This window comes from Porphyrobacter sp. HT-58-2 (assembly GCF_002952215.1).
Taxonomy (GTDB): domain Bacteria; phylum Pseudomonadota; class Alphaproteobacteria; order Sphingomonadales; family Sphingomonadaceae; genus Erythrobacter.
Window position 1 is genome coordinate 2,424,646 of the sequence record NZ_CP022600.1, and the last position, 56,850, is coordinate 2,481,495.

General features: G+C 64.7%; 49 protein-coding genes and 5 pseudogenes (2 of these 54 cut by a window edge). 13 read left to right on the forward strand and 41 right to left on the reverse strand.

Going from position 1 to position 56,850, the window contains the following annotated elements; genetic code table 11:
* The 12 genes and pseudogenes from nuoH to CHX26_RS11470 form a co-directional block, all read right to left on the reverse strand.
* A protein-coding gene (gene nuoH / locus CHX26_RS11425) for an NADH-quinone oxidoreductase subunit NuoH (protein ID WP_104942468.1) crosses the window boundary here: on the reverse strand, window positions 1-731 show its 5' portion. The gene continues 316 nt to the left of window position 1, outside the view; the window shows 731 of its 1,047 coding nt (coding positions 1-731); the start codon lies at window positions 729-731; the stop codon falls past the left edge of the window.
* A gap of 196 nt (window positions 732-927) precedes the next feature.
* Window positions 928-2,945: pseudogene (gene nuoG, locus CHX26_RS11430) on the reverse strand (NADH-quinone oxidoreductase subunit NuoG).
* Window positions 2,945-4,237, reverse strand: coding sequence for an NADH-quinone oxidoreductase subunit NuoF (gene nuoF, locus CHX26_RS11435; RefSeq protein ID WP_104942469.1), 1,293 nt, complete (start codon window positions 4,235-4,237; stop codon window positions 2,945-2,947). The pseudogene nuoG and the gene nuoF overlap by 1 nt, the downstream one beginning before the upstream one ends.
* The gene (locus CHX26_RS15905) at window positions 4,237-4,413 is read right to left on the reverse strand and encodes a hypothetical protein (protein WP_172449810.1); all 177 of its coding nucleotides are present in this window, start codon (window positions 4,411-4,413) and stop codon (window positions 4,237-4,239) included. Before CHX26_RS15905 ends, nuoF begins: the two co-directional genes overlap by 1 nt.
* Window positions 4,410-4,553, reverse strand: coding sequence for a hypothetical protein (locus CHX26_RS15910; RefSeq protein WP_172449812.1), 144 nt, complete (start codon window positions 4,551-4,553; stop codon window positions 4,410-4,412). The genes CHX26_RS15905 and CHX26_RS15910 overlap by 4 nt, the downstream gene beginning before the upstream one ends.
* Window positions 4,554-5,222 (reverse strand): NADH-quinone oxidoreductase subunit NuoE, encoded by a 669-nt coding sequence (gene nuoE, locus CHX26_RS11440; RefSeq protein WP_104942470.1) that lies wholly within the window; start codon window positions 5,220-5,222, stop codon window positions 4,554-4,556.
* Window positions 5,215-5,475 (reverse strand): hypothetical protein, encoded by a 261-nt coding sequence (locus CHX26_RS11445; protein WP_104942471.1) that lies wholly within the window; start codon window positions 5,473-5,475, stop codon window positions 5,215-5,217. Before CHX26_RS11445 ends, nuoE begins: the two co-directional genes overlap by 8 nt.
* Window positions 5,472-6,683 carry an NADH-quinone oxidoreductase subunit D gene (locus CHX26_RS11450; RefSeq protein ID WP_104942472.1) on the reverse strand — a complete coding sequence of 404 codons (1,212 nt, stop codon included), beginning with the start codon at window positions 6,681-6,683 and terminating at the stop codon, window positions 5,472-5,474. The genes CHX26_RS11445 and CHX26_RS11450 overlap by 4 nt, the downstream gene beginning before the upstream one ends.
* A gap of 17 nt (window positions 6,684-6,700) precedes the next feature.
* Window positions 6,701-7,324 (reverse strand): annotated as a pseudogene (locus CHX26_RS11455) (NADH-quinone oxidoreductase subunit C); the annotation flags it as partial.
* An 11-nt stretch (window positions 7,325-7,335) separates the two neighbouring features.
* The gene (locus CHX26_RS11460) at window positions 7,336-7,914 is read right to left on the reverse strand and encodes a NuoB/complex I 20 kDa subunit family protein (protein WP_172449814.1); all 579 of its coding nucleotides are present in this window, start codon (window positions 7,912-7,914) and stop codon (window positions 7,336-7,338) included.
* Entirely contained in the window at window positions 7,911-8,285 is a 375-nt protein-coding gene (locus CHX26_RS11465; RefSeq protein WP_104943404.1) for an NADH-quinone oxidoreductase subunit A, read from the reverse strand. Before CHX26_RS11465 ends, CHX26_RS11460 begins: the two co-directional genes overlap by 4 nt.
* A gap of 145 nt (window positions 8,286-8,430) precedes the next feature.
* On the reverse strand, window positions 8,431-9,861 hold the full coding sequence (locus CHX26_RS11470; protein ID WP_104942475.1) for a coniferyl aldehyde dehydrogenase: 1,431 nt from the start codon (window positions 9,859-9,861) through the stop codon (window positions 8,431-8,433).
* A 178-nt stretch (window positions 9,862-10,039) separates the two neighbouring features.
* Here CHX26_RS11470 and CHX26_RS11475 point away from each other — a divergent pair, with 178 nt between their 5' ends.
* Window positions 10,040-11,236, forward strand: coding sequence for an acetyl-CoA C-acyltransferase (locus tag CHX26_RS11475; protein ID WP_104942476.1), 1,197 nt, complete (start codon window positions 10,040-10,042; stop codon window positions 11,234-11,236).
* 122 nt (window positions 11,237-11,358) lie between these two features.
* Here the strand turns inward: CHX26_RS11475 and CHX26_RS11480 are convergent, their stop codons facing one another.
* Window positions 11,359-11,856 (reverse strand): SH3 domain-containing protein, encoded by a 498-nt coding sequence (locus CHX26_RS11480; RefSeq protein WP_104942477.1) that lies wholly within the window; start codon window positions 11,854-11,856, stop codon window positions 11,359-11,361.
* A 98-nt stretch (window positions 11,857-11,954) separates the two neighbouring features.
* Between CHX26_RS11480 and CHX26_RS11485 the strand changes: the two genes are divergently transcribed.
* Window positions 11,955-12,968: a 2-hydroxyacid dehydrogenase gene (locus tag CHX26_RS11485; RefSeq protein ID WP_104942478.1), complete on the forward strand. Its 1,014-nt coding sequence runs from the start codon at window positions 11,955-11,957 to the stop codon at window positions 12,966-12,968.
* A gap of 22 nt (window positions 12,969-12,990) precedes the next feature.
* Here the strand turns inward: CHX26_RS11485 and CHX26_RS11490 are convergent, their stop codons facing one another.
* The 6 genes from CHX26_RS11490 to CHX26_RS11515 form a co-directional block, all read right to left on the reverse strand.
* Entirely contained in the window at window positions 12,991-14,430 is a 1,440-nt protein-coding gene (locus CHX26_RS11490; RefSeq protein WP_104942479.1) for an NAD(P)H-dependent flavin oxidoreductase, read from the reverse strand.
* Window positions 14,431-14,490: 60 nt separating this feature from the next.
* Complete coding sequence (locus tag CHX26_RS11495; RefSeq protein ID WP_104942480.1) at window positions 14,491-15,222, reverse strand: class I SAM-dependent methyltransferase; 732 nt, start codon at window positions 15,220-15,222, stop codon at window positions 14,491-14,493.
* A gap of 5 nt (window positions 15,223-15,227) precedes the next feature.
* Complete coding sequence (prfB, locus tag CHX26_RS11500; RefSeq protein WP_104942481.1) at window positions 15,228-16,355, reverse strand: peptide chain release factor 2; 1,128 nt, start codon at window positions 16,353-16,355, stop codon at window positions 15,228-15,230.
* 79 nt (window positions 16,356-16,434) lie between these two features.
* Window positions 16,435-16,983: a peroxiredoxin gene (locus CHX26_RS11505; protein ID WP_104942482.1), complete on the reverse strand. Its 549-nt coding sequence runs from the start codon at window positions 16,981-16,983 to the stop codon at window positions 16,435-16,437.
* Window positions 16,984-17,036: 53 nt separating this feature from the next.
* Window positions 17,037-19,559, reverse strand: a complete 2,523-nt coding sequence (locus CHX26_RS11510; protein WP_104942483.1) for a penicillin-binding protein 1A — start codon at window positions 19,557-19,559, stop codon at window positions 17,037-17,039.
* 54 nt (window positions 19,560-19,613) lie between these two features.
* A complete protein-coding gene (locus CHX26_RS11515; protein WP_104942484.1) occupies window positions 19,614-20,513 on the reverse strand; it encodes an N-acetylmuramoyl-L-alanine amidase family protein in 900 nt (299 codons plus the stop codon).
* Between the two features lie 424 nt (window positions 20,514-20,937).
* Between CHX26_RS11515 and CHX26_RS11520 the strand changes: the two are divergent.
* Window positions 20,938-23,669 (forward strand): annotated as a pseudogene (locus CHX26_RS11520) (Rne/Rng family ribonuclease).
* A gap of 72 nt (window positions 23,670-23,741) precedes the next feature.
* Here CHX26_RS11520 and CHX26_RS11525 read toward each other — a convergent pair.
* Window positions 23,742-24,374 (reverse strand): class I SAM-dependent methyltransferase, encoded by a 633-nt coding sequence (locus CHX26_RS11525; RefSeq protein WP_104942485.1) that lies wholly within the window; start codon window positions 24,372-24,374, stop codon window positions 23,742-23,744.
* Window positions 24,375-24,466: 92 nt separating this feature from the next.
* Between CHX26_RS11525 and CHX26_RS11530 the strand changes: the two genes are divergently transcribed.
* A complete protein-coding gene (locus tag CHX26_RS11530) occupies window positions 24,467-24,757 on the forward strand; it encodes a hypothetical protein (protein WP_104942486.1) in 291 nt (96 codons plus the stop codon).
* On the opposite strand, the gene CHX26_RS11535 is transcribed toward CHX26_RS11530, so the two are convergent.
* Window positions 24,754-25,509 carry an SDR family NAD(P)-dependent oxidoreductase gene (locus tag CHX26_RS11535; protein WP_104942487.1) on the reverse strand — a complete coding sequence of 252 codons (756 nt, stop codon included), beginning with the start codon at window positions 25,507-25,509 and terminating at the stop codon, window positions 24,754-24,756. The two genes, CHX26_RS11530 and CHX26_RS11535, sit on opposite strands and share 4 nt — an antisense overlap.
* 143 nt (window positions 25,510-25,652) lie before the next feature.
* On the opposite strand from CHX26_RS11535, the gene CHX26_RS11540 reads away from it, so the two are divergent.
* From CHX26_RS11540 to zapE, 3 genes and pseudogenes are all read left to right on the forward strand, one after another.
* The gene (locus CHX26_RS11540; protein ID WP_104942488.1) at window positions 25,653-26,432 is read left to right on the forward strand and encodes a succinate dehydrogenase iron-sulfur subunit; all 780 of its coding nucleotides are present in this window, start codon (window positions 25,653-25,655) and stop codon (window positions 26,430-26,432) included.
* A gap of 4 nt (window positions 26,433-26,436) precedes the next feature.
* Entirely contained in the window at window positions 26,437-26,904 is a 468-nt protein-coding gene (locus tag CHX26_RS11545; protein ID WP_104942489.1) for a PaaI family thioesterase, read from the forward strand.
* A 4-nt stretch (window positions 26,905-26,908) separates the two neighbouring features.
* Window positions 26,909-28,029: pseudogene (zapE, locus tag CHX26_RS11550) on the forward strand (cell division protein ZapE).
* Here the strand turns inward: zapE and CHX26_RS11555 are convergent.
* From CHX26_RS11555 to CHX26_RS11610, 12 genes and pseudogenes are all read right to left on the reverse strand, one after another.
* Window positions 28,026-29,921, reverse strand: coding sequence for an XrtA/PEP-CTERM system amidotransferase (locus tag CHX26_RS11555; RefSeq protein WP_104942490.1), 1,896 nt, complete (start codon window positions 29,919-29,921; stop codon window positions 28,026-28,028). The pseudogene zapE and the gene CHX26_RS11555 overlap by 4 nt on opposite strands.
* A gap of 12 nt (window positions 29,922-29,933) precedes the next feature.
* Window positions 29,934-30,938 (reverse strand): exosortase A, encoded by a 1,005-nt coding sequence (gene xrtA, locus CHX26_RS11560; RefSeq protein ID WP_104942491.1) that lies wholly within the window; start codon window positions 30,936-30,938, stop codon window positions 29,934-29,936.
* A complete protein-coding gene (locus CHX26_RS11565; RefSeq protein ID WP_104942492.1) occupies window positions 30,928-32,154 on the reverse strand; it encodes a TIGR03087 family PEP-CTERM/XrtA system glycosyltransferase in 1,227 nt (408 codons plus the stop codon). The genes xrtA and CHX26_RS11565 overlap by 11 nt, the downstream gene beginning before the upstream one ends.
* Window positions 32,155-32,167: 13 nt before the next feature.
* Entirely contained in the window at window positions 32,168-33,229 is a 1,062-nt protein-coding gene (locus tag CHX26_RS11570) for a FemAB family XrtA/PEP-CTERM system-associated protein (protein WP_104942493.1), read from the reverse strand.
* Window positions 33,226-34,158, reverse strand: a complete 933-nt coding sequence (locus tag CHX26_RS11575; RefSeq protein ID WP_104942494.1) for an XrtA system polysaccharide deacetylase — start codon at window positions 34,156-34,158, stop codon at window positions 33,226-33,228. Before CHX26_RS11575 ends, CHX26_RS11570 begins: the two co-directional genes overlap by 4 nt.
* Window positions 34,159-34,161: 3 nt before the next feature.
* On the reverse strand, window positions 34,162-35,340 hold the full coding sequence (locus CHX26_RS11580; RefSeq protein ID WP_104942495.1) for an XrtA/PEP-CTERM system-associated ATPase: 1,179 nt from the start codon (window positions 35,338-35,340) through the stop codon (window positions 34,162-34,164).
* A gap of 16 nt (window positions 35,341-35,356) precedes the next feature.
* A complete protein-coding gene (locus CHX26_RS11585; protein WP_104942496.1) occupies window positions 35,357-37,027 on the reverse strand; it encodes a preprotein translocase subunit YajC in 1,671 nt (556 codons plus the stop codon).
* Window positions 37,024-38,001 carry an AAA family ATPase gene (locus CHX26_RS11590; RefSeq protein ID WP_104942497.1) on the reverse strand — a complete coding sequence of 326 codons (978 nt, stop codon included), beginning with the start codon at window positions 37,999-38,001 and terminating at the stop codon, window positions 37,024-37,026. Before CHX26_RS11590 ends, CHX26_RS11585 begins: the two co-directional genes overlap by 4 nt.
* A 15-nt stretch (window positions 38,002-38,016) precedes the next feature.
* Entirely contained in the window at window positions 38,017-39,543 is a 1,527-nt protein-coding gene (locus tag CHX26_RS11595; protein ID WP_104942498.1) for an XrtA system polysaccharide chain length determinant, read from the reverse strand.
* Window positions 39,544-39,558: 15 nt separating this feature from the next.
* Window positions 39,559-40,200: an XrtA/PEP-CTERM system exopolysaccharide export protein gene (locus CHX26_RS11600; protein WP_104942499.1), complete on the reverse strand. Its 642-nt coding sequence runs from the start codon at window positions 40,198-40,200 to the stop codon at window positions 39,559-39,561.
* Between the two features lie 201 nt (window positions 40,201-40,401).
* Window positions 40,402-41,627 (reverse strand): annotated as a pseudogene (locus CHX26_RS11605) (pyridoxal-dependent decarboxylase, exosortase A system-associated).
* Complete coding sequence (locus CHX26_RS11610) at window positions 41,624-43,162, reverse strand: acyl-CoA ligase (AMP-forming), exosortase A system-associated (protein ID WP_104943406.1); 1,539 nt, start codon at window positions 43,160-43,162, stop codon at window positions 41,624-41,626. Before CHX26_RS11610 ends, CHX26_RS11605 begins: the two are co-directional and overlap by 4 nt.
* Window positions 43,163-43,181: 19 nt before the next feature.
* Here CHX26_RS11610 and CHX26_RS11615 point away from each other — a divergent pair, with 19 nt between their 5' ends.
* The 4 genes from CHX26_RS11615 to CHX26_RS11630 all read left to right on the forward strand — a co-directional run bounded on the left by CHX26_RS11615 (window position 43,182) and on the right by CHX26_RS11630 (window position 46,051).
* A complete protein-coding gene (locus CHX26_RS11615; RefSeq protein ID WP_233997131.1) occupies window positions 43,182-44,150 on the forward strand; it encodes a GNAT family N-acetyltransferase in 969 nt (322 codons plus the stop codon).
* A gap of 91 nt (window positions 44,151-44,241) precedes the next feature.
* Complete coding sequence (locus CHX26_RS11620) at window positions 44,242-44,529, forward strand: acyl carrier protein (RefSeq protein ID WP_104942500.1); 288 nt, start codon at window positions 44,242-44,244, stop codon at window positions 44,527-44,529.
* 44 nt (window positions 44,530-44,573) lie between these two features.
* A complete protein-coding gene (locus CHX26_RS11625) occupies window positions 44,574-45,263 on the forward strand; it encodes a hypothetical protein (protein WP_104942501.1) in 690 nt (229 codons plus the stop codon).
* Window positions 45,260-46,051 carry a hydrolase 1, exosortase A system-associated gene (locus CHX26_RS11630; RefSeq protein WP_104942502.1) on the forward strand — a complete coding sequence of 264 codons (792 nt, stop codon included), beginning with the start codon at window positions 45,260-45,262 and terminating at the stop codon, window positions 46,049-46,051. The genes CHX26_RS11625 and CHX26_RS11630 overlap by 4 nt, the downstream gene beginning before the upstream one ends.
* Here the strand turns inward: CHX26_RS11630 and CHX26_RS11635 are convergent.
* The 8 genes from CHX26_RS11635 to CHX26_RS11665 form a co-directional block, all read right to left on the reverse strand.
* The gene (locus tag CHX26_RS11635; protein WP_104942503.1) at window positions 46,048-47,244 is read right to left on the reverse strand and encodes a class I SAM-dependent RNA methyltransferase; all 1,197 of its coding nucleotides are present in this window, start codon (window positions 47,242-47,244) and stop codon (window positions 46,048-46,050) included. The genes CHX26_RS11630 and CHX26_RS11635 overlap by 4 nt on opposite strands.
* The gene (locus CHX26_RS11640) at window positions 47,241-48,629 is read right to left on the reverse strand and encodes an NAD(P)H-hydrate epimerase (RefSeq protein WP_104942504.1); all 1,389 of its coding nucleotides are present in this window, start codon (window positions 48,627-48,629) and stop codon (window positions 47,241-47,243) included. The genes CHX26_RS11635 and CHX26_RS11640 overlap by 4 nt, the downstream gene beginning before the upstream one ends.
* Window positions 48,626-48,943, reverse strand: coding sequence for a hypothetical protein (locus CHX26_RS11645; RefSeq protein WP_104942505.1), 318 nt, complete (start codon window positions 48,941-48,943; stop codon window positions 48,626-48,628). The genes CHX26_RS11640 and CHX26_RS11645 overlap by 4 nt, the downstream gene beginning before the upstream one ends.
* A gap of 7 nt (window positions 48,944-48,950) precedes the next feature.
* On the reverse strand, window positions 48,951-50,672 hold the full coding sequence (ilvD, locus tag CHX26_RS11650) for a dihydroxy-acid dehydratase (RefSeq protein ID WP_104942506.1): 1,722 nt from the start codon (window positions 50,670-50,672) through the stop codon (window positions 48,951-48,953).
* Between the two features lie 41 nt (window positions 50,673-50,713).
* Window positions 50,714-51,430 carry an N-formylglutamate amidohydrolase gene (locus tag CHX26_RS11655; protein ID WP_104942507.1) on the reverse strand — a complete coding sequence of 239 codons (717 nt, stop codon included), beginning with the start codon at window positions 51,428-51,430 and terminating at the stop codon, window positions 50,714-50,716.
* Between the two features lie 94 nt (window positions 51,431-51,524).
* Window positions 51,525-52,340, reverse strand: coding sequence for a 4-(cytidine 5'-diphospho)-2-C-methyl-D-erythritol kinase (locus tag CHX26_RS11660; RefSeq protein ID WP_104942508.1), 816 nt, complete (start codon window positions 52,338-52,340; stop codon window positions 51,525-51,527).
* Window positions 52,341-52,355: 15 nt separating this feature from the next.
* Window positions 52,356-52,604, reverse strand: a complete 249-nt coding sequence (locus CHX26_RS15735; protein ID WP_146107724.1) for a hypothetical protein — start codon at window positions 52,602-52,604, stop codon at window positions 52,356-52,358.
* 7 nt (window positions 52,605-52,611) lie between these two features.
* Window positions 52,612-54,261, reverse strand: coding sequence for an electron transfer flavoprotein-ubiquinone oxidoreductase (locus CHX26_RS11665; RefSeq protein WP_104943408.1), 1,650 nt, complete (start codon window positions 54,259-54,261; stop codon window positions 52,612-52,614).
* Between the two features lie 124 nt (window positions 54,262-54,385).
* On the opposite strand from CHX26_RS11665, the gene CHX26_RS11670 reads away from it, so the two are divergent.
* Entirely contained in the window at window positions 54,386-55,195 is an 810-nt protein-coding gene (locus CHX26_RS11670; protein WP_172449818.1) for a uracil-DNA glycosylase family protein, read from the forward strand.
* Window positions 55,177-56,850, forward strand: partial view of a lytic transglycosylase domain-containing protein gene (locus CHX26_RS11675; protein WP_233997133.1) — the 5' portion only. 99 nt of this gene lie beyond the right edge of the window; the window shows 1,674 of its 1,773 coding nt (coding positions 1-1,674); its start codon is at window positions 55,177-55,179; the stop codon falls past the right edge of the window. The genes CHX26_RS11670 and CHX26_RS11675 overlap by 19 nt, the downstream gene beginning before the upstream one ends.

Here is a 56,850-nt window from a genome sequence, read left to right on the forward strand (position 1 = left end):
GAATATTCGGTCTGATAGCCCGCGACGAGCTCGCTCTCCGCCTCGGTCAGGTCAAACGGCGCGCGCGCGGTTTCCGCGAGGGCCGAGATGAAGAACACCACCCACATCGGGAACAGCAGCGGGTGCACCGCATAGGCGTTGATCAGCCCGAGCCCGAAGCCCTGCTGCGCGTTCACGATCCCGCTGAGGTTGAACGTGCCCGCGAACAGCACCACGCACACCAGCACGAAGCCAATCGAGACCTCGTAGGAGATCATCTGCGCCGAGGCGCGCATCGCCGAGAAGAACGGGTATTTGGAGTTCGACGCCCACCCGCTCATCACCACGCCGTAAACCCCCATCGAGGAGATCGCGAGGATGTAGAGCAGGCCCACGTTGATGTCGGCCAGCACCATGCCCGCATCGAACGGGATCACCGCCCAGGCCGCCAGCGCGACGGTGAAGGTAATGATCGGCGCGAGCAGGAAGATGCCCTTGTTCGCGGCCGACGGGATGATGGTTTCCTGAAGGAAAACCTTGAGCCCGTCCGCGAAGCTCTGCAGCAGCCCGAACGGCCCGACCACATTCGGCCCCCGCCGCATCATGATCGCGCCCAGCACCTTGCGGTCGACATAGATCACCATGGCGACGGAGAACATCACGAGCAGCGAGATCACGATGATCCCGGTCAGCGTGGCGACCGTCCAGGCCCATTCGTAGCTGAGGCCGAGCGATTGGAAGAAGGCAGTCATCAGTCGCAGCCTCCGTCGGCGCCGCCACCAGAGCAATCATCAAACCCCGAAGCGCCGTAGCTACCACCCGCAGCCGCACCGCTCCCCGCATCGGGACCCGATGCCTTGGAATTTCTCATATACTTCGGCGCAAACGTTGCCGCGGCCCAAAGAACCGCAAGAAAAGCAAGCGCCCCACCCAAAGTGACAAGGACGTTCATTCCGCAGCCTCCTTCACGTCCGCGCCGTGGAGCAGCTCATCCGAGCAGCGCTGCATCACCTCGCTCGCGCGGGCGATGGGGTTGGTGAGGTAGAAGTCCTTGATCGGGTAGCCCGCAAGCTCGCCCTCGAACTTGGCGCCGCTGTCCGCCTTGGGCAGCGCACCGTATTCCGCGAGGCCTTCGTCTCCCAGCGCAGGAACGGCGGCGATCATCTTGGCCTGAAGCTGATCGAAGCTGTCGAAGCCCACGGTCACGCCCAGCGCATCAGCCAGCGCACGCAGGATCGTCCAATCCTCACGCGCGTCACCGCCGGGGCGAAGACCGCCTTCTCGGCGAACTGCACGCGGCCCTCGGTGTTGACGTAAGTCCCGTCCTTCTCGGCATAGGATGCGCCGGGGAGGATGATGTCGGCGTGATGCGCGCCCTTGTCGCCGTGGTGGCCAATATAGACCTTGAGGCTCTTGGCGTAGGGCGCATAGTCCATCTCGTCCGCGCCGAGGCTCAGCAGCACCTTGGGCGCGGCGGTGGCGATATCACTCATCCCGCCCGGAAGCGTGAAGCCGAGCATCAGCGAGGCCATGCGCGCCGCCGAGATGTGCAAGACGTTGAAACCGTTCCAGCCATCCTTCACCAGCCCGAACTTGTCCACCAGCTTGAGCGCCGCCGGAAGCGCGCCCTTGGCGAGCGCCGCCGCACCGACGATCACCGCCGGACGCTGGGCCGACTTCATGACGTCACCCAATTCCTTGGGCACGCGGTTGAGGATCTTCAGATCGGAGCCGAGGAAGGTCGCCGGATAGGTCGGGTCCCATTCGGGGCCGATGATGTAGACCTTGGCCCCCGCCTTCACCGCCTTGCGCAGGCGGACGTTGAGCAGCGCGGCCTCCCATCGGACATTGCTGCCGACGATCAGGATAGCGTCGGCCGACTCGATGCCGGCGAAGGTGCTGTTGAAATTCACCGCCGCAAGGTTCGACACGTCATAGGTCATGCCAGTCTGGCGCGCTTCGGTGAGGTTCGACCCGCAGGCGTTGACCAACGCCTTGGCGGCGAACATCGTCTCGGCATCGAGCAGATCACCCGCGACCGCCGCAATGCTGGCCTTGTCGCCTTCAAGAGCGGAGGCGATCATGCCGAAAGCCTCGGCCCAATCGGAAGGCTGCAACCGGCCATCGCGGCGCACCCAAACGCGGTCGAGGCGGCGCTTGGTGAGGCCGTCGACCTGATAGCGGCCCTTGTCGCTCAGCCACTCCTCGTTGACGTCGTCATTGACGCGCGGCAGCGCGCGCATCACTTCGCGGCCCTTGGAATGGAGCGTGATGTTGGCGCCCACCGCGTCCGAGACGTCGATGCTCAGCGTCTTCTTCAGCTCCCACGGGCGCGCCTCGAAAGCATAGGGCCGCGAGGTCAACGCGCCGACCGGGCACAGGTCGATCACATTCGCCGACAATTCATGCGCCGCCGCCTGTTCCAGATAGGTGGTGATCTGCATATCCTCGCCGCGATACAGCGCGCCGATTTCGTCCACGCCGGCGATCTCCTCGGAGAACCGCACGCAGCGGGTGCAGTGGATGCAGCGGGTCATGATCGTCTTGATCAGCGGGCCCATGTACTTCTCGGTCACCGCGCGCTTGTTCTCGTGATAGCGCGAGCCGCCGCGGCCATAGGCGACCGCCTGATCCTGAAGATCGCACTCGCCGCCCTGATCGCAGATCGGGCAATCGAGCGGGTGGTTGATGAGCAGGAACTCCATCACCCCCTCGCGGGCCTTCTTGACCATCGGGCTATCGGTGCGGATTTCCTGGCCTTCGCTGGCGGGCAGCGCGCAGGAAGCCTGCGGCTTCGGCGGCCCGGGCTTCACCTCGACAAGGCACATGCGGCAATTGCCCGCAATGCTGAGGCGTTCGTGATAGCAGAAACGCGGGATTTCCTTCCCCGCCAGCTCGCACGCCTGAAGCACAGTCGCGCCCGCGGGGACCTCGATTTCCTGACCGTCTACGGTGACCTTCGGCATTACTCGGCTGCCTCTTGGAATTGCGCGTTATGTTCGTTGATCCGCCGCTCAAGCTCGGGGCGGAAGTGGCGGATGAGGCCTTGGATCGGCCATGCCGCCGCATCGCCGAGCGCGCAGATGGTGTGGCCTTCGACCTGCTTGGTGACTTCCTGCAGCATGTCGATTTCCTCGATGGCTGCGTCCCCGGTGCGCAGGCGCTCCATCATGCGCCACATCCAGCCCGTGCCTTCGCGGCAGGGGGTGCACTGGCCGCAGCTTTCGTGCTTGTAGAAATAGCTGAGGCGGCTGATCGCGCGGACGATGTCGGTCGACTTGTCCATGACGATGACCGCCGCGGTGCCGAGGCCCGAGCCCAGTTCCTTGAGCCCGTCGAAATCCATCGGCGCGTTGCGGATCTGCGCGGCAGGCACCAGCGGGACCGAGGAACCGCCCGGGATCACCGCCAGCAGATTATCCCACCCGCCGCGAATGCCGCCGCAATGCTTCTCGATCAGCTCCTCGAACGGGATGCTCATCGATTCCTCGACGACGCAGGGCTTGTTCACATGACCCGAGATCTGGAACAGCTTGGTGCCCTTGTTATTCTCGCGCCCGAAGCTGCTGAACCACGAGGCCCCGCGCCGCAGGATCGTCGGCGCGACCGCAATGCTCTCGACGTTGTTGACCGTGGTCGGGCAGCCATAGAGCCCCGCACCCGCCGGGAACGGGGGCTTGAGGCGCGGCTGGCCCTTCTTGCCTTCGAGGCTCTCGATCATCGCGGTTTCTTCGCCGCAGATGTAAGCGCCCGCGCCGCGATGCATGAAAACATCGAAATCATAGCCCGACTTGCAGGCGTTCTTGCCGATGAAACCGGCCGCATAGGCCTCGTCGATCGCCTTCTGGAGCGTCTCGGCCTCGCGGATATATTCGCCGCGAATGTAGATATAGGCCGCCCGCGCACGCATCGCGAAACCGGCGACCAGCGCGCCTTCGACTAGCTTGTGCGGATCATGGCGGATGATCTCGCGGTCCTTGCAGCTGCCGGGCTCGGATTCGTCGGCGTTGATGACGAGGAAGCTCGGGCGACCGTCGCGCGATTCCTTGGGCATGAACGACCACTTCAGCCCTGTGGGGAAGCCCGCCCCGCCCCGCCCGCGCAGGCCGCTGGACTTGATTTCCTCGATGATCGCATCCTGCCCGCGTGCGAGCAGCGCCTTGGTGTTGTCCCAATCCCCGCGCGCCTGCGCGGCCTTGAGGCTCCAGTCCTGGAACCCGTAGAGGTTGGTGAAGATGCGGTCCTTGTCAGCCAGCATCACTGCATTCCCTTGTTCTTTGCACGCTTGATGCGCACCAGCGAAATCACCTGAAACACGAGGCCAAGGCCCATCACGATCACACCCATCTCGTAAGGCCCGGTCATGGTCAGCACCGCGCCCAGCGCAAAGCCGGTGAGGCCGAGGATCGCAAACAGGAGCGTCAGCGGGTTCATCCGATCGCTCCCTGCTGCCACAACCCGGCCAGCACCGCGATGATGAGCAGGATCACGCCGACGCGGATCAGGCCCATAAGCAGCTTGTAGGCGATGAAGCCCAGCAGCAGCGCGCCGAGGAGGGTGACGACTTCGGTCACTTACCAATCACCCCGGTAGTCGTGGTTCTCGGTGACCATCTCCTTGAGCGTGGTCGGCCCGCCCGCAGGCTCGGAGGTGTGACGGCCGGGCTCCTGCGTCCCGGTCTTCGGCTGCTGGCCGGCGGCCAGCGCATCAAGCACCGCGTCGAGGCGCTCCGGCGTCAGATCCTCGTAGTTGTCGTCGTTGATCTGGACCATCGGCGCGGTGGCGCAATTGCCCATGCATTCGACTTCGGTGAGGGTCCAGAGACCATCGGCCGAGACCCCACCCTTCACCATCCCGCGCTTCTTGCAAGCGGTCATGATGTCGTCGGAGCCGCGCAGCATGCAGGGCGTGGTGCCGCACACCTGCACGTGGAATTTGCCGACGGGCTTCAGGTTATACATGAAGTAGAAGCTGGCGACTTCGAGCACGCGGATCACCGGCATGTCGAGATAGGCCGCGACATACTCGATCACCGGCAGCGGCAGCCACCCCTGCGTATCGGTCTCCGCGCCGACCTGCCGCTGGGCGAGATCGAGCAGCGGCATCACCGCCGAGCGCTGACGCCCCTCGGGATACTTCGCGATGTGCCAGTCGGCGGTTTTCTTGTTCTCCGGCGTCCACGCGAAGCCGCCCCAGCGGGCGCGCAGTTCGGGGGTATCGGGAGCGGGGGTACGGTCAGCCATTGGGGATTTCCATGTTCTTGCGCTCGGCCCGGCGCGCTTCGATCCGGGGATAGGCAAAGCCCCACCACAGCACATTCCACAGCACAACGGGCACGAAACCCAGCCATTCGGACAGCGGCAATTCGACCGGCAGTTTGATGAACCCGGCATAATCGGCACAGGTCGCCGCGAACCACGCCGCGCTCAAGACCGAAATCACGGTCTTCCAGCGCGTCGAGAACGCATCGGCCCGGTCGATCAGGTCGTCGATCACCGGTCACACTCCCCGAAAACCACGTCGATCGCGCCGAGAATGGCGGTCGCGTCGGGCAGCATGTGGCCCTTGGACATGAAGTCCATGGCTTGCAGGTGCGAGAAGGCCGTGGGGCGGATCTTGCAGCGGTAGGGCTTGTTGGTGCCGTCGCTGACGAGATAGACGCCGAATTCGCCCTTGGGGCTTTCGGTCGCCACGTAAACCTCGCCCGCAGGCACGTGGAAGCCTTCGGTGTAGAGCTTGAAGTGGTGGATCAGGCTCTCCATCGACTGCTTCATCTCGCCGCGCTTCGGCGGAGAGACCTTGCCGTCCGTGCTGGCGATCGGCCCGGTCGGCATATCGCGCAGGCACTGGCGGATGATCTTGGCGCTCTCGTAAACTTCCTTCACGCGCACCATGAACCGGTCATAGCAGTCCGAGTTGGTGCCGACCGGAATGTCGAATTCCATGCGGTCATAGACGTCGTAGGGCTGCGACTTGCGCAGGTCCCACGGAATGCCCGCGGCGCGGATCATCGGGCCGGAGAAACCCCATGCAATCGCGTCTTCGCGGCTGACAACGGCGATATCGACATTGCGCTGCTTGAAGATGCGGTTGTCCATGACGAGGCTCATCGCGTCCTCGAACAGCTGGAAGAAACGGTTGTCGAGCCAGTCGCCGATATCGACCAGCAGCTTTTCCGGCACGTCCTGATGCACGCCGCCCGGGCGGAAGTAAGCGCTGTGCATCCGCGCACCCGAAGCCCGCTCGAAGAAGTTGAGGCAGTCCTCGCGCAGGTCCATGATCCACAGGTTCGGCGTGAACGCGCCGACATCAAGGATGTGCGCGCCCATGTTGAGCATGTGGTTGCAGATGCGGGTCAGCTCGGCGAACAGCACGCGCAGATATTGCGCGCGCAGCGGAACTTCGAGGTTCAGCAGCTTCTCGATGGCGAGCACATAGGAATGCTCCATCGCCAGCGGGGAGCAGTAATCAAGCCGGTCGAAATAAGGGAGCGCCTGAAGGTACGTCTTGTGTTCGATCAGCTTTTCGGTGCCGCGGTGGAGCAGGCCGACATGCGGATCGATCCGCTCGATCACCTCGCCGTCCAGCTCCATCACCATGCGCAACACGCCATGCGCGGCCGGGTGCTGGGGGCCGAAGTTGATGGTGTAGTTGGTGATGACCTCGCCTTCGGTGGTGGGCGATTGTTCGAGTTGCATGCTCATTTCTTGGCCTCCCCTTCAGGCTTGGGAGGGGCTTTCTCGTCACCCGGAAGCACGTAATCGGCGCCTTCCCAGGGGCTGAGGAAATCGAAGGTCCGCATTTCCTGCGCCAGTTCGACGGGCTCATAGACCACGCGCTTTTCCTCCTCGGAATAGCGCAGCTCGGTGTAGCCCGTCATCGGGAAGTCCTTGCGGAACGGGTGGCCTTCGAAGCCGTAATCGGTGAGGATGCGGCGCAGGTCGGGGTTCCCGGCGAAGGTAACGCCATACATGTCGAACACCTCGCGTTCGAGCCACCCGGCGTTGGGCCACAGCGTGGTGACAGTAGGCACGGGAGTGTCCTCGGAGGCCGAGCACTTTACCATCACGCGGTGGTTCTTCGTCAGGCTCTGGAGCATGTAGACGACTTCGAACCGCTCGGTGCGGCTCGGATAGTCGGCCCCGGCGATCTCCATCAGCTGCTGGTACTGGTGATCATCGCGCAGGATCTGGAGCACCCTCGCGATTGCATCGCGCTCAACCCGGAAGATGATCTCGCCGTGGGCTTCGGTAGCCTCAATCAGCCAGACAGAAATCGTCTCGCTGATGGCGTCGATCACGCCCTCGTTGGAAGCGAACTTCGGGGCGGAATGCAGAACGGCCATGTCTCTCGCCCTTACCTCTCGATCGTGCCGACGCGGCGGATCTTGCGCTGCAACTGCATCACGCCATAGAGCAGCGCCTCGGCGGTCGGCGGGCAGCCGGGCACGTAGATGTCGACCGGCACGATGCGGTCGCAGCCGCGCACCACCGAGTAACTGTAGTGGTAATAGCCGCCGCCATTGGCGCAGCTGCCCATGCTGATCACATATTTGGGATCAGACATCTGATCGTAGACCTTGCGCAGCGCCGGAGCCATCTTGTTGCACAGCGTGCCGGCGACGATCATCACGTCCGACTGGCGCGGGGAGGCGCGCGGCGCGGCGCCGAAGCGCTCCATGTCGTAGCGCGGCATATTCACGTGGATCATCTCGACCGCGCAGCACGCAAGGCCGAAGGTCATCCACCACAACGAGCCCGTACGCGCCCACTGGAACAGCTCTTCGGTCGAGGTGACGAGGAAACCCTTGTCGGTGACCTCGGTCTGGAGCGCCTTGAAGAAATCCGCATCGGGCGCCCGCACCTGACCGCCCTGAGCGGTGGCAAGTTGCGAGACGTCAGGCAGCCCTTGGGGAGGAGTAACAATGGTGTTCATTCCCAGTCCAACGCCCCTTTCTTCCATTCATAGGCAAGCCCGACCGCGAGGATGAACAGGAACACCATCATGCCCCCCCATCCGATCCATCCCGTCTGACCCAGGCTCACCGCCCACGGAAAGAGGAAAGCGGCTTCAAGATCGAACACGATGAAGCTGATCGCCACGAGGTAGAAGCGCACGTCGAACTGACTGCGCGCGTCCTCGAAGGCGGGAAAGCCGCATTCATACTCGCTGAGCTTCTCGGCATCGGGATTGTGCACGCCGGTCAGGCGCGACACCGCCATCGGCGCGATCACGAACAGGATCGACAGACCGAAGGCAACGAGAACAAATAACAGTATCGGCAGATACTGGCTGAGATCGACCACGACGATGTCCAAGCTATTAATCCCGTGGGTCGCCCTAAGCCTGTCAGACGCGCGGTGCAAGTCTGAGACTCGGGGAAAACACCGTATGGATGTTGCAGGAAATCGAACAAAGGTTGCGAGGGAGCGTCCTTCCCCGCCCCGCAGCTTACTTCATCATTCGCGCCGCCGCTGCCTCAGTCGCCTTGCCATAGGGAGGCTTCAACCCACCCAGCTTGGCAATGTCGATCTTCGGCTGGTGATAGACCGCGCGGGCGTGGCTGAATTCGCGGAAGCCCTCGATGGCGTGATAGCTCCCCATCCCCGAGGGGCCGACCCCGCCAAACGGCAGATCCTCCATCGAGACATGGAACACCACATCATTGGTGGTCACCCCGCCCGAGATCGTGCGGGTCAGCACCCGCTCCTGCTCGGCGCGGTCTTCACCGAAGTAATAGAGGCCAAGCGGGCGGTCGTGATCATTAATGTAATCCACCGCCTGATCGACCGACTTGTAGGTCATCACCGGCAGGACGGGGCCGAAGATTTCCTCCTGCATCACCGTCATGTCGTCATTCACCCCGCGCAGCACCGTGAGCGGCATCTTGCGCTGGTTGGCATTGGCGAAGTCTTCCCCGCCCGGATTGACCTCGATCACTTCCGCGCCCTTGGCCTTCGCGTCGGCGACAAGCCCCTGCAACCGCTCGAAATGGCGGTCGGAGACGATCGAGGCGTAGTCGTCATTGTCGAGCACGCGCGGATACATGGCGGCAGCCGCCCCGGTAACGCCCGCCACGGCTTCATCGGCCTTGTCCTCGGGCACCATCAGATAATCAGGCGCGAGGCAGATCTGGCCCGCATTCATCATCTTGCCGATGGCGATGCGCTCCCCCGCCTTGGCGAAATCGGCGCTTCGGCCCATCACGACGGGCGACTTGCCGCCCAGTTCGAGCGTCACCGGTACCAGATTGGCCGCCGCCGCCTGCATCACCCGGCGGCCGGTCGCGGTCGAGCCGGTAAAGACCAAGTGATCGAACGGCAGCGAGGAAAACGCCGCCGCCACTTCCGGCCCGCCGGTGATCACCGCGACTTCCTCAGGCGCGAAATACTTTGCGGTCAGTTCGGCCATCAACTCGCTGGTGCGTTCAGTGAATTCGGACGGCTTGATCATCGCCCGGTTGCCCGCCGCCAGCACCTGCATCAGCGGCCCGAAGGCGAGCTGCACCGGGAAATTCCACGGGCTGAGGATGCCGATCACGCCCTTGGGTTCATAACGCAGTTCCGCCCGTGCGCCGAGCAGGCCCAGAGGAAACTGAACTTTCCGCTTTTCGGTCTTGGCCCAGGCATCCATGTGCTTGAGCGCATGACTGCCCGCGCCCACCGTTGCGGCAATGTCTGTCAGCATCGACTGGTGCATCGAACGGCTGCCGAAATCGGCGCTCATCGCCTTGGCGAAAGCCTTGCCATTATCCTTCACCAGTGCCATCGCGCGGCGAATGCGATCCTTGCGCTCGCTCATCGGTTCGGGGCGCGAGGCGGTGAAGGCGGCGCGCTGACGCGCCAGCAGGGCTTCTTGTTCGTCGCGGCGGTCGTCAGCCATGTCATTCTCCCATAGACATTGGCGCATCTTCGAGATGCGTTTTGATTTGCGACGCGTTGTTGCGCAAAGGCGACTGACTGACAAGCGTCTTGCCAGAGCGAAGGTACAATTGCCTTTGCCGCAGCGCAGCATTAGAGCCTGCGCCACACACACCTTCCTGACCTGAGGACGACCGCATATGACCCAGCTCTCCCCCGCCGATCCGATCGTGATCCTTTCCTATGCCCGCACCCCGATGGGGGCGATGCAGGGCGCGCTGGCGGATGTTTCGGCAACTGATCTGGGCGCGGTAGCCGTGAAGGCTGCGGTGGAGCGCGCCGGGGTCGCGGGCGAGGATATCGACCGCGCCTATATCGGTTGTGTGCTTCCGGCCGGGCTCGGGCAGGCGCCTGCGCGTCAGGCCGCGATCAAGGCCGGCCTCCCCCTCAGTGTCGAAGCGACCACGGTCAACAAGGTGTGCGGCTCAGGCATGCAGACCGTGATCATGGGTACCGAGGCGCTGGCCAGCGGCACCGTCGATGTGGTCGTGGCTGGCGGGATGGAGAGCATGACCAATGCGCCCTACCTGCTCAAGAAGCACCGTTCAGGCGCGCGCCTCGGGCATGACACCGCCTATGACCACATGTTCCTCGACGGGCTTGAGGATGCCTACGAGCCGGGCCGGGCGATGGGCACTTTCGCGCAGGACACCGCCAATGCCTACCAGATGACCCGCGAGGAAATGGACGCCTATGCCATCGAATCGCTCGCCCGCGCCAATGCCGCCATCGCCAGCGGGGCCTTCAATGATGAAGTCGTGCCGGTGACGGTCAGCACCCGTGCAGGCGATGTGGTGGTCGAACATGACGAAGCACCCTCAAAAGGCCGCCCCGACAAGATCCCGCAGCTGAAGCCCGCCTTTGCCAAGGACGGGACGATCACGGCGGCAACCTCCAGCTCGATCTCGGACGGCGCTGCTGCACTGGTGCTGACCCGCGCGAGCGTGGCCGAGGGCAAGGGGCTGACGCCGGTTGCCCGCGTGGTCGCTACGGCTGCCCATGCGCAGGCTCCCGCGCAGTTCACCACCGCGCCGATCCCGGCGATCCAGAAGGTGCTGGCGCGCGCCGGATGGGGCGTGGATGATGTCGATCTGTTTGAAGTGAACGAGGCTTTCGCCTGCGTCGCCATGTTCGCGATGCGCGATCTGGGTATCGGCCACGACAAGATCAACGTCAACGGCGGCGGTACGGCGCTCGGTCACCCAATCGGGGCGAGCGGCACGCGGATCATCGTGACTTTGCTGAACGCGCTCAAGACGCAGGGCAAGAAGCGCGGCGTTGCCTCACTGTGCATCGGCGGTGGGGAAGCCACCGCTGTCGCCGTCGAATTGATCTGATTAACCAGCGCCGGGCGGCGTTTTTGCGCTTTCCGCCAGCGCTGACGCGCACGGAAAAGCACGCTCAGGCGCCGCGCGGGCTGGAGCGCGCAAACAGGATCACGCCTGATCCAGTTTGCGCGTTACTCGTCGCCCGGCAGCGCCTCGGCACCCCACAGGCGCGCGGCGCTGACCCAGCCCTTGCGTCCGGCAATATCAAGCTCGCACCATGCGCCCCCGCAGCGCAGCAGGCGGCCGATGACGCCCGGCTCGGCGCGCCATTTGATTGCAGAGGCATCCGCGGGTTCGGCGCGCACCTCAACCAGCCCGTTCCCGACCACCATGCCGCTGCGAGCGGGATCAAGCTGGCTCGAGGCAATCCAGCCCTGTGTGCCTTCGGGATCTTCAACCAGTCGCCACCCTTCGCGCAGGCGCACCACCTTCACCGGCAGGCCCTTGCGTTTGTAGACCCATTCAATCGGATATTCACCGCTGGGGCCAGTCCGCATCCGCACCTCGTCATAGCGCAGACTGGCCCAATAAGGTGTCTGACGATCCTGCGCCTGCGCCGGATTGCAGACGATCGTGAAGGCCATCAGCAGGCACAGGCCGAATACGGCAATTACGCGAAATCCCATCATAGACCGGCAGCGATAGCGCGCCTTGCCTTTGTCTTTCAAGCAGCCCGTGCCGGATCGCGCCTTGACCGCACGGCCTCACTCGCATTAGCCCCATCACCATGACCCAGCGCCCTCCCCGCCCCCTCACAAACCCGCCGCGCGTGATCGTCACACGCCACCTGATGCCGAGCGTCGAAGCGCGAATGCGCGAATTGTTCGACGTGGTGCTGAACGAGGCGGATGTGCCGCTGACCCGCGATCAACTTGCCGCCGCCATGCAGGATTGCGACGTGCTGGTGCCGACCGTGACCGACCGGATCGATGCAGATCTGATCGCGGGAGCAGGAGAGCGGCTTGGCCTCATTGCCAGCTTCGGCGCGGGGACCGAGCATATCGACCTTGCCGCCGCTGCCGCGCGCAAGATCATCGTCACCAACACCCCCGGCGTCTTCACCGACGACACCGCTGACCTTGCGATGGCCGGCATCATCGGCGTGCCGCGCCGCATCCGCGAAGGCACCGCGCTGGTGCGCCGGGGCGAGTGGACCGGCTGGGCGCCTTCGGGCCTGCTGGGGAGAAAGCTCGCGGGCAAGGTGCTCGGCATTATCGGCATGGGGCGCATCGGTCAGGCGGTCGCCCACCGCGCCCGCGCCTTCGGGCTGGAGATCGCCTACTACAACCGCAAGCCCCTGCCCGAAGCGCTCGAACGGATGCTGGGCGCGCGCTACGTGGCCGATGTCGATACGCTCATGGCCGAAGCAGACATCCTCACCCTGCACTGCCCTCTCACCGAGGAAACCCGCCACCTCGTCGACGCGCGCCGTATCGCGCTGATGAAGCCGGGCAGCAGCATCGTGAACACCGCGCGCGGTGAGCTGATCGATCAGGAGGCGCTGATCGCGGCTTTGGAGTCGGGCCACCTCGCGGGCGCAGGGCTGGATGTCTATCCTGACGAGCCTCACGTCGATCCGCGTTTGATTGCGCACCCCAACGTCATGACTCTCCCCCACATCGGCAGCGCCACCGCCGAAGGCCGCGAGGATTCGGGCCACAAGGTGATCGCCAATATCCGGATGTGGGCAGACGGACACCGCCCGCCGGATCAGGTGCTGGACGCGCTGGTGCGGGGCTGACGGCCGCCGCGCCCGCACGGCCTCAATCCCCCGTCAAAATCCGTTCGACCAGTTCGCCCACGCTGGGGGTGTAGCCGTTCGAATAGAACGGATCGGTCTTGAAGTTGTAAGCCGCGTGGCCCGCAAAGGCGAGGTTCTTGTCGGGATCGTCGCCATGGGCGATGTCTTGCAGGGTCTTCTGGATGCAGAAGCTGCGCGGGTCGGCAAGGCGGCCGGTGGTGTAATCGTCGTGGTCTTTCCAGCTCGAAAATCCGCAATGCGACAGGCAGCCCATGCAGGCTTGCTGATCTTCGCGGATCGTGTCGCGCGCTTCGGGCGTGACGAAGACGATAGTGCCGTCCGGCGTCTTCAAGGGCTCGGTATGCCCGGCGCGCATCCACATTTCGGCACGCGACTTGTCTTCGGGGCGCACCCAGAAGCTGCGCGCCTTGCCGTCTTCGCCCAGTTGCACCGTGCCATCTTCCTCGCCGCGCTTGAAGAACGGGATCTGGCGCTCGGAGCGGTGCATAAGGTCGTAGAGGAACGGGGTCTTGACCGCGCTCGAGTAAAAGCCGGTGGGCGAGAACTTGTGGAGCAGCACATCGCCCGGCTCCACGGTACGCAGCATGTCCTTCCAGATCTGCGGGATCGGGCTTTCCTGCGTGAGCAGCGGCCGCGTGCCGAACTGGAAGGCGATGGTGCCGAGTTCGGGATTATCGATCCAGTCGTTCCAGTCGCGCAGGTACCACACCCCGCCAGCCATCACGATCGGCACGCTATCGGCCACACCCTCGGCGCGCATCACATCGCGCAGCGCCTTGACGCGGGGATAGGGATCTTCGGGCTTGGTCGGGTCTTCTGCATTGCTGAGACCATTATGCCCGCCCGCCAGCCAGGGATCTTCATAGACCACCGCCGCCATCAGATCGGGAACCTTGTTGTAGCTGCGCTTCCACAGCGCGCGGAAAGCGCGACCCGAACTGACAATGGGGAGGTAGCAGACGTTGAAGCGCGCGGCGATCTCGGCCAGCTTGTAAGGCATTCCCGCGCCGCAGGTGACGCCCGTCACCATCCCGCGCGTGTTTTCCAGCACGCCTTCGAGCACGGCCTGCGCCCCACCCATTTCCCACAGCACATTGATGTTGATCGCGCCCTTGCCATTGGCGATCTCATAGGCCTTCTTCACCTGCGTGGTGGCACCGTCGATGGCGTAGCGGATCAGTTCCTGATGGCGCTCCTCACGCGTGCGGCCATGGTAGATCTGCGGAATGGGGTTACCATTATCGTCATAGCTGTCGGCATTGACGGCACTGACGGTACCAATACCGCCGGCTGCCGCCCATGCGCCCGAACTGGCGTGGTTGGTCGCCGACACACCCTTCCCGCCTTCCACCAGCGGCCACACTTCGCGCCCGCCATAGACAATCGGGCTCAATCCCTTGAACAATGAAAACTCCCCTTCGCGCCGTCCCGTGGCGCGCATTACGATTTGGTCACATAGAGACGAGATACGCGCCCCGCAACGCTTCAGACGAACCTGTCCTTAGCCTGCGTCGCAGACCTTGATCGCTTCAGGCGCCGTACGGGCTGAACCCCGCTGAAAACGCGCAAAATAGCCCTTGATGTCAGGCCGCTCGATGTACTCGACAAGGACATAGCCAACCGCTTCGAACTCGCAGAACAGCAGCGTATGCGGCAGGCCGTGGCGGCCAACCGGACTATCGGCTTCCACAACGATGATCTGCCCGCCGCTATTAAGCGCGGGCCACAGGTTCCAGAGGAAGGCGTAAGGCTCAGCCACCTCGTGATACATGTGGACCATGAACACCCGATCGAAGCTGTCCGGCGGCAGCTGGGGATCATCGACATCGCCGAGCTTGATCGAGATATTCTCGAGCCGATCCTTCTCGACGCGCCGACCGAGCCGTTCAAGCGCCTCGCGGCTGATGTCCTGCGCCAGCACCCGTCCATCGGCGCCCACCCGATCGGCAAGACGAACAGTGTAATATCCCTCACCTGCACCGATGTCCGCCACGGTCATCCCGGCGCGGATTTTGGCGAGGTCCATCACCACCTGCGCCTCATTTCGCTGGTCACGGGCGTCTTCATTGGCGAACTGGTTGGAAACAACCTTTGCCACGGGACGATCAGGCTTGGGGAAAGTCGGCTCTCCCCCAGCAAGGTCAGCGGTAACCGGGACCAGGCTATCGCACCCCAGCAGCAACACTGCACCAAACGCCGTGACGCCTGACAGGATCGTGCGCCGCATCGCCATAGGCGTTATTCCACGTCCTCGATCTCGACCTTCTCGCCCGTCACCCGCTGAGCCAGTGCGGCCGAAATGAAGGGATCAATTGCGCCATCCAGCACAGCATCGGGCGCGGTCGAGACCACGCCGGTGCGCAGGTCCTTGACCATCTGATAGGGCTGCAACACGTAGGAACGGATCTGGTGGCCCCAGCCAATGTCGCTCTTGGCCGAATGTTCTGCGCTCGCCGCTTCCTCACGCGCCCGCATTTCGGCCTCATAAAGCCTCGCTTTCAGCATGTTCATCGCGATTTCGCGGTTCTTGTGCTGGCTGCGATCCTGCTGGCTGGCGACGACAATGCCCGTCGGAGCGTGGGTGATGCGAACTGCGGAGTCCGTTGTGTTGACGTGCTGCCCACCTGCCCCGGAGGCGCGGTAAGTGTCGATCTTGAGGTCGGCCGGATTGATCTCGATCTCGAAGGAATCGTCAATCACCGGATAGACCCACACGCTTGAAAAGCTGGTGTGGCGACGGGCCGAGCTGTCATAGGGGCTGATCCGGACAAGGCGGTGGACGCCGCTTTCGGTCTTGGCGTAACCGTAAGCGCCATCGCCTTTGATCAGCAGGGTGGCAGACTTGATGCCTGCCTGCTCGCCCGCCTGATATTCGACCGTTTCGACCTTGAAGCCGCGCCGTTCGGCCCATCGGCCGTACATCCGGAAGAGCATTTCGGCCCAGTCCTGGCTTTCCGTGCCGCCTGCCCCGGCGTGGATTTCGAGATAGGTATCGTTGCCGTCGGCCTCGCCGGAAAGCAGCGCCTGCACCTTATCGGCGTCCGCCCGGTCGGCAAGCGCAGCGAGAGTAGCAAGACCATCCTCTACGATCGCGTCCTCGCCCTCCGTCTCGCCCATTTCGATGAATTCGACCGCATCGGCCATTTCTGCCGCGATTTCGTTGACAGTGTTGACGGCCGTCTCAAGCGTCTTCTGCTCGCGGCTGATCGCCTGCGCCTGCTTGGGATTGTCCCACAGGTTCGGGTCCTGCACCCGCGCATTCAATTCGTCGAGCCGGCGCAGGGCGCGCTCCCAGTCGAGCGAGAGCCGCACCAGCGCCAGCGCCGCTTCGATCCGGTTGATGTAAGCCTGGGCCTCGGCCCGCATGGTCTATCCTTCAGTCATGCCAGAAAGTCGGCACCGCTTAGCGTTGGCGGCGCGATTGTAAAGCGCCGCGCGTGGCCGCTCACTTCTTCAACGCCCGCACCGCAGCCAATGTCTTTTCAACGTGGCCCCGGTAGTCCGAATTGGAATGCACCGCCACGATCCGCCCATCTTGGGCAATGACGTAGGACGTGCGGCTGGCAAGCCCCGATGACCCCATCGCCACATCATAGGCTTGAATGATTCTGGGTGATGCCACGCCAACCGGGAAGGCATCGCGGCATTCCTCCCGACTGAACCGCTTGAGCGTCGCTATATCATCGTTCGACATGCCGATCACGCTTGCCCCGGCCGCCTTGAAACTGGGCATGGCCTCGGCAAAGGCATTGGCTTCAAGCGTGCAGCCCGAAGTGAAAGCCTTGGGGTAGAAATAGAGCACCACCGGCCCCTTCGCCAAGGCAGCGTTGAGCGTGAAGCCGAATTCCTCCCCGGCCAATGCAGCGCGGGTCGTGAATGCGGGTGCCTTTGCGCCCTGAGCAAGTTCTGCCAAGGCGGTCGTGGCGGTGACGGAGGTCGCGGCAACGCCAAGAACGGCAAAGGCGGCGACGATGGGCTTCAATGCGTGTTTCATGGTGCTGCAACCCCTGAGACCGGCACCGGGTTCCTGTCCGGCCCTGTGATGGATCAGTAAATCCCGCCTTGCTGCTCGACGAAATTGGCAGGCTGTTCTTCGACGTCATCGACAATAGCCGTGTCGGCGTTCGCGCGGCCGGCCCGGAGAAGCGCGAGGATTTCATTGCGGCGTGCCACGATTTCGTCCTGCCGGGTGTAACGCTCGGGCTCGGTATCGGGCTTGAAAGCTTCCCAGATGATCGCGGACTTGGGATCATCGGTCGGCCAACCATCGAACACGCGCTTGCCGGTGCTGCGATCGACCCTGACCATGCGCACCCCCTGCGGAGCGACAGCGGGAAGATCTGACCACTTGGCGCGGGTCTTCTCGATCAGGCTTTTCACGATCGGTGCTGCAATCGTGCCGCCATAGGCATATCCGCCCATGTTGCGGGGCTGATCGAATCCGACATAGGCACCGGCGATATACTGCTGCGTGCCGCCGATGAACCACACGTCCTTTGGCCCGGTGGTGGTTCCGGTCTTGCCGAACAGCGGCAGGCCGAGCGGATTGAGCACCGTCGCCGTCCCCCGGCTGACAGCGCCGCGCAGCATGTGCATGACCTGAAAGGCGGTGCGCGCATCCATTGCCTGCGTACCCTGCACACCAAAGCGAGGCATTGGCTTGCCGTCCCACTCGGCCATGTTGCAGCCGCGGCATTCCCGCTTGTCGGCGCGCCACAAGACCTTGCCGCGGCGGTCAAGGACATAGTCGATGACAGTCGGCGTATTGAGGCGCCCGTGATTGGCCAGCGCACTATAGCCGGCGACCATTTTCACAAGCGTCGTCTCGCCCGCCCCTAGCGCCGTCGAAGGATAGGCCGGAAATTTGCCGATGCCGAGCTTCTCGATCCCCTCAACGACATTGTCCATCCCTGCGGTCATGCCGATTTGCACAGTCATGATGTTCTGTGACTGTTCAAGCCCATAGCGCATCGGAAACTGTCCGCCACGCCCACCGCGGATGCACTTCTCGCCAAGGTTTGCCCCCTGATAATAGCAGAAGCGCGAATTATCGATTTGCGTGGAAGGCGTCATGCCATTGTCAAGTCCGGCGGCGTAGACGAAAGGCTTGATGGTCGAACCGGGCTGACGCATCGCCTGGGTCGCGCGGTTGAAATCGGAAAGGCGGTGATCAAAGCCGCCCTGCATCGCCAAGACCCTGCCCGACTGCGGCGCTTGCACCACAAGCGCGCCCTGCGCTTCGGGGACGGTACGCACGCGCCAGCCATTGCCTTCCGGGCTCGCGGCGATGACATCGCCAGCCTTGAGCCGGTCGGGCAGATTGCCGAGCGAGGCCTCGGTTCCGTCGGCAAAGCCGATGCGGGCGGATTGACCCTGGCGGCTGGTTACCACCCCGATCCGCCAGTCCTTGTAACTTATGCCGAGCGGCGAGCTCTGCAGTTGGCTTGCCCAGTCACCCTGGCCAACGTCAATCGTGGCGATCGGGCCGGTCCAGGCGCGCCCGCCATGATAGCGCAGCAGCCCGTCGCGCAAGGCATCGCGCGCGGCGAGCTGCATCTGCGGGTCGAGCGAGGTGCGCACCCACAAGCCCCCGGCATAGACCGAGTTGGGGCCGTCTTCAGCAGTTTCGCCAAATCGTTCGATCAGCTCACGGCGCACCTCCTCAAGGAAGTAACCTGCATCCACACTCCGTTCGCGGCGTTGCGTCACAAGGCCGAGCGGCAGTGCCGCTGCCGCTGCCTTCTCAGCCTCGGTGATAAAGCCGTTCTTCGCCATCTGATCGAGAACGAAGTTGCGGCGCCCGATCGCAGCCTGTTCCTGACCCTTGCGGCCATAGCGTTCCGGGGCCTTTGGCAGGATCGCAAGGAATGCCATCTCGTGCAATTCGAGCTGGTCCACATCCTTGTCGAAATAGGCCCGCGCAGCAGCCTGCACCCCGAAGGAACGCCGCCCCAGCGGGATTTCATTGAGGTAAAGTTCGAGAATTTCCTGCTTGGTCATCACCTGTTCGATGCGACCTGCAAGGATCATCTCCTTCAGCTTGCGGGTGACAGAATATTCATCGCCCAGGAGCAGGTTCTTTGCGACCTGCTGCGTGATCGTGGAGCCGCCCACTGCGCGGCGCGTGCGCATGGGATTGAGGTAATCGATCACGGCACCGGCAGTGCCGAAATAGTCGATCCCGCCGTGGCTGAAGAAGGTCTTGTCTTCCGCAGAAAGATAGGCCTCGATCAGTTGTTCGGGGAAATCGGCAAACTGCAGCTGCACCCGTCGTTCGCGGGCGCAGGAATGGACAATCTCTCCGTCATAGCCGCGCACGACGGTGGGCAGCGGCGTTTCGTAGGTGAGCAGCGCCTCAGCCTCCGGCAGATCGCTGGCAAGCCATACGAACAGCGCGATCCAGATCACCAGTCCAAGCCCGAACAGGCTGGCAAGGATGCGGAACAAGAGACTGTCACGCCACTTCTCTCGGAACCATGCATAGGCCCCGCCAAGGTCGCGCGCGACGCGATAGCGCAAGTAAGCCAAGGTCGATTGCGAACTGGCGGAGGAGGAGATCGGTTCGGTCATGGACGAAGGCCAACTAGCACGCAGGCAACCGCCAAGGCTAGCCGCTTTCCATCCCTATTCCCTGTCTGCCAAGGCACTTGCACGGCGTGCAAAATACACCCGGATGGCGCGCGCGAGGACACTGGCATAATCGGCCCGACCTTGCGCCGTTGTCAGCCGCGCTCGGTCCGACAGACTGGTCACGAAGCCGCTCTCGAACAGGACGGAGGGAACATCGGGCGCGCGCAGCACTGCCAGCGCGGCAGCACGGCGCGGTTGGGAATGAAACGCCAGCTTGTCCCCGCCTTCGCGCAAGACCAGGGCGGAAAAATCAAGTGCATCCTCCTGCGTCCGCTGTTGCGAAAGCTCGACCAGAATGGCGCTCACCGCTTCGCTGGCACCATCGATGGCGATACCGTTAAGCCGGTCGGCATCGTTCTCGCGCGCGGCAAAACGCGCTGCTGCCTCGCTCGATGCTTCTTCGGACAGCGTGTAGATGCTCGCGCCGCTAACGTCCTCGCGCTCGCCGGCAGAATCAGCGTGGATCGAGATGAATAGATCAGCATCGAGCTGGCGCGCGATTTCCGGGCGATAGGCCAGCGGCAGGATGCGGTCGTCATCGCGGGTCAGGGCCACCCTGATCCCACCGCCACGCAGCAACTCCTCGCGCAGTGCCAGCGCAAGTGCCAGCGTGATGTCCTTTTCGGCGAATGTCTTGCCCTCAGGGTCTGTGCCGATCGCACCCGGATCGCGTCCGCCATGTCCGGCATCGATCACCACCAGAGGTCGTGAAGGATCATCCGGTCCGGCAATGGCAGGCAATTCAAGCGGTACCGCCGCCGCATCGACCACAAACCGCTGCACATAGTCCCGACCCCAATGCGGTATCGGGATTGTGACGCCCAATACCCTTGCCCCGGCCAGCAGCGCAGCCGGCAGCAGCAGAACAATCAACAGAAGGGTACGGTAACTCATTGCCCTTGCGGCTTACGTTCTTGGCGCTCGGAAACGCAATAGAGTTGCGGGGTTTGCCCCACAGTGCTAGCGCTGCTTCCAGAGAGGCTGGATCGGTTCGCATTGCGTTCGATTGGCTCGCCTCTTGCGCCGGTTCACGTCCTTTCCCAGCGATCCGGCCCAGTACAGGTTGATGCAGTGACAGAAGGTTCTTCCCGTCAGATGAGCACGCTACGCGATCAGCGCGTGTGTGCTATCACGGGTGGGCGCGCGGCGATTTGCCGCACCTCTGGCACTGCAGACACGAGCTTCGCGCTGACTGCCCTTTGCGGACCAAGCGCGATTCCCCCTTCCGGTATCGCCTCGCCGCGGGCCGGTTCATCCCACAATTCGCGCCCCCTTCACGCCCCGTTGCGGGCAAGGCCGGGCGCATGGAGACTATTCAATGGCAACGCGCATGCTCATCGATGCGCGCCACCCGGAAGAAACCCGGGTGGCGGTACTGCAAGGCAACCGGATTGAGGAATTCGACTTTGAATCTGCCGAACACAAGCAGATCAAGGGCAACATCTATCTCGCCAAGGTAACTCGGGTCGAACCGTCGCTGCAGGCGGCCTTCGTCGACTTTGGCGGCAATCGCCACGGCTTCCTCGCGTTCAGCGAAATTCATCCCGACTACTATCAGATCCCCAAGGCCGATCGTGATGCCCTGCTGGCTGAAGAAGCCGAGGCTGCCGAGGAAGAAGAACGCCTTCGTGCCGAAGAGGAAGACGAAGGCATCTCGCCCGGCGAGGAATATGACGCCGAGGACGATAGCGGAGAGGCGCTGGCCGAAGACCTCGCAGAGAACGGGGTCGAGGAAGTCGACACCTCGGACAAGGACGATGTCGCAACCATTGAAGGCGGCGCATCAGACGAAGACAGTTCGGATGAAGACGGTGCCGATGACGAAAACGGCGAAGACAGCGACGAGGACGGGGACGGCAGGGAACGCAGCCGCGGTCGCCGCGGCCGTCGTCGTCAGGGCAAAGGCGACCGGGGCGGCAACGAAAAGGGCCGCAGCCGCGCCAAGCAGGTCGATGAGGTTCGCGCCAAGCGCATGGAACTGCGCCGCCGCTACAAGATCCAGGACGTGATCCAGCGCCGCCAGGTGTTGCTCGTCCAGGTCGTCAAGGAAGAACGCGGCAACAAGGGGCGGCGCTCACCACCTATCTCAGCCTCGCCGGGCGCTACACCGTGCTGATGCCGAACAGCACCAGCGGCGGCGGGATCAGCCGCAAGATCAGCTCGACCAGCGATCGCAAGCGCCTGAAAGAGATGGTCTCTGATCTCAAGCTGCCCAAGTCCATGGGCCTGATCGTGCGCACCGCAGGCATGAGCCGCACCAAGCCCGAGATCAAGCGCGACTTCGATTACCTCGCCCGCGTGTGGGACGAAATCCGTGAGAAGACCCTCGCCTCGGTGGCCCCGGCGCTGATCCATTCCGACAGCGACCTCATCAAGCGCGCGATCCGCGACATCTACAACAAGGAAATCGAGGAAGTCGTCGTCGAGGGCGAAGACGGCTACAAGTCGGCCAAGGCCTTCATGAAGCTGCTGATGCCTAGCCACGCCCGGCGGGTTAAGGCCTATTCCGATCCCGTTCCGCTGTTCCAGCGTTATGGCGCGGAAGACCAGTTGCGGGCGATGTATGATCCGATGGTGCAGCTCAAGAGCGGCGGCTATCTCATCATCAACCCGACCGAGGCGCTGGTGTCCATCGACATCAACTCGGGCCGTTCCACCAAGGAACACGGGATCGAAGCGACCGCGCTGCACACCAATCTCGAAGCCGCCAAGGAAATCGCCCGCCAGCTGCGCCTGCGCGACATGGCCGGCCTCGTCGTGATCGACTTCATCGACATGGAGTATTCCTCCAACGTCCGTAAGGTCGAAAAGGCGATGAAGGAGGCGCTCAAGAATGATCGCGCGCGCATTCAGGTTGGCCGGATCAGTTCGTTCGGGCTGATGGAGATGAGCCGCCAGCGCCTGCGTACCGGCGTGCTGGAAGCCACGACCCGGCCCTGCCCGCACTGCGATGGCACCGGCCTTGTGCGTACCGCGTCGTCGGCGGGCCTGTCCGCGCTGCGTCTGATCGAGGATGAGGCAGCCAAGGGCAAGGGTACGCAGATTCGTCTGGCCGCGAGCACGGAAGCGGCGATCTACCTCCTCAACGAAAAGCGCGCCGATCTGGTGGAGATCGAACAGCGTTACGGCGTCAGCGTCGAGGTCGTGCCGGAAGGCGAGGAAGAAGGCGCCAAGATGAGCGTGTCGAGCAGCGGGCCGCGCCCCGCGCAGGCACCGCGCTTCGAACCGATCGTCGACGATGACGACGATGATCTGACCGAGGAGGAAGACGATTTCGCCGAGGAGGAAGCCGAGGGGCGGGAACCCCGTCAGTCTCGCCGGGAACGGGCCGACAATGACGAGGATGGCGGTCGCAAGAAGAAGCGTCGCCGCCGTCGCGGTGGCCGTGGTCGCAACCGCGACCGGGAAGACGCGATCGAGGGCGAGAGCGAAGCTGGAGAAGACGCCGGCGATGCACAAGGCGAAGCCGTGGCCGGTGACGCACCCGAAGGCGATACCGACGAAGGTGGCGAAGGCCGCCCCAAGAAGCGCCGCCGTCGTGGTGGCCGCGGGCGCAAGCGTCGCTCTGACGAAGGAGTGGAAGGCAGCGAAGGCGAAGCCGGAATGGACGATGGCGACGCAGTAAGCGGTGGTGAGGCTGAAGCGGCAGCGGAGTCTCCCGCTGACCTCGAAGCATCGACAAGCGAAGCGCAGGCCGAAGCCGAGCCGGTTGCTGAAGTGCCCGCCGAAAAGCCCAAGCGTACCCGCGCCCCGCGCAAGAAGAAGGTGGCAGAGCCGGTCGCTGAAGCAGTGCCCGCCGAACTCGCGCCCGAGCTTGCCACTGACGTTGCTCCGGTTGCCGAGGAAGAACCGCCCGCCGAGAAGCCCAAGCGCAAGCGGGCGCCGCGCAAGGCCAAGGTTGCCGAAGCTGAACCTGCTGCGGTGGCCGAAGTGACCGAAGCTGCGCCCGCGCCTGCGGCTGACGACGAAGCGGCCAACGAGCCGGCCGCATCTGGTGAAGGCGAGACCAAGCCGCGCAAGGGCTGGTGGAGCCGCACATTCGGTGAATAGATTGCCAAGTCAGGCCTGAGATACAAAGGGGCGGGAGCGAGCATGTCTCCCGCCCTTTTCATTTGCGCGTGATCAGGCGGACTTGCGGGCGATGCCCCACTCCATCCATCCGGCAAAGCGCGGCGCCTGTGGGGTATAGCCCTGGCCAAGCCTCTCCACTGCGAAGCCTGCCCCTTCGAGAGCGGTTGCTATCGGTCGGGTAAGGTGGCACCCGCCCGCCAGGCGTTTCCAGAGCGGTTCGATCCGTTGCTGCCAGCCCTGCACGCCAGCATCAGGCGCACGGCCATGTTCGAGAAACAGCATCTGCCCGCCCGGGCGCAGGATGCGGCGGAGTTCGCGCATCACCTGCGCCGGCTGATCGACCGAGCACAAGGTAAAGGTGCAGACCACGCAGTCGAAGCTGGAATCGCCGAAAGGGATCGCCTCGCCCCGCCCCTGCCTAAGGTCGGCTACCCAGCCTTTCTCTTGCGCCGCGGCCCGCGCAGCGTCGAGCAGGCCGTCATGCGGGTCGATCCCGGCATAGGAGGTAATCGCGCGAGGATCGTAGAATTCGTGATTGATCCCGCCTCCGCACCCCAGTTCGAACACATCGCCTCGGGCGCGCGGCACCACCGCCGCGCGGCGCTTCATCACCTGACCCTGCGAACAGGCGCAGGTGATGAGGCGCGGCATGATATTCGCCTCGTACCATGCCGTCAGTCCCATTGCCTTGCCCCCATTATCCTCTTTCCCGTGGCGGCCATGCGTGGCACGATCAATCGTGTTTGCCAACACCTGCAAAAGGACAGAAGGCCACCATGACGACCGACACCGCCACTGAATCGCGCTTTCGCTTCCATCCCTCCTTGTGGATGTGCGCAGCCATGATGCTGGCCTTTCCTGCGCTCGGCACACTGATGAGCGACGAGGTCAATTGGGGAGCGGGCGATTTCGCCGTCTTCACACTCATGCTTGCCGGCCTGTGCGTCGGAATCGAGGTCGCCTGGCACTTCCTCGATTCGCCGCGCTGGCGGATCGGGGCGATGCTGCTGGGCTTGCTGCTGTTCGGCACGCTGTGGGCGCACCTTGCGGTGGGGATCTTTGACTAAGCCGGGACTTCGACACCGCGAAAATCAAACACCCGGCCCGATTGCTCCGGTGTAAGCGATGCCAGAACGCCGAGCAGATTGTCAGCCGCATCACCCGGCGCAGTCAGCTGGCCTTCGGGCAAACCGGACTGGAATGGCAGCGAAAGCGCAGAATCCACTGTCCCCGGATGCAGGCCCACCACCACGCCTTGGGGATGGGTGCGGGCCATCTCCAGCGCGAGGTTCCTGAGCAACATGTTGAGCGCCGCTTTGCTTGCTCTGTAGGAATGCCACCCGCCCAGACGGTTGTCGCTGATCGAACCTACCCGTGCCGATAGCGCTGCAAGGACGAAAGGCTCCGAACGCGGCATCAGCGGTAACACATGCTTTGCGATGAGCGCCGGGCCGATGGTATTGAGGGCGAAGACCTCGGCCATCACAGCCGGATCGAGCCGTTTGTAGGTGCGTTCCGGCCCCGTGCCGTCAGCGAGCGTGAGCACGCCGCTGGCGATGATCACCCATTCGGGCGGATCGTCCCGCATGACCTCGGCAGCGGCGGCAATGCTGGCCTCGTCGGTCAGATCAAAGGCGAAGGGGCAGATCCCTGTCCCTTCCGGCCCGCCCCCCTGACGCGATCCGGCATGGATCACCTGCGTCCCACGCGCGGCCAATCCGGCGCAAATGGCAGCGCCTATCCCGCCGCTCGCTCCGAACACTGCCGCTACGCGCGGCCAGCGCGCTACCTTTTCCGCTACTTGCTGACCATGTCCCATTGCCCTTCAAAGCGCATGGCCGCCCGCATGGTTCCCCCATGTGAGGCGCTTTCAACTCCTGTTCAAAAGGCTGCAACAGCCCCCGCTTGCGTGACGGGGCAATGCCGCTAGATAGGGTGCAAATTGCAACGCGGGATCACGTAATGGCGACCTTCACTCTCCCCAAGAATTCCAAGATCAATGCCAACGGCAAAGTCCACAAGGCCACTGGCAAGCGGGTCAAGTCGTTCAAGATCTACCGTTACGATCCCGATTCCGGCCAAAACCCGCGCTATGACAAGTTCGAGATCGACCTTGATGAATGCGGTCCCATGGTTCTCGACGCACTGTTCAAGATCAAGAACGAGATCGACCCGACCCTGACCTTCCGCCGTTCGTGCCGCGAAGGGATTTGCGGATCGTGCTCGATGAACATGAACGGCAAGAACGGCCTCGCCTGCACCACCGCGATCGAGGACCTCAAGGGCGAAATTCGCATCACGCCCCTGCCCCACATGGACGTGATCAAGGATCTGGTGCCTGATTTCACCCACTTCTACGCGCAATATGCCTCGATCCGGCCCTGGCTTCAGACTGTCAGCCCGACGCCGAGCGGCAAGGAACGGCTGCAATCGCCCGAACAGCGCGAGAAGCTGGACGGCCTCTACGAGTGCATCCTGTGCGCCTGCTGCTCGACCTCGTGTCCGTCCTACTGGTGGAATTCGGACAAGTTCCTCGGTCCTGCGATATTGCTGCAGGCCTATCGCTGGCTGGCTGACAGCCGCGACGAGATGACCGGTGAGCGTCTGGATGATCTGGAAGACCCCTTCCGCCTCTACCGCTGCCACACCATCATGAACTGCGCTAACGTCTGTCCGAAGGGCCTCAGCCCTGCCAAGGCGATTGCCGAGACCAAGAAAATGATGGCCGAGCGGGTCATCTGATCCCGTGACGTTCAAGGACGACGTTTTCGAACACGGTCCGGATCAGGACAATCCGGGCTGGCACCACTGGAACCTGAAGGACGAGACGTTGTTCAACGGCGCGGTGATGGGCAAGCTCGTCACCCGGGTCGATCCGGACGGAAAAGCGCGCCTGCGCATGTTCCCAGAGCGGCGGCATATGAATCTTCAGGGCGTGATCCACGGCGCAGTGACGCTGTCGCTGATCGACATTGCGCTGTTCGTCACCATGCACCGCATCGGCACCGGCAATGCCGGGCCTTCGGTGACGCTCGAGCTGTCGACGCAGTTTGTCGGTGGCGGCGACGTCAACCGCCCGCTCGATGCCGTGACGGAAATCGTGCGCGAGACCGGCAAGCTGGTCTTCATCCGCGGCATGGTGGTGCAGGACGACGACACGGTCGCCAGCTTCTCCGGCATCGTGCGCAAGATGCAGCCGCGCGCCCAAGCCTGACGCTGTGCCGGGGTTGCTCGCCCGCTACGACGCGCTCATTGCCAACGGCGAGCTGCGCGCCGACCCGGACCAGCGCGCTGCTGCCGACCGGCTGGCCCGTTTGCAGGACGAGTTGGAAGCACCACCTCCGAAGAAAAGCCTTTTCGCCCGCCTGACCGGCACCCGCGAAGCCGCCTCGGACCCGCGCGGGTCTATCTGTGGGGCGGTGTCGGGCGCGGCAAATCGATGCTGATGGACCTGTTCGTCGAGACCCTCGGGATCGAAAAGAAGCGCCGCGTGCATTTTCACGCCTTCATGCTCGAAGTCGACCGTCGCATCGCCGAGGCGCGCAAGGCCCAGCAAAAAGACCCGCTGATCGCGGTTGCCATGCGGCTTGCCGAGGAAGTGCGCTGCCTTGCTTTTGATGAGATGGTGGTCACCAACACCGCCGACGCCGCGATCATGGGCCGCTTCTTTACCGCACTGATGGAGGCCGGCACGGTGATTGTCACAACCTCCAACCGTCCCCCGCGCGACCTCTACAAGGACGGGCTCAATCGCTCGCTGTTCCTGCCTTTCATCGACCTCGTCGAAGCGCGCATGGATGTGCTCAGCCTCAACGGCCCGACCGACTACCGGCTCGACCGCATCGGTGGGCTTGCGATGTGGCATGCCCCGATGGGCGATGCAGCGACGGCGCAGGTGCGCGAGGCCTTCTTCCGCCTGACCGATTTCGACCCAGACGATGCTGCCCATGTGCCAAGCGGCGAGCTCGATCTGGGCGGTGGGCGCACGCTCCATGTCCCCAAAAGCCTCAAGGGCGTGGGCGTGTTCAGCTTCAAGAAGCTGTGCGTGGAAAACCGAGGGGCGGCGGATTATCTCGCCATCGCCCGCGCGTTTCACACCGTAATTCTCGTCGGCATTCCGAAGATGGGGCCGGAAAACCGCAACGAGGCGATCCGCTTCACCAAGCTGATCGACGCGCTCTACGAGAACCGCGTGAAGCTGTTCGCCACCGCCGCTGCCGAGCCGGAAAAGCTCTATAAGTCAGGCGACGGCGCATTCGAATTCGAACGCACGGTCAGTCGGTTGAACGAAATGCAGAGCGACGCCTACATGGCGCTCGGTCACGGCGCCGAAGGCTAGGACGACACCCCAAGCTGCCCGAACGACTTCTCCAGCATCAGCAATTGCCAGAGCGTGCGCGAATGGTCCGCGCGGCCCGCAATATGCGCCTCGGCAAGTGCGGCAATGGCCTCAGGCCGGAAGAACCCGGTCTGCGCGAGGCTCCCGCTGGCAATCCCCCGCGCCGCGCCCGCCAGCGGCCCTTTGAGCCACTCCGCAATTGGCGTCACGAAGCCCTGCTTGGGCCGGTAGAGGATGTCGTGCGGCAGATAGCGTTCGAGCGTCTTCTTGAGCAGGTATTTGCCGGTCGAACCCTTAACCCGCATCCCTTCGGGCAGGCGCGCGGCGAATTCGACAAGGCGGTGGTCGAGCAGCGGCTCCCTCGCCTCAAGGCTCACCGCCATGCTGGTGCGGTCAACCTTGGTGAGGATGTCGCCCGGCATCCAGAAGGTCAGATCGGCATATTGCGCCCGGTCAAGGCCGCTGCGGCCCGGCGCTGAACGCATCAGCGCGATCAGCTCGTCCTCGGCGCGGAAACCCGCAAGGCTGGCGGCAAAGGCGTCCGAATAGAGCGCCGCCCGCGCCCCCGGCAAAGTCACCGACAGCCCACGCGCATAGCCTTCCTCGCCAGTTTCGGCCAAGGCCAGCAGGGTCGACTTGGCACGCAGCGGACGCGGCGCCCAGTCAGCCTTGGGCCATAGGCTTCCCAGCGTACCGAACAGCGGAGCCCGCAGGGCCGCAGGCAGCACCGAGCGGGCGCGCTCCTCGTGGTGGTGGAACACCTGCCGGCGGTATCCGGCAAAGGCCTCGTCCGCCCCGTCGCCCGACAGCGCCACCGTCACCCGCTCGCGCGCCAGCTGGCACACGCGCCATGTCGGAAGCGCCGAGGCGTCGGCGAAGGGCTCGTCGAACATCGCGGCTAACTGTTCGATGGCGGCGAAATCATCGGTCGCGACGATGCGTTCCTGATGATCGGCACCGAACTTGGCGGCAACCTGACGGGCATAGGAGGTCTCATCGTAGGCGGCGACGTCGAAGCCGATGGAGCAGGTCTGAACCGGCTGGCTGCTGGCTTCGCTCATCAGCGCCACTACGCCGGAGGAATCCACCCCGCCCGAAAGGAACGCGCCGAGCGGCACATCGGCCACCATGCGTGAACGCACGCCCTCGCGCAGCAGGTGCACCAGCTGGGCCGAGAGATCCGCCTCGCTCCCGCGCTCGCGCTCGGTGAAGGAAATGTCCCACCAGCGCCGCGGGCGGCCCGGCGTCTTGCCCTGCTCCAGCAACCAGAAATGCCCGGCGGGAAGCTTCTCCACCCCGGCAAGGATAGCATGGCTATCAGGCACGTAGCCCCAAGCCATATAAGCCTCGATCGCCTGCGGGTTGACCCGGCGGCGCAGCAGCGGGTGAGCGAGCAGGCCTTTCAGCTCGGAGGCGAAAGCGATGCTGCCGTCTGACAGCGCAGCGGTGAACAGCGGCTTCACCCCGAAGCGGTCGCGGGCAAGGAACAGCTGCCGCTTGTCGCGGTCAAAGATCGCGAAGGCGAACATCCCGTCGAGCCGCGCAAGGCAATCCGGCCCCCAGCGTTGCCAGGCGGCGAGGATCACCTCGGTATCGCCGCTGGTCCGGAAGGTGAAGCCCGCCTGCTCCAGCTCGCGGCGCAATTCGCGGAAATTGTAGATCTCGCCGTTGAAGACAATCACCGCGCGGCCATCGACAGAATGCATCGGCTGCGGCGACCCGGCGAGGTCGATGATCGAAAGGCGGCGGTGGCCGAGCCCCACGCCAAGATCGGTCCACACCCCCGCCCCGTCAGGCCCCCGGTGGGCCAGCGCGTCGCACATTCGCTCGACCCGCAGGGGGTCGACCGGCTTGGGGGTTTCAGCGTGAAAGATCCCGGCAATTCCGCACATTATCGGGACGGCCTAAAGCAGCGCAGCCAGCGCGGCAACGCCTGCAAGGGCAATGATCGCAAGCGCAGCGGTGCCGGGCGCCAGAGTCAGCGCTTCAGCGCGGGCAACCACAGGCCAGCGCGCAATAGTTGCGGCCGACCAGCCATAGGCCTCGGGCTCACGATCAAAGAATCGCCACGCGCCGCCGAGCAGCAGCGACACGATGATCGCGAAGAAAATCCAGCCATAGACGATGTGATCGAACCCGGTCGCCTGCTCCGCGCCGATGGATTGCGCGACATAGATCGTTGCCCAGGCCCGCACGCCATTCGCGAGGATCGGAACGATCACGCAAGCGGCAAGAAACAATAGGCGGCGCGTCAAACGGGCAAAGCGGGTGAAGGCGACCAGTACGCCAAGCGTTACCATCGCAATCAGGAACTTCACGCCGGAACAGGCCTCGGCCACGATGAACAGTCCTGCCGGCGTATGGATATGGATCCCGTCGATCCGCGCCGGAACCCCGCTCCAGTGGGTCAGCGCAATCGCAATGTCGGCTGTGAGGAATTGCAGCGGAGGAATGATCTCGTCACCGAAGGGTACGAGGAAGCAGGCAAAGGCCAGCGGCAAGGCCAGCAGAAGGCTTACTCGCACTCCCAGCACTGTAACGACCGCTGCCTGTAGCGCACCTACTGCGCCTGCCTGCGCGACAAGGTTTATGCCGAGCCGTTCGCCCGCCCACGATAGGCCGAGCGCCGCAGCCACGCAGGCAAGGCCCGGCCAGAACGGCCGCGGGGCAAGCCGCGCAAGCTCCTCCTCCTTGAGCGCCACCAGCCAGGCGATGATGAAGGGCAAAAGAACAAGGTGGCTGTAGGTATCGATATTCCACCATTGGTGCAGCATCGCGCTCCAGCTTCGTGCCGTTACCGCGATCAGCGCGAGCCATGCTGCACCAAGCGCTGCCAAGGGCGCGCGCCATGCAGCGGGCAAGCTGGATACACCGTGCGAGACCGAAAGGGATGCGGCCTCAGGCGGCATGGCGCTGATGTCCCTGCACGTCCTTGCCGATCAACCCGGCAAGCGGTGCCAGCATGGCCTCCCATCCATGGTGATCAAGCACAAAGCGCCGGGCCGACGCGCCGATCGCGGCACTGACGCTCGGATCACCGACAAGCCCGGCCATGCGTTCGGCCATCGCCTCAGGTTCGGGCGGGGAGACAAGCCAATCCGCCCCATCTTCAGCCGCAATTCCGGTGGCAGCTTCCGGCGTGAGCACCACGGGCCTCGCCATGGCCATTGCCTCAAGTACCTTGTTCTGCACACCGCGCGCAATCAGCAACGGGGCGAGCACAGCGTCGGCAGCGGCGATGAAGGGGCGCACATCGGCGACCTCGCCCCACACTTGGACACCGGCGATGCCATGATGCGCCATCAGCCGAGCGGTCGGGTTGCGGCCGACGACATGGAACACGGCTTCGGGCAAGCGCGCGCGCAAGACCGGCAAAAGCGCTTCAATCACCCACAACGCCGCCTGTTCGTTGGGAAGGTAGTCCATCTGCCCGGTAAAGACGAAATGCGGCCCCGCCGCCCCTGCCAGAGCGGGGTGCGGGGTAACGGCGGCGGGATCGAAGAAAGCCGCATCGATGCCGTTGCCGATCACCTGCACATTGACCTTCGCCGGATCGTTGAGACGCGAGCGATAGAGCGCCGCCTCGGCCTCGGAAATGAGGATTGTCGCATCAGCGCGCTGGCCGAGGCGCTCCTCCTCAACGGCCAGCAGGCGCGCCTCGCGGGCGTTCAGCCACACCCGCTCGCCCGCTTCGGCGTAGCTGGCGAACTTGGCGCTGTCGACGTCGCACAGGTCGATCACCACACGACCTTCAAAGTCGTCGGGAACGTATTGGCCCATCTGGCCGGAAAAGACGACGATCGCAGCAATATCGCAGGTGGCGATGGTATGGCGCACCCACGCGGCGAGCTGGCGCGAATGGAAAGCGGTGAGACTGACCGGCTTGCCCGCCAGCACGGCCTCGATCCCGGCAAGCGGCAGCGGCTTGGTACGCGGAGCGATGCAGTGCGAGGCCGTAATCTGCGCCAGTGCCTCGGCGCCGGTCGTGTCGTTCCCCTCGGCAAAGCAGCCGACATGCACCGGGCCAAGCCGCGCCAGACCTTTGAGCAGGTGGTGCGAGCGGATGCGGTCGCCGCGATCGGGCGGAAACGGCACGCGGTGCGCGAGGAACAGGATGTCGCCCATCACGCAAGCCCCCTTAGGCCAGCCCACGTGCAATCCACGGCCCCAGCGTGTTGGCGACGGAAAGCGGCAGCTTCTTCCAGAGCTCGATCTTGCGGGAATAGCTGGCATCAGTCGGGTCGATGTTGCGCACAGCCTGCCCCGGCGCGGTCCATGCGCCATAAGTGAGCGGTTCGGGCGTGAAGCCCCAGTTCTTCTTGAAGGCGAACGGCCCGCTCCCCGTCTTCGAACGTCCGAAGTCGAAGCGGGTCATGCCCTCCCGCCGGGCATGGAGCATCAGTTCGTAATACATCCGCTCGTTGGCGCGGGCGGAACGGGCAGCGACGACCCCGCCGCCCCAGAACGGCATCACTGCGCCATCGTGATAGAAGCTCAGAACACTGGCCAGCGGGCGCGCGCCGTCCCACACGGTGAGGATGTCGCTGTTGTCTGGAAAGGCCTCCAGCATCGCGGCAAACAGCGCGCGCGGAAACACCGGGGTGCCGAGATTGCGCACGCTTTCGCTATAGCAGGCGTAATGCGCCGCCAGATCGTGCGGGGCGCGCCCGATGGTGATACGGTGGCCGAGCGCCAACCCCTTGCGGACTTCGGCGCGGGCCTTGCGTGGGATGGCCAGCAGTTCCGCATCGTCATCAGCCGCCAGCGCCCGTTCGAAACCGCAATGCTTGTCCGCCCATCTGTCCCAGCCATCGGGGATCATCCCGCCGCGCAGTTCGATACCGGCAAAGCCGCCGCGCATGGCATGGCTCTGCGCTGCCTCGGCGAGCGCCCGCGCCGCATTGCCACTATCCGCGACAATCCCGCCACCGACCCCGAACCCGCTCGACACCAGCGCCTTGCCGAACAGCAGTGATCGCACTTCGGTGAGCGGCAACCAACCCGTCACCACGCCGAGCCGTTCGCAGAGCAGGCCCGCGGCGCGCTGGCCTGCGCCCTGCTCGACCGCCTTCAGCCATGCCGGACGGTGGAACAGGCTTGCGCCTGCTTCAGCGACGAAGCCCTCGATCCGGCGCAGATCGAGCGGATCGCGAAAATCCGCAACGCGCACCACCTCGCCGGCTTTCACCGGCGCGTTCATGCGACGAACTCACCAACCGGATCGGGCAGGACGAGATCAACCGCCCTGGCAGCCTCGCGGTGAGCGACCAGATCCATCCGGGTCCAGCGGAATTCGTGAACCAGATCGCGCAGCTTGCCTGCCATCTTCGACAGACCGGTATAGTGCCGGAAGCGAGAACGCAGCGATGCATGGCCCACACGCGGCTGATCGGGATCAACCTCCCACGGGTGGAAATAGAACACCGCCGGACGGCTGTCCTGACGGTTCACCTGCCGGATCGCCCAGCGCGAAAAGCCATAGGGCAGCACCCGGAAGAATCCGCCCCCACCCGCCGCGACGCGCCGTCCGCCAAGCATTGCGGTGGTCACCGGCAGCTCGATCATCGACGACCAGGGGAGTGGCTTGAAGGCGAAACGCGGTGCTTCTGGCCAGCCATAGTGGTCATGCACCACCGGCGCGACGCTGGAGGAATAGGCATAGCCCTGCTCTGCCAGCTCCGCGAAGGCCCAGGGCGTTCGTCCGTCGATCGAGAAGCTGGGCGCGCGGTAGCCGGTCACCGCAACGCCGGCGCAATCCTCGATAATGGCGCGCGCCTTGCGGATATCCTCGGCGAATTCGTGGCGGGTGAAGGTAAACACGCGCGCATGATCATAACCATGGCTGGCGAGTTCGTGGCCAGCATCGGCGATGCGGCGAATCATGTTCGGATGGCGCTTTGCCACCCAGCCCAGCGTGAAGAAGGTCGCTGACACATCTGCTTCGGCAAACAGATCGATCACGCGGTAGACGTTGTCCTCGACACGGGTCTTGATCGAATCCCACTCGCCGCGCTCGATCACGTTCTCGAACGCGCCGACCTGAAACCAGTCCTCGACATCGACCGACAGGCCGTTGGCGATGACTGGCCCATTGCCGTCAGGAGCGAGAGGCGAAAACGGGGCATTCATGTCTTAGGCAGCCTCGCGCGACGGGTCTTCCTCGAGCCATTCGATCAGCATGGTCAGCACGTGGCGGAAGGATTGCTCCTGCTCCTCGAGCCGCGCCTCGATCCGCTCAAGCGCGGCTGCAAGCCGGGCCTCGGCAATGCCGGCCTCCTCTGCCGAAAGCGGCGCGCCGCCTTCGTCACGCTGACCGATCCCGGCTGCCTGCAATTCGCTGATCGCCGCCTCAAGTTCGGCGGTACGCGCATCGCGTTCGGCCAACAGGGCAGCGACCTCCGCCGCTGGCAGACTGTCAGAGGCAGCACGCGCGGCAGGCATCGTCGCTGCAACAGGGGCGGCGCGCAGATCACCACCGCTACCACGCGAGCCGCGGGTCTGATCGGCGGCCATTTCCGCAATCACATCATCCAGCATCCCAAGGCCAAGAGTATCGCGCTCCTCGATCGCTCCGAGCAGCAGCAGACGGTTCATCACCTGATTGACGCGGCGCGGAATTCCGGCGGTTTGCGCGTAAAGCGCATCGATCAGACCGGGTTCGAATGCCGGCTGACCGTCCCAGCCGACCTGCGCAAGGCGGTGGCACACGTAATCCTCGACCTCGCTCGCATCGAGCGCATCGAGATGGTGCGAGGCGATGATCCGCTGGCGCAGTTGTTCAAGGCCCGGATGCTGGGCGACGGTGCGGCGGAACTCCGGCTGGCCAAGCAGCAGGCTTTGCAGCAGCGGGTGCGAACCGAGCTGGAAGTTGGAGAGCATCCGCAGCTCTTCCAGCGCGGCCAGATCAAGGTTTTGGCACTCATCGACGATCAGCAGGCAACGCCGCCCGGAGCGCGCTTCGTCCTGCAGGAAACGCTCGATCGCACCCAATGCGCCGGCCTTGTCATGCCCCTCGACCGCAAGGCCGAAAGCCTGCGCGACGACATGCACCAGTTCAGCGCCGTCGAGCGCACTGGTCACGACCTGTGCCACGGTCAGCGCCGCCGGGTCGATCCGCTCCATCAGATGCGCCACCAGCGTCGATTTGCCCGCCCCCACCTCGCCGGTGATGACGATGAAGCCCTCGCCTTGGCTCAGCCCGTAGCCGAGATAGCTCATCGCCTTCTTGTGGCTGGTGCTTTCAAAATAGAACTGCGGATCGGGGGTCAGCTGGAAGGGGCGCCCGCTGAAGCCATAGAATTGTTCGTACATGACCGTCCGTTCCCCGTCAGAAGTTGTAGCGCATGCCGATCAGCGCAGTGGCAAAGGCAAAGTCCTCGGCGGTGAGCTGGCTGTCGAAGTAATCGACCGCAATCGCCGCACGACCAACCAGTCGCCGGGTAATCGATTGGTTGTAAGCGATCGAACCACCCATCGCGGTAACGTCATTCCCGGTGCCAGCGCCATCGAACCAGTTGATGTAGGCGTTGCTGGTGATGTCGGCATCGAGCCCGAGGTTGCGGGTCAGGCCGGCGATGACATAGTAGCTCTCGTCGGTGATGCCGTTGGCTGGCGCGAGTGCTGTGCCCGCGGCGGCGATGAAGGTGCGCCGGTCGTAACCTGCGCCGATTGCAGCCACGGTGCGGCCAAAGTTACGTTCATAGGAAGCGCGTACCCCCCGCCCGCGGAAGGCAGCCGAGCGCACCGAGCCGAGCGAACCGACGATGGCCTGTCCCTGCGTGCCGGTCACGAGACCGCCGAAGTCGCCCGTGACCGGGTTGCGGATCGCCTGAAAATCGCTGTCGAGACCGGCAAGCGCGTTGTTGAGCACCCCGCCAAAGCCGCTCACCCCGTCATAGGCCTGCAAGGCGAAGGCGCTGCGCTCGTTGGGGACGTAGGTGAACTGACCGTAATAGGTGGTGGAATCGTAACGCCGGCCGACGGCGGCCTGAAGGTTTGTGCGCGAGGACGGGCGCCACAACACGCCGACGTCCCACAGCAGCCCATCGACATCGAAGGCAATCTGCCGCGGTGAAGCGGGATCGGTGACGAAGCGGCCATCAGCGCCGATCACCGGATCGCCATTGGCGTCGCGCAGCGCATCGCGGCTCGAAATCTCGACGTCCTCGTAACCGGCACCGGCCACAATCGCGAGGTTGTTGTTGAGCGGCACCGTCACATCGCCGCGCACGAACAGGTCGCGCACGCGCTGGTCGAGATTGCCGATATCCTCCTGGAAACCCCCGGCGGTCACGGCAAGGCCCACCGGCAGCACCTCGCCCGGTCGCGTGCCCGCACGCAGCTGGCCGAGATAGGTCACGCTGTCGTCGAAGACGTCCACCGTCTGGCCTTGCGGGGTCACGAGCGCGGCATCGGTTTCGAACCGGTTGTAGCCGACGCGCGCCACGCCGGTCAGGTCGACATCGCCGACCCGGGTGTTGAGGCTCGGCCCGGCATAGGCACTGTAGAAACGGCTTTCGGCATCCTCGCGCACCAGCGGGTTGGCTGTGGTACCACCGCCCGGATCGATCCGGGTGCGTGCCGCAAGACCGCCTGTCTCGAAGCTCAGGGCATTGGGAATCAAGGCCACCGAAGTGCGCGCGATCCCGCTGATGGTGTCGGTATCGATGCTGTCGTCGCCGTAACCGATGTTGCGTTCATAGCGCAGCGAAACCGCCGCTCCCGAATTGCGCCCCTGCACATTGATGTCGACGCCGACGGCAACCTGGGTGAAGGTGACCACATCATTGCCCGGGCTGAGTTCGGCCGAGACGACCTGCCCGACTTCGATATAGGGCTGCACCACGCGTTCGGAACGCTGGCCGATCAGATCATTGCCCTGATTCTGCCCCTGCCTCTGTCCCTGCCCCTGCATCTGGGCAAAAGCGGGGGTTGCGGCAGCACCTGCCAGCACCACGGCGATGAGCGGAAGTACCAGTCTTTTGGGACGCATGGTCATTTCCCCTTCCTGCCATAAGAGCCGAAGCGACGGCCCGAGGGGCTGTAGCGCGCGGCGTTGAGGAGAAGCTTGATATCGGCGCAGGCGGAAAGCAGTTGCTGCGCATCTTCGAGCGCGGCGCGGCTCGTATCGTCAGCGCGCACCACCAGCAGGGCCTGCCCAACATGCTGTGCCAATTCGGCAGCGGGCGATGCGGCAAGCGCGGGCGGCGTGTCGAAAATCACGATTCGGTCCGGCGCGCCTTCGGTCAGGCGATCCAGCACCTCGGCCGTGCGCGCACTGGCCAGATATTCGGCATCGCGCGACGAGGCTGTTCCGGCGGGAAGCACGAACAGGCCTTCGATGTCCGTACGGATAACGAGACTCTCGGGCAGGATAGACGGATCGGCAAGCGCATCCATCAGACCTTGCTCGGCCTCGATCCCCAGCCGCTGATTGACGCTCGGCTTGACGACATCGGCATCGACCAGCAGCACCTCAAGACCACGCTCGGCAGCGAGCGCAATGGCAAGGTTGGTGGCGCAATAGGTCTTGCCCTCGCCCGGATGGGGCGAACACACCAGAATGCGGCGGGCCTGTGGCGTATCTTCGGCGCGCGCATCGGCCAGCAGCTCGCGCTTGACGATGCGGAATTCCTCCAGCAGCCCGGTCACAGGGTCTTCCGGTACGATCAACCCGCCTTCGCGCAGATGCTCACGGTCGATCGCAGCAAAAGGCCCGCGGAACGCGACGGCGCGCGGCGCGGGCGCGGGCGCGGCCTGCCGAACGCCAGGTTCAGGCGGCAGGGAACGAACAGGTGCAGCTTGCGGCGCGACAGGCCGGCGTAGCGCCTGCGGCACCGGCGGAATGTCAATCGGAACGCTCGGCATTTTCGGAGAAACACCGCGCGGATCGCGGCCGAATGTCATGTCGGCCCGCTCGAACAGCGACGCCGGCCTTGCGCCTTCACGGTTGATCTTGCCCTGATCGGTCATCGTCTTATCCCGTCCTCAGGCCATCGCTCCGACCGAGACGACCTCGATCGCAAGCAGGATCACGAACATCACGCCAAGCCCTGCACAGGCCCCGGCAAACTGCTTAAGACGGCGCCGTTCAACGACCCGCGCGGCATCCGAGACGGTCAGCGAGATCGAACCGATCACCGGCAGATCGAATGCCCGTTCGAGCTTCTGCGGCGTGGCAAAGCTCGATTTGAGCTGGCCCAAAGCATAGGCCCCCGCGACCCCGGCACCCAGACCGACAATCAGCACGCCCAACAGCAGCAACGGGCGATTTGGCGCCGCCGGTTTCTGCGGCACGGTGGGCTGCTGGATGATGTCGAAACGGAACTGGCTGGCCTTGTCCTCGACCTTGCCGCGCGTGCGCAATGCCTCGCGGTCCTGCAGCAGCTTTTCGTAGTTCTGACGCAGCACATCGTAATCGCGGCTGATGCGGTTGGCCTCGGCCGCAATCGCCGGCTCGCTGGCCTGACTGGCCATCAGTGCAGCAAAATTGCTCTGCAGCGCCGCGCGGCGGGCCTGAAGCGCCTCGACCGTGGCCTGACGTTCGCTGCGGATCGCCACCAGCGAGGCATAGGCAGGGTTCGGCACCCCGCCCGCATCATCACCCGCTGCAGCGGCCTGCTTGGTCAGCACCGCGACCTGCTTGGTGGTCGAAACAACATCGGGGTGGCTATCGGTCAGACCGCGTGCGCGCAGTTCGGCAAGCTGGGTCTGTGCCTGAAGCAGGGCAGCGCGCGGCCCCATCGCCGGGCCTCCCGCAGCGCCAGGAACCGTCCGCGGGGTGCCAGCCATCTGGTTCGCAATCGCTGCCAGCCCGCTTTGCGCGGCAGCGAGATCCGCATCAACATTGCGCAACTCGGTGCGCGCCTGCTGGACCTTGGACGACAGGCTGTCCGAACCGCCGACCAGATCGGGATATTGCGCCTCGAAGGCGAGGCGGCGCTGTTCGGCTTCCTCGAGTTCGAGCTTGCGCTCATCGAGTTGGCGGTCGAGATCGCCGATGGCAGAACTGATCCCGGCACGGTTGCCGATGATGTGTTCCTCGCGCAGGATATCGAGCAGCTTCTGCACCACATCGCGCGCCAGCACGGCGTTTTCGGCATCGGACAGATCGCCGTGGCCAATGGCGGCGGTGATTTCGAACAGGTTGTCCTGCTCGCTCGTCACCTTCACCTTCTTTTCGAGTTCGCCGATTGCGGCATCCAGCGCACCGCGCTCGGTAATGCCTTCGCCAAGGCGGGTCGAGGTGATGACCTTTTCGAGATTCTTGGCACTCGACAGGGTCTGCCGCACGCGCATGATCTCTTCCTTGCCGTCACCGGCAATGCCAAGCTGCTTGGACAGGACGTCCTGCACATCGACATAGACGCGCGCCTTGCTCTCGTAGCTGTTCGGGATCATCGCGATCACCAGCCAGCCCAGCAGGCATACGCCCCAGGCCGCGGCAATCGCGATCCAGCGCCGGTGCCAGACCGACCACAGCGCGGCGCGCAGTTCGTCGAAGATCTCGCTCATGCCCCCACGCCCGCCTTAGAACCGGCTCTCGGGGATGATGATGGTGTCGCCGGGCTTGAGCATGACATTGGCGCTGGCATCACCCCGTCGGATGAGGTCCGACAGGCGCAGGCGGTATTCCACCTGCTTGCCGGTTTCGCGGTTGAGCCGGATGAGCTTGGCGCGGTTGCCAGCGGCAAATTCGTTGAGCCCCCCCACCGCGATCATCGCATCAAGAGCCGTCATGTTGGCCCGGAACGGGAGCGAGGCCGGCTGCGGCGTCGCGCCGATGATGCGCACCTGCTGGGTGAAGTTGCCTTCGGGCGTGTTGACGATCACCGAAACAATCGGCTGCTCGATATACTTGGACAGTTCGCCGGCGATGTAGTCCTGCAACTGGGTCGCGGTCTTGCCCACCGCCGGGATGTCCTGCACCAGCGGGATCGTCAGGCGGCCATCAGGACGCACGCGAACCTTGTCGGCGGAAAGTTCAGGGTTGCGCCAGACGTGGATGGTGATCTCGTCAAGCGGGCCGATGGTGTATTCCTCCGATGGGGCAACGGAGCCATCGCCATAATTGACGGGCGGGAGTTGCGGGCCGCCGCCGCCGCAGCCTGCGAGCAGAACAGCCGCAAGGCCGAGAGCCGCGAGACGCTTGAGGGGCAGAGGGTACAGCATTGGTTATGGATCCTTGGCCAGTTCGTGACGGGCCGCACGTGCAGCACGCAGGAGCGACCTGCGACACGTGCGGCCCGGGTATCGAACCGCTTGTCGCCGGAAATGGTGAACATATTGTTAGTTATACAGCCGCAAATCCGCCCCCTTCCCGAAACGGGACAGGGGTTTGCCGCGGGTTAACAGGGCGCTACGGTCAGCCCGTCAGACCAGCAGTTCGGCGGCCGGGCCATGGCCGAGAAAGGCCGAAGGCGAGGCGCTGGCCCCATAGGCTCCGGCGCAGAAAACCGCGACCAGATCGCCCACCTCGGCGCGCGGCATCATGGCGTTGTCGGCCAGGCGATCGAGCGGGGTGCAAAGGCAGCCGACGATGTTGACCTCCTCGCTCGGTTCCGCACCGAAACGTGTCGCAATCGCTGAAGGATAGTTGCGCCGAACCACCGTGCCGAAATTCCCCGAAGCGGCCAGCTGATGATGCAGCCCGCCGTCAGTCACAAGGAATGTCGTCCCGTGGCTTTCCTTGCGGTCGATCACGCGGCAGAGGTAAACCCCCGCTTCACCCACCAGATAGCGGCCCAGTTCCATGCACAGTTTGGTATCGGCCAGCGCAGGTGGAAGACGTTCGAGCCGCTCAGCCAGCGCCGCGCCGACCCTCGGCAGATCGACCGGGGTATCGCCCGGAAAATAGGGAATGCCCAGCCCCCCGCCCATGTTGAGCTTGGGGCAGCCATGGCCGATCGCCTCGGTCAGCTCGGCTGCGAGGGCAAGGACATTGGCCTGCGCTTCGATGATCGCGTCGGCGCTAAGGGTCTGACTGCCTGTGAAGATATGCAGGCCGCGCCATTCGGCCCCTTCTGCAATCAAACGTTTGGCAAGCATCGGCACCTTGTCGGCATCGACGCCGAATTGCTTGGCCCCGCCGCCCATCTTCATGCCCGATCCGGTCATCACGAAGCTGGGATTGACCCGCACCGCGATGCGCGGCGCCGCGCCGATACGCTGGCCGATGGCGAGCGCACGCAATCCCTCGCCCTCGCTCTCGCAATTGAGCGTGACCCCGGCGGCGATGGCAGCCTCAAGCTCGTCGTCGCGCTTGCCCGGCCCGGCGAAGCTGATCCGTGCAGGGTCGATCCCTGCCGCTTGGCACAGCGCAAGTTCGCCCCCAGAGGCGATGTCGAACCCGTCGACTTGGCCTGCCATATGAGCGATCACCAGCGGGTGCGGGTTGGCCTTGACCGCATAATTCACCCCGACACGCTTTGGCAGCGCCGCGCGCAACTCCGCCACGCGGGCATCCAGCAGCGCGCGGGAATAGACGAATACCGGCGTGCGACCTGCCTCGGCCACCAGTTCGCTCGCGCGCTTGCCGCCGATGGCGAGTTCGCCATTGATAGTCTCGAAGCCGGGGGGATCGGGCCGACGGGCTTCATGCGCCACATTCCTTGTTGAGTTCCGCCTGCAAGGCTATGCGGTCGATCTTGCCATTGGGATTGAGCGGCATGGCCTCGCGCCAATGGATATGCTGCGGCTGCATGAAGTTGGGAAGATCGCGCTGAAGCTGCTTGGCCAGCGCCTCGGCCCCCTCGGGATCGCCGCGCACCACCAGATGCACCGCCTGCCCCAGCCTTGCATGCGGCACCGCCAGCGCCACGGCTTCGACCGCAAACCCAGTGGCAAGCGCCGCTTCCTCGATCTCCTGCGGGGAAATCCGGTTGCCCGCGCTCTTGATCATCGCATCGCGCCGTCCGGCAAAATAGAGCAACCCGTCTGCGTCGCGCTTGACCCGGTCGCCCGAAAACACCGCCATTCCGCCATATTGCGAGGCGGCAGGCGCAGGCTTGAAGCGTTCCGCCGTGCGCTCTGCGTCCTGCCAATAGCCCTGCGCCACGAGCGGGCCGCAATGGACAAGCTCGCCCTCTTCGCCATCCGCCGCGATGTCGCCTGCGTCGTTCACCACGAGGATCTCGGCGAAGGGTATCGCCTTGCCCATCGAGGTCGGGTGGCGATCGACCAGCGCCGGATCGAGGAAGGTCGAGCGGAACGCCTCGGTCAGCCCATACATCGGGAACAGCCGCGCATCCGGAAACATCGCCCGAAGGCTGCGCACCAGCTCCACCGTCAGCGCCCCGCCGCTGTTGGTCAGCCGACGGAGAGGCTTGGCAGCTTCGGCAGGCCACTCGATCTCGGTCAGTTGCACCCACAAGGGCGGCACCGCGGCGAGGGTCGTCACGCCATGCTTGGCGCAGGCCTTGGCGACATCCTTGGGGAACAGGAAATCGAGCGGCACCACACACCCGCCTGCATACCATGTGCTCAAAAGCTGGTTTTGCCCGTAATCAAACGACAACGGCAGCACCGCCAACGTGACGTCATCCCCCGCCAGCCCGAGATAATGCGCCACGCTCACCGCGCCCAGCCACATGTTGGCATGGCTCAGCATCACCCCCTTGGGCTTGCCGGTCGAGCCGGACGTGTAGAGGATCGCGGCCAGTTCGGAAGGATCAAGGCGCGACGGGCCGAGCGCGCCGAACCGGTCGGCCATCTGCAAGGCCTCGCTCTCTCCCAACGCGGCGCATCCGGGCGGCAGATCGCCCGGCTCCAGCGAGGCAAGCCGCGAGCCTGTCCCGATCAGCAGCCTTGCGCCGCTATCGGCGAGGATATGCGCGACCTGCGCGCGCTTGAGCAGCGGATTGACCGGCACATGCACCAGCCCGGCCCGCGCCGCCGCAAGCGGCAGAAGGCAGGTGAGCTCCCCTTTCGCCGCCCAGCTTGCGACGCGTGCGCCGGGCTCGGGCAGCATATCGGTCAGCCACATCGCAAGCTGGCCCACACGCTGTCTTAACTGATTGTGGTTAAGGGTGCTGGCCTTGAGCACCAGCGCCGGTGCCTCGCCGCGTCCCGCCACCCCTGCCAGTTCGGCAAGGTGGTCGAGGGGCCTCGGAGAGGGATCGGGCTGCGGTGGCATGGTCAGGAGCATTCTTTCAGTGATCGAAGCGCGGTATCACGATAGCGTTAACGTCTTGCAAGCGCTGTCTGCTTCAGGGACCGCTGCGCCGTTCGATCGCGCAGAGTGGTACGCGCTGCTTGCCGACACCGGACTCACCCCGCTGATCGCGATTGCCAGCGACGCCGATAAAACGGCCGCCCTCGCTTTAACGCAGGATGCAGGGCGGATCACGCCCTTGCGCAACTGGTACAGCTTTACCTGGCGCGAGCTTGCTCCGCCGGGCGCGGCCGGCGACCGCTTGCTGCTTGCCATTGCCTGTCAACTGAAGCAGCGCGGGTGGCGCGTCACGCTCGAACCCGTGCCAGGCGAGGATGGCTCGGCTGAAAGGCTCGCTCGCGCGTTCCGGGCGGCAGGCTGGCAGGTGATGGTGGAGCCTTGCGACACCAACCACATCCTGCCGGTCAAGGGCCGCAGCTTTGCCGAATACTGGGAGACCCGCCCCGGCCCCTTGCGCACCACGCTGAAGCGCAAGGCGAAGAGGGTTGAAGTCGAGGTGCTGACCCATTTCGACGCGGCTGTATGGGCCGATTACGAGGCGATCTATGCCGCAAGCTGGAAACCGGCCGAGGATCAGCCCGCCATGCTGCGTGCTTTCGCTGAAGCCGAGGGCATGGCGGGACGGCTGCGGCTCGGGGTCGCCCGCGCCGATGGGCTGGCGGTTGCGGCGCAGTGCTGGACGGTCGAGAACGGCGTGGCCTACATCCACAAGCTGGCCCATCTGGAAAGCCACAAGCCGCTGTCCGCCGGGACGACACTCACCGCCGCGCTGTTCCAGCACGTGATCGACATCGACAAGGTTCGCCTGGTCGATTTCGGCACCGGGGACCAGAGCTACAAGGCTGACTGGATGGATGAGGTGCGCCCGCGTTTCCGCATCGATTGCCTCGATCCGGCGCACCTTCGCAGCTGGCCCGCGCTCGCCAAGCGGCTGCTCCGGCGCGGGTAAGGGATGCTCTGCGCGCCCGGCAATGCTTGCACCCGCGCCCGCGCATGGCTAAGCCCCGCCGCCACAGCCTGGAACAGGGATTTCGGCACAGATGAACACCTCTGCGAACATCGACAGCGAAGCTGGGCTTGACCGCGAACTCAAGAGCTTGATCGCCGACGTGCTAGGCCTCGATCCGTCGCAGGCCGATGCCTTCGGCCCTGAGTCGGGACTGTTCGGCCACTTGCCGGAGCTGGATTCGATGGCGGTCGCAGGGCTCCTCACCGAAATGGAAGACCGGCTCGGCATCGTGATCGAGGATGACGATGTGACCGGCGAAATGCTGGAAACCTATGGTGGCCTGCTCGCTTTCGCGCAGGCCAAGCTTGCCCACCGCTAGACCGCCTTAGCCCGCCTTTTGACCCCCTCCAGGGGAGAGCTTGCGTGATTTTCACGTGGAACAAACCCCCGCTTGATGGCGCCTCGGAGGGCGAGGAACTGCTGCTTGCCTTCGATCGTGGCAGGGCGGTGCGGATATTGGTGTGCCCTGCGTGGTTCGATGAAGCGAACAAGCTGCGGCGCTTTACGGTCGAGGTGATGCGGCGGCTCGATGCGGCCGGGATCGACAGCCTGCTACCCGATCTGCCGGGGTGCAACGAGAGCCTTGCACCGCTGGAAAAACAGACACTTGAAGGCTGGCGTACAGCGATGGAAGCCGCCGCGCAGGCACTGGGAGCAACCCATGTGCTGGCGATCCGCGCCGGTGCGTTGCTCGCGCCTGCTCACCTTCCCGGCTGGCACTATGCGTCCCAATCCGGCCCGAAACTGCTGCGCGGGATGATCCGCGCCCGCACCATCGCTGCGCGCGAAGCCGGAATTTCCGAGACTTCCGAGAGCCTTACGGCGCAAGGTCGCAATTCCGGTCTGGTCCTGGGCGGCTGGACTATCGGGCCTGCGATGTTCCGCGCACTCGAAGGTGCCGAGGCCCAACCTGCCTCATGTACGTCTGAAATCGGTCAGAGCGCCATCGGTGGCCCGGGATTGTGGCTGCGCGCCGAGCCGGACGAGGACGCAGGGCAAGCAGAGCGACTGGCCGCATTGATCGCTGAAAGCATTGGTATTACAGCGTCATGACGCGACTTTCTCACACTTTTGCTTGCGGCAGCCGGACCCTTGTTGGCACGCTTGACACCGCACCGGGCAGCACGGGTCTGCTGATCGTGAGTGGCGGCAACGAGATCCGCAGCGGCGCTTTTGGCGGGCAGGCCGACATGGCCGCACGGATCGCCGCCGCCGGCTTCCCGGTGTTCCGCTTCGACCGCCGCGGGATCGGTGACAGCGAGGGCGAAAATCGGGGATTTCGTCATTCAGCCAAAGATATAGCCGCCGCAATTGACGCATTTCGCGCGATGGTGCCGCAGATGGGCCGAGTCATCGCTTTCGGCAATTGCGATGCCGCTTCGGCTTTGATGCTGGCAGGCGGTGCAGGTTGTGACGGGCTGGTGCTGTCCAATCCCTGGACCATCGAACACAGCGCGACTGGCGGTGCCGCGCACGACGCCCCGCCCCCCGCAGCGATCCGCGCGCGTTACCTCGAAAAGCTCAAGAATCCACGTGAAGTCATCCGCTTGCTGAGCGGAGGCGTGAACCTGTCCAAGCTTGCCCAAGGTCTTGTCCAAGCCCTGCGACCGCCCCCGCCGCCCTCCAGTCTTGCAACAGAGATGGCCGAGGGGCTGGCGGGCTTCAGCGGCCATGTGCGGATCCTGCTCGCCACCGCTGACCGCACAGCACAAGTGTTCGAGGAAGCATGGGACAAGGGTGATCCGCGCATCTATCGTTGCGAGGGGGCAGGCCACGCCTATGTCGAGCCGGAACATCGCGACTGGCTGACGGCTCAGATCCTTGCGAGCTTACGCGCCTAACGCTCGAAATAGCTAACCAATTCCACATGGGTAGACCAGCGGAACTGGCCGACAGGGCGCAACTTGACAAGCCGGAAACCTGCCTCGGTCAGCATCGCCGCATCGCGCGCCCAGCTTGACGGGTTGCAGCTGACATAGACCAGCCGTGCAACCGTGCTTTGCGCAATCTCGGCGACTTGCGCGCGGGCTCCGGCGCGGGGGGGATCAAGCAGCACGGCGTCGAAGCGGTTCAATTCAGCCGGCTGGAGCGGCGATCGGAACAGATCACGGTGCAGCGCCAACACCTGCCCACCCGACAGCGCTCCGGCGGTCTTGCAGGCAAGATGCGCCGCGCGCTCGGCCTCGACGGCGAGCACCTTGCGCCCCTCTCTGAGCGCAAAGGCGAAGGTGCCGAGACCCCCGAACAGATCGGCGACCACCCGCGCAGAAGCGAGCCAATCGGCGGCATCAACGGCCATCCGGGCTTCGGCATCATGAGTCGCCTGAAGAAAGGCGCCGGGCGGAAGGCTGACCGGAACCCCGGCGAGCGTCACTGTGACGGGTTCTGGCTCCCACATGGTCTCAGGCCCGTAACCCTGATCAATCGTGAGCCGCGCAAGCCCTTGTTCGCGCGCGAAATCGAGCGCTGCTTCGGTCGGCCCCAGCCCTTCGAGCGGAAAGTGGGTGAGGTTTGCTTCCACCCCCTGATCGGCCAGCGTCAGATCAATCCCCACCATCCCCTTGGGGCCATGCGTGGCGACGAACTTGCTCAAGGGCGCGATCAGAGCGGCGAGCGCGGGGTGCAGCACCGGACACTCGGCCAGATCGACAACGCGATGCGATCCGCCCTCGCGGTATCCCAGCACCGCGCCCCTGGCTGTGCGAAGGCCATGCAGCCCCGCGCGGCGGCGGGTATGCGGGGGAGACAGATGCACGGGAAGCAGTTCGTCAGGCTCCAGCCCCTGCCCCTTCGCCGCGTTGACCACACGGTCGCGCACGAAATCGGCCAGCATCGCATCATCGACGTGCTGCAACTGGCACCCGCCGCAGGTGCCGAAGTGGCGGCAGGCAGGCAGGATATGGTGCGGCCCGGGCGTGATTGCCCCGTACCCGTCGACCACATCGCCCGGCACCGCGCCTGCGACATGGCGACCGGAGGCGGTCACGCCGTCGCCCTTGGCGGCGAGGCGGATGATGGGTTCGGAAGCGGTCACAAACAGGCCGCTAGCGCCTCCGATACCCTTTCGGCAAGCTGCGACGGCGTGAAAGCCGGGCCAGCGCGGCGCGCCGCATCGCCATGAAGCCACAGCGCCTCGCAGGCGGCAGAGAAAGGATCGCTGCCCGTGGCCATGCGACTTGCGGCAATGCCTGCGAGGACATCGCCCGTCCCTGCCACCGAAAGCCAGCTCGGCGCAGGTATCCCCAGCGCCAACCTGCCATCGGGCGCGGCGATCACGCTGTCCGGCCCCTTCGCCAGAACCACCATCCCACTGACCCTCGCCAAGGCGACTGCGCGGGCGCGGCGCCCCTCGGCAATCACCCCGAAGGCACGGCACAGGGCTTCCAGCTCTCCGTCATGCGGGGTGGCAAGGATCGGCAAATCACGGGCGAGCATAGCGGGCGCAAGCAGCACGAGTGCATCCGCATCGAGCACCAGCGTCTTCGCATGGGCCAGGGCCTCACTCAGCTTTGCCAGCGCCGATGCGTCGCGCCCCAGCCCTGGCCCGACCAGCGCAGTGGCCATGCGCGGGTCTGACAGCGCCTCGTCCAGCGGCGCGCTGTCCGTGACCACGTCTGGCGGCGTGCGCGGGTCGGCCTGCGAGGCGAGCAGCTTCACATAGCCTGCGCCTGCGCCCTGCGCGGCGGCCGCGGCTAGCAGGCTCGCGCCGGGCATGGCTCCGCCAACGATGCCGAGCAGGCCCCGGCGATATTTGTGACTGTCGGCCGGGGGGACAAAGAGCTTCGGCCGGCTGACGACCTGTGCCGCGCCGTCCACGCCCGCGATCCCGATGGGCACAAGCCGCATCTGCCCCATCAGCGCGCGGCCCGGCAGGCTCCAATGCGCAAACTTCCAAGCACCAAGGGCCAGCGTCACATCATAGGCAGGAAGCTTTTCGTTCAGCACCGCACCACTGTCGCTGGCGATTCCCGAAGGCACATCCACCGCCACCCGGTAACGGTGTCGCGCGGCAAGATCGCGCAGGAGCAGGGCGTGCTCAGGGATCAGCGGACGGGCGAGGCCCGATCCGAACAGGCAATCGACAACCACATCGCCACCCGTCGCTCCTGACGTGACCACCGCCCCGCCCCAGCGGCGCTTCGCCTCTTTGGCGGCGTCCGTGGCGGGCGCGAGCGGCGCGATCACGGTAACGCTGTTCCCTGCGTCGCGCAGGCGGCGGGCAATGACATAGCCATCGCCGCCATTATTGCCTGGGCCGCACAGCACCGTCACCGGGCGCCCCGCTGCGACCCGGCGGATCCACTCCGCTGCGCCCCCGGCGGCGGTCTCCATCAGGTCGGAAACGCTGATCCCTTCGTCAAACAGCGCCTGCTCGGCGGCGCGCATCTGTTCGGCTGTGAGAACCTGGCTCAAGCTCATGAGACAGGCGGCTGGAGCATGGACTGCGGAATACGGTAGCGATCCGCACCGAGGGCGATTTGGAGCAGCCCATCGGCCACACGTTCCACGACAAAGGGGTCAGCTCCGTCACGCGCCGCAAGTTCTCCGCTTGCCGGATCAAGTGTGAGCCGACGGAACCCGCCGTCAGGATGATGCAGCACATACTGCCCACCACTGGCCTGTTCGAGCGTGCATACAGGCGAAAAATCCGCGCCTGCACCGATTGCGCAAACAATCTCGTCCCCCGGCGGCGGGCGTTCGCTTCCGCAGGCCGCCAGCAGGGCCATGGCCATAAACGTGCTAGATGTCCGCAAAGACATGGGTTTCCGCCTTGGCACCCGGGTGCGTGATCGCCCCGTAGCGCGCCTTGCCGACGACCTGACTATAGCGCCATAGCGCCCCCGCCTGATAGTCGTTGGTGCGCGGCTGCCACTTGGCGCGACGTTCTGCGAGGACGTCCTCGTCAACTTCGAGATCGATGGTCCCGGCGACCGCGTCAATGCTGATGATGTCGCCGTCCTCGACGAGGGCGATGGGGCCGCAGTCCGCCGCTTCCGGGCCGACATGGCCGATGCAGAAGCCGCGCGTCGCGCCGCTGAACCGCCCGTCGGTGATCAGCGCGACCTTCTCGCCCATGCCCTGTCCGTAGAGCGCGGCGGTGGTGGAGAGCATCTCGCGCATACCGGGGCCACCCTTGGGGCCTTCGTAGCGGATGACGATGACGCAACCCTCGGCAATGTCGCGGCTTTCGACGGCGGCGAAGGCATCTTCCTCGCAATCGAACACCCGCGCCGGGCCGGAGAATTGCAGGCGCGCCATGCCCGCGACCTTCACGATTGCACCATCCGGGGCGAGCGAGCCTTTCAGGCCGACGACGCCGCCGGTTGGCGTGATCGGGGTCTTCACGTCGTAGAACACCTTCTGATCGGGGTTCCAGGTGATCTCCTCCAGGTTTTCCCCGATGGTCTTGCCGGTGACGGTGATCGGGTTCGGGTCAATGAACCCGCCATCGAGCAGCGTCTTCATCGCCATGTAGACCCCGCCCGCCTCGTGCATATCCTTTGCGACATACTTGCCGCCGGGCTTCAAGTCCGCGATGTAAGGGGTTGATTTGAAAATCTCGGCAACGTCGAACAGATCAAAGTCGATGCCGCATTCACTCGCCATGGCGGGCAGGTGCAGCGCGGCGTTGGTCGAGCCGCCGGTGGCTGCGACCACGCGGGCGGCGTTCATGAAGGCCTCGCGGGTGCAGATCTCGCGCGGACGCAAGTTTCGGGCGACGAGCTCCATCACCTGCTTGCCTGCCGCCACCGCGATATCATCGCGTGATCTGTAAGGTGCGGGTGCCATATTGCTGTTCGGCAACGACAAGCCGATCGCCTCGCCAACGCAGGCCATGGTGTTCGCGGTGAACTGGCCGCCGCAAGCGCCGTGGCCGGGGCAAGCGACCTTTTCGAGCGCGATCAACTCGGTCAGCGGGCAGTTCCCGGCGGCGAACTGGCCGACGGCTTCGAACACGTCGACCACAGTCACGTCCGCCCCCCGGTGCGTGCCGGGCAGGATCGAGCCGCCATAAACAAAGATCGACGGCACGTTCAGCCGCAGCATCGCCATCATCATGCCGGGCAGGCTCTTGTCGCAGCCCGCAAAGCCGACAAGCGCGTCATAACAATGGCCTCGGACCGAAACCTCGATGGAGTCTGCGATGATCTCGCGGCTGATGAGCGAGGACTTCATGCCCTGGTGGCCCATCGCGATGCCGTCGGTCACGGTGATGGTGTTGAACCGCCGGGGCGTGCCGCCGCCCGCGATCACGCCCTCGCGGCAGATATCGGCCTGGGCGTTCAAGGTGGTGTTGCACGGCGCGGAGTCGTTCCCCGCGCTGACCACACCGACGAAGGGCGCGGCGATCTCTTCCTCGGTCATGCCCATCGCGTAGTAGTAGGAGCGATGCGGCGCGCGCTCCGGCCCGACCGAGACGTGGCGGCTGGGGAGCTTCGACTTGTCAAACTTCTGCGACATAAGATTTCCTGCTGCGGGGATTTTGTGAAACGCCCTTGCCTCTAGCAAAGCGCCGACGCAACCCTTTGCGCAATTTTTGCCAAGAGCGCAGCCCAGCGGGCGTGATCTTCGGGGGTCTGCGTCAGATCCTGCCGCAGCTCCACACCGAGATAGGCGCGGCCTGCGCCTTCGGCATGGCGGTTCATGGTGTAATTGAGATCTCGCCCCGAATAGGGGAGGTTGTCGCCGACCATCAGCCCCTCGGCTTGCAATAGCGGAATGGCGATGCGGGCGGCGCGGTCGTCCTCGTTATACAGCACCCCCACCTCCCACGGCCGCGCGGCGTCCGAGGTTTCGAGGCGCGGGGTGAAGGAATGGAGCGAGAGGATCAGCGCCGGTTCCGCCGCTGCCAGCCAATCGGCCAGCGCGGTGTGATAGGGGCGGTGGAAGCGGGCGAGCCGCGCCTCCCTGTCCGCGCCGATATTGCCGGGGATCGGGTGGCCGTCAGATGCTTCGGGGACAAGGCCGGGGGCATCCTCCTCGCGGTTCAGGTCGCACACGAGGCGGCTGACAGCGGCGATGTGGGCGGGGATGGCGTGTTTGTGCGCTAGCAATTCGGCAATCGCTTCGGTGCCGATGTCGACAGCGATATGTTCGTGAAACAGGTGTTCGGGAATGCCAAGGGCAATGTCGGCAGGCACGCGGTTGCTGGCATGGTCGGCAGCGCAGACGATCCCGCCTGGATGGGGCGTGCCGAGTTGGCGATAGGGTGCGGTCATCCTTCCCACCTCCGTTCGCCTCGAGCGTAGTCGAGAGGCCTGTGCGCGGTGTCTCGACTACGCTCGACACGAACGGGGTTGGCTTGGGGCGCGCTCACCGCAGCCGCCCCGCCATCGTCCACCAGTCGCGCGGCATCGCCGCCTGCGCCGCATCGCGGGCTTCGGGGCTGTCGTAGAGCGCAAAGCAGGTCCCGCCCGAGCCGGACATGCGGGCGAGCCACGGTCGGGTGTTGCGCAGGGCCGCCAGCACCTCGGCGATTTGAGGGCAGAGGGAAATGGCGGGGGCTTCGAGGTCGTTGCGCCCTTCCCTTGCGATCTTGGAGGCGGGGCCTTGGGGGAGCACCCCGCGATCCTCGCCGTCCCCCACACTGGCCCACGCCTTGAACACCGGACCGGTGCTTAGTGGCACGCGCGGGTTGACCAGCAGGACAGGGGTTCCGGCGAGATCGTCCTCTACCTTAAGCTGCTCGGTGCCGGTGCCGAGGCCGATATGGGTGCGGCTGAGGACGCAGGCAGGCACATCCGCGCCGAGCTTCGCAGCGCGCGCCTGCCAGTCATCGGGCAGCCCATGAAGCGCCTCGACCATGCGGAACACCGCCCCCGCATCCGCCGACCCGCCGCCGAGACCCGCCGCGACGGGAAGGTTTTTCTCCAGCGTCACCGCGAGGCCCTCCGGGCGCGTAAGGGTGTTGAGAGCGCGCGCGACGAGGTTGTCGAAGGGATTGTCCAGCACCCCCGCAAACTCGCCCAGCGTGGTGACGCTATCCTGCGCGGCAGGCTCAGCCGTCAGCACATCGCCCGCATCGACGAAGGCGAACAGGGTCTCAAGCTCGTGATACCCGTCCTCCCGCCGCCTGCGGACATGCAGCGCGAGGTTGATCTTGGCGTAGGCGGTTTCGGTGAGGGTCACAGGTAAGCCATGGGATCAGGGCACCTCAATGTTCTGCTCCGTCCCCGGCGGCAGCTCTTTCAGCTCGACTTCCCAACGCTCCTCAACCTTCTGAAGCTGGATGTGAACGGAAGGTCCTTCCCCGCCGCTATTCAGATACCAGAGGTCAATTACGTCACCCTCCACGGCGACGAACTGGATGAAGTCCATATCGACATAAGAGCCGATATGCTCGGAAATCAGTCCCGCAATATCCAGTGCGCCGACGCGTGAAAGGCCCGTCACGTAGCCATCACATATTCGGATAGTTCGGCCCGCCGCCGCCTTCCGGCGTCACCCAGCTGATGTTCTGGTTGGGGTCCTTGATGTCGCAGGTCTTGCAGTGGACGCAGTTCTGCGAGTTGATCTGGAACTTCGGCTCGCCGGTCTTTTCGTCGGTCAGCCATTCATAGACCCCCGCCGGGCAGTAGCGCGCCGAGGGGCCGCCAAACACTTCCAGCTCGCTCGCCTTCTGCAGCCCGAGGTCGGCCACCTGCAGGTGCACCGGCTGGTCCTCGGCATGGTTGGTGTAGCTGTAGGCGACATTGGTGAGGCGATCGAAGCTGATCACGCCGTCGGGCTTGGGGTAGTCGATCTTCGGGTAAAGATCGGCGCGGCCCGTGTAGGTGTAGTCCGGCTTGTGCTTCATGCTGATCGGCAGGCCGATCTTGAGCGTGCGCATCCACATGTCGATGCCTGCGAGCGCGGTGCCGATGTCGCCGCCGTACTTGGCGACCGCCGGCTGGGCGTTCTGCACCAGCTGGAGTTCCTTGGCGATCCAGCTCGAACGCACGGCCGCGTCGTAATCGGCGAGTTCGGTATTTGCGTTACCCGCCGCAATCGCCGCCGCGATGCTTTCGGCCGCCAGCATCCCGCTCTTCATCGCGGTGTGGCTGCCCTTGATGCGCGGCACATTAACGAAGCCCGCCGCGCAGCCGATCAGCGCGCCGCCGGGGAAGGCGAGCTTGGGCACGGACTGCCAGCCGCCCTCGTTGATCGCGCGCGCGCCGTAGGACACGCGCTTGCCGCCTTCGAGATATTCGCGGATCGCCGGGTGCTGCTTCCAGCGCTGGAATTCCTGATAGGGCGAGACCCAGGGGTTCTTGTAATCGAGCGCGGTCACGAAGCCCAAGGCCACCTGCCCATTGGCCTGATGGTAGAGGAAGCCCCCGCCCCAGCTGTCGCTTTCGGTGAGCGGCCAGCCCTGCGTGTGGATCACGCGGCCCGGCTTGTGCTTCTTGGGATCAATGTCCCACAACTCCTTGATGCCGAGGCCATAGACCTGCGGCTGGCAGTTCGCCTCGAGATCGTACTTCGCCTTCATCTGCTTGGTCAGATGCCCGCGCGCTCCCTCGGCAAACAGGGTATACTTGGCGTGGATCTCCATGCCCGGCTGGTAATCGCCCTTGTGGCTGCCATCGGCGGCAACGCCCATGTCCTGCGTGATGACGCCGGCGACCGCGCCGTTCTCGTCGAACAGCACCTCGGCCGCCGGGAAGCCGGGGAACACCATCACGCCCAGCCCTTCGGCTTGCTCGGCCAGCCAGCGCGCCAGATTGCCGAGACTGCCGGTGTAGCAGCCGTGGTTGCTCATCAGCGGCGGCATGATCGCGTGCGGCATGGAGGTCTTGCCCGACTTCGACAGTACCCAGTGCCAGTTGTCGGTCACCGGGGTCTGCGCCATCGGGCAGCCCATGTCGCGCCATTCGGGCAGGAGTTCATCGAGCGACTTGGGATCGACAACCGCGCCTGAAAGGATGTGTGCGCCGATTTCCGAGCCCTTTTCCAGCACGATCACTTCCAGATCGGCATTGATCTGCTTGAGCTTGATGGCCGCCGCAAGGCCCGCAACCCCGCCGCCGACAATCACCACGTCGCAGGGCATTGATTCACGTTCGCTCATGGGGCTTTCCTGATCCTTGATGCTTTGGGCGCGCGCGGCGCACATTCCGGCGAATTGCTATCCCGGCTCACTTGCTAAGCGGGGCTCTGACAGTCAAGACCCGCATTGGATAGCACCCGCAGCGATGACCCGTCCCGAAACCACCCTTGCCCGCGAACTCGAAGCCGCGCTGGCCTTCTGGCAGGCAGCCGGGGTGGACTGCGACTTCGTCGATGACGCTACGGCGTGGTTGGCCGATCCGGTGGCTCAATCGCCTCGGCCTGCCGACGCACCCGGCGCAGACGCGGGGAATGCGCGCTCTGCCAACCCCGCCCAGATTGCCGCGCCAGACCGGCGGGCGATGCCGGTATTGGCGGCCGCGCCACCCGCACCGGCAGTTCTCAGGCGCAATCTGCTGGGCGATTCGCCGCCAGCCGATCTCCCCGCCTTCCAGGAATGGTGGATGGAAGCACCCGGGCTCGATACGGCGCGCGGTTTTCCCCGGGTTCCGCCGCGTGGGAAAGCAGGCGCCGCGCTGATGGTTCTGACTGTGCAGCCCGAGTTCGATGATCGCGAGCAGTTGCTGGCCGGGCCGCAAGGGCGCCTGCTTGGCCGAATGCTGGCCGCCATGGGCCTCGACGAAAGCGCAGTCTATGTCGCCTCAGCTCTTGCCTGCCACACACCGATGGCTGACCTTGCAGCACTGGCGGCGGGCGGAATGGACGCGGTGACGGCACATCACATCCGTCTCGTTGCGCCCGCCCGTGTGCTAGCGCTCGGCGCTGGCCTCTCGCCAATGCTAACCGAAATTAACCCTAATAGTTTAAGTCGGAATAACCATACCAATGCTAACCGCCCGGTAATGATCAGCGAGACGCTCGACGCGATGATGGAAATGCCCCGGCTGAAAGCCCGGTTCTGGCGGAGATGGATGGAATGGTCGGCCACAAACTGAAGTGCTCCGCTGCTGCGCTTGCAGCAATGGTGCTGACCACGACCTTCCCGCTGACGCCCGCGGCGGCGCAGTCGGGCGATCTCGTGGCACGCTGGAACGGAGCAACGCCCGCTGACAGCCCGGTCACGGCCGTCCTTTCGGCTGATGAACGCGCTCATTACCGCGCGCTGTTTGCCGCAATCGATGCCGAAAAATGGGCTGAGGTCGAAAACCTGTTGGCCCAGCGGCCAGGCGGCGTGCTGGATCAGGCGGCGCGGGCCGAATATTACACCCATGCCAACAGCCCCAAGATTGCGGCTGAGCAGATCGCCGCCTGGTTTGCTGCGGGTACTGATCTCCCGCAGGCAGAACAGCTTGCCCGGATGGGGGCCAAGCGCGGGCTGACCTATCTTCCGCCTTTGCCTTCTCCGCAGGGCTTTGCCCGCCAGCCCTATGCACCGAAGCGGATACTTCCGCGCCCGGTCAACGATGGCACCATGCCCGCCGCAACCGCCAGTGCGATCCTTGCCGCGATCAAGGCTGACACGCCTGCCGAGGCGCATCGCCTGCTGATCGAGGCTGACTGGCAGCTCTCCAGCGATGCCCGCGCCGAGTGGCGCCAGCGCGTGGCGTGGAGCTATTACATCGAAAACGATGATAACGCCGCGCTCGAACTTGCCCGGACAGTGGCTGAGGGAACCGGCGAATGGGTCGCGGAGGGCGCCTGGGTCGAAGGGCTTGCCGCCTGGCGGCTCGGCCACTGCTCGCTCGCCGGTGAAGCTTTTGCACGGGTTGCTGGCCGGGCCTCCAATGTCGAACTGGCCGCTGCCGGGCATTACTGGGCGCACCGCGCTGCGATCCGGTGCCGTGAGCCGGGTCTGGCAGCGCAATATCTCAATGCCGCCGCCCAGATGGACGAGACGCTTTACGGCATGCTGGCCGCCGATCAGCTGGGCGTGGAACTGCCGGCCCATGCCCCGCCCGCGGCTCTCAGCCGTGCGGACTGGCAGCAATTGGCGCAGCGTCCCAATGTCCGCGTTGCTGCGGCACTGATGGAGATCGGCCGCCCGGGCCTTGCCGACGAAGTCTTGCGCCACGAAGCGCGCATTGCCCCGGCAATGCACTTTGCCCCGCTTTCGCGACTGGCGCGCGAACTGGGTCTGCCTGCCACGCAGCTGTTCATGGCGCACAATGCTCCTTACGGCGTCAGCAGCGACCGGTCCTTGCGTTTTCCGGTGGCACATTGGCAGCCGGTGGGCGGCTGGCAGGTCGATCCGGCGCTGGCCTTTGCCCATGCGCTTCAGGAATCGAACTTCCGTGCCAACGCCGTCAGCCCGGCCAACGCCCGCGGCCTGATGCAGATCATGCCTGCCGCGGCCCGCGACCACACGGTCCGGCTGGGCCTGGGCGCCTCCTATCAGGACCTCAACGACCCCCAGATCAACCTCGCCTATGGCCAGCGTCATCTGGAAATGCTGCGCGATCACCCTTCGACCGGCGGCGCGTTGCCCAAGATCATGGCCGCCTATAACGCAGGCCTGACGCCGATCGGCCGCTGGAATTACGAGATCAACGACCAGAACGATCCGCTGCTGTGGATGGAATCGATCCCCTATTGGGAAACCCGCGGCTATGTCGCGATCGTGATGCGCAATTACTGGATGTACGAACGCGCC

Excerpts from the sequence above, each read along its gene's own strand:
- nuoF (WP_104942469.1), bottom strand. The coding sequence starts at position 4,237 with ATGCTGGCTGACAAGGACCGCATCTTCACCAACCTCTACGGGTTCCAG.
- CHX26_RS15905 (WP_172449810.1), bottom strand. The coding sequence starts at position 4,413 with ATGAACCCGCTGACGCTCCTGTTTGCGATCCTCGGCCTCACCGGCTTT.
- nuoE (WP_104942470.1), bottom strand. The coding sequence starts at position 5,222 with ATGGCTGACCGTACCCCCGCTCCCGATACCCCCGAACTGCGCGCCCGC.
- CHX26_RS11450 (WP_104942472.1), bottom strand. The coding sequence starts at position 6,683 with ATGAGCATGCAACTCGAACAATCGCCCACCACCGAAGGCGAGGTCATC.
- CHX26_RS11460 (WP_172449814.1), bottom strand. The coding sequence starts at position 7,914 with ATGAACACCATTGTTACTCCTCCCCAAGGGCTGCCTGACGTCTCGCAA.
- CHX26_RS11470 (WP_104942475.1), bottom strand. The coding sequence starts at position 9,861 with ATGGCTGACGACCGCCGCGACGAACAAGAAGCCCTGCTGGCGCGTCAG.
- CHX26_RS11475 (WP_104942476.1), top strand. The coding sequence starts at position 10,040 with ATGACCCAGCTCTCCCCCGCCGATCCGATCGTGATCCTTTCCTATGCC.
- CHX26_RS11480 (WP_104942477.1), bottom strand. The coding sequence starts at position 11,856 with ATGATGGGATTTCGCGTAATTGCCGTATTCGGCCTGTGCCTGCTGATG.
- CHX26_RS11485 (WP_104942478.1), top strand. The coding sequence starts at position 11,955 with ATGACCCAGCGCCCTCCCCGCCCCCTCACAAACCCGCCGCGCGTGATC.
- CHX26_RS11490 (WP_104942479.1), bottom strand. The coding sequence starts at position 14,430 with ATGCGCGCCACGGGACGGCGCGAAGGGGAGTTTTCATTGTTCAAGGGA.
- CHX26_RS11495 (WP_104942480.1), bottom strand. The coding sequence starts at position 15,222 with ATGGCGATGCGGCGCACGATCCTGTCAGGCGTCACGGCGTTTGGTGCA.
- prfB (WP_104942481.1), bottom strand. The coding sequence starts at position 16,355 with ATGCGGGCCGAGGCCCAGGCTTACATCAACCGGATCGAAGCGGCGCTG.
- CHX26_RS11505 (WP_104942482.1), bottom strand. The coding sequence starts at position 16,983 with ATGAAACACGCATTGAAGCCCATCGTCGCCGCCTTTGCCGTTCTTGGC.
- CHX26_RS11510 (WP_104942483.1), bottom strand. The coding sequence starts at position 19,559 with ATGACCGAACCGATCTCCTCCTCCGCCAGTTCGCAATCGACCTTGGCT.
- CHX26_RS11515 (WP_104942484.1), bottom strand. The coding sequence starts at position 20,513 with ATGAGTTACCGTACCCTTCTGTTGATTGTTCTGCTGCTGCCGGCTGCG.
- CHX26_RS11525 (WP_104942485.1), bottom strand. The coding sequence starts at position 24,374 with ATGGGACTGACGGCATGGTACGAGGCGAATATCATGCCGCGCCTCATC.
- CHX26_RS11530 (WP_104942486.1), top strand. The coding sequence starts at position 24,467 with ATGACGACCGACACCGCCACTGAATCGCGCTTTCGCTTCCATCCCTCC.
- CHX26_RS11535 (WP_104942487.1), bottom strand. The coding sequence starts at position 25,509 with ATGGGACATGGTCAGCAAGTAGCGGAAAAGGTAGCGCGCTGGCCGCGC.
- CHX26_RS11540 (WP_104942488.1), top strand. The coding sequence starts at position 25,653 with ATGGCGACCTTCACTCTCCCCAAGAATTCCAAGATCAATGCCAACGGC.
- CHX26_RS11555 (WP_104942490.1), bottom strand. The coding sequence starts at position 29,921 with ATGTGCGGAATTGCCGGGATCTTTCACGCTGAAACCCCCAAGCCGGTC.
- xrtA (WP_104942491.1), bottom strand. The coding sequence starts at position 30,938 with ATGCCGCCTGAGGCCGCATCCCTTTCGGTCTCGCACGGTGTATCCAGC.
- CHX26_RS11565 (WP_104942492.1), bottom strand. The coding sequence starts at position 32,154 with ATGGGCGACATCCTGTTCCTCGCGCACCGCGTGCCGTTTCCGCCCGAT.
- CHX26_RS11570 (WP_104942493.1), bottom strand. The coding sequence starts at position 33,229 with ATGAACGCGCCGGTGAAAGCCGGCGAGGTGGTGCGCGTTGCGGATTTT.
- CHX26_RS11575 (WP_104942494.1), bottom strand. The coding sequence starts at position 34,158 with ATGAATGCCCCGTTTTCGCCTCTCGCTCCTGACGGCAATGGGCCAGTC.
- CHX26_RS11580 (WP_104942495.1), bottom strand. The coding sequence starts at position 35,340 with ATGTACGAACAATTCTATGGCTTCAGCGGGCGCCCCTTCCAGCTGACC.
- CHX26_RS11585 (WP_104942496.1), bottom strand. The coding sequence starts at position 37,027 with ATGACCATGCGTCCCAAAAGACTGGTACTTCCGCTCATCGCCGTGGTG.
- CHX26_RS11590 (WP_104942497.1), bottom strand. The coding sequence starts at position 38,001 with ATGACCGATCAGGGCAAGATCAACCGTGAAGGCGCAAGGCCGGCGTCG.
- CHX26_RS11595 (WP_104942498.1), bottom strand. The coding sequence starts at position 39,543 with ATGAGCGAGATCTTCGACGAACTGCGCGCCGCGCTGTGGTCGGTCTGG.
- CHX26_RS11600 (WP_104942499.1), bottom strand. The coding sequence starts at position 40,200 with ATGCTGTACCCTCTGCCCCTCAAGCGTCTCGCGGCTCTCGGCCTTGCG.
- CHX26_RS11610 (WP_104943406.1), bottom strand. The coding sequence starts at position 43,162 with ATGCCACCGCAGCCCGATCCCTCTCCGAGGCCCCTCGACCACCTTGCC.
- CHX26_RS11620 (WP_104942500.1), top strand. The coding sequence starts at position 44,242 with ATGAACACCTCTGCGAACATCGACAGCGAAGCTGGGCTTGACCGCGAA.
- CHX26_RS11630 (WP_104942502.1), top strand. The coding sequence starts at position 45,260 with ATGACGCGACTTTCTCACACTTTTGCTTGCGGCAGCCGGACCCTTGTT.
- CHX26_RS11640 (WP_104942504.1), bottom strand. The coding sequence starts at position 48,629 with ATGAGCTTGAGCCAGGTTCTCACAGCCGAACAGATGCGCGCCGCCGAG.
- CHX26_RS11645 (WP_104942505.1), bottom strand. The coding sequence starts at position 48,943 with ATGGCCATGGCCCTGCTGGCGGCCTGCGGAAGCGAACGCCCGCCGCCG.
- ilvD (WP_104942506.1), bottom strand. The coding sequence starts at position 50,672 with ATGTCGCAGAAGTTTGACAAGTCGAAGCTCCCCAGCCGCCACGTCTCG.
- CHX26_RS11655 (WP_104942507.1), bottom strand. The coding sequence starts at position 51,430 with ATGACCGCACCCTATCGCCAACTCGGCACGCCCCATCCAGGCGGGATC.
- CHX26_RS11665 (WP_104943408.1), bottom strand. The coding sequence starts at position 54,261 with ATGAGCGAACGTGAATCAATGCCCTGCGACGTGGTGATTGTCGGCGGC.
- CHX26_RS11670 (WP_172449818.1), top strand. The coding sequence starts at position 54,386 with ATGACCCGTCCCGAAACCACCCTTGCCCGCGAACTCGAAGCCGCGCTG.